Origin of the sequence: Rickettsia montanensis str. OSU 85-930, assembly GCF_000284175.1 — a bacterium.
Taxonomy (GTDB): Bacteria; Pseudomonadota; Alphaproteobacteria; order Rickettsiales; family Rickettsiaceae; genus Rickettsia; species Rickettsia rickettsii.
This window is the reverse complement of the sequence record NC_017043.1, coordinates 1,209,438-1,267,108: the sequence shown is the minus strand read 5'-3', so window position 1 is coordinate 1,267,108 and position 57,671 is coordinate 1,209,438. Positions and strand designations below refer to the sequence as shown.

Below are 57,671 nucleotides of genomic sequence, written 5' to 3'. Positions count from 1 at the left end.
CTTTAGGGATTCCTCCCGCAAGCCAGTAAATATTATCAAGTGCTTTAATTGATTGCACGGCAGATATGGCATTTGTCGCTTTACTATCATTGTAAAAACTTATATTATTTATACTACCGATATATTGCATTCTATGAGGTAAACTTTGAAAACTACTTATAGATTCAAGTATTTTTTTAGGTTCTACTCCTATTATTTTAGCTACTGCATAACTTGCTGCAATATTCTCACAATTATGAACTCCTTGCAGGTTTTTATTAAAAGGTACAGCATAATTCATAAAGCTTGATACAAACGCATTTTGCAGATCTCGCCTGTGCTCATGTATTTTTATACGCTCCGCAGGCTCACCTTGAAGTTCATCTTGTCTAAAACTTTCTGAATTACGCTGTAATTCAAAACTTATATCATCAAAAAAATTAGCGCTAATTTTATCATCAACTACCGAAATACCGTTTTCAAGAATTTTAGTAACCGAAAAAGGAATTAGCTTTATACGCTGCTCTTGCTGCAATTTTATAAAGACTTCACGACAATAATCATTATCGATATTAATTACCGCATAACTCTCTTGATCCATTCGATCAAAGATCTTAGATTTTGCTGCAATATAGCAGGTCATATCCTGATGTCTATCTAAATGGTCGGGAGTTATATTAAGAAGCACGGCTATTTTAGCTGTAAATGTTTTTACTAGATCTAGCTGAAAAGAAGACAATTCAAGTACATATCCATCCTTACTGGCTTTAGCTTGCAAAGCAGAAACTCCAATATTACCGGCAACTGGATAGTCTAAACCGCTACTATTTAAGATATGGCTTATTAAAGCAGTAGTAGTACTTTTACCGTTTGTACCGGTTATAGCTATAAATTTTAAGTTTTTTGATTTTGCAAATAATAAGTCTATATCGGAAGTGATTGGAATATTAAAATTTTTTGCAATATTGACTATCTCATGCGTTAAAGGAATTCCAGGACTTAAGACAATTGTATCTAAATTTTGCCATCTTGAATCAGATAAAGCAGCGATAGCGGTTTTACTGTATAATTCTTCAAATATATCTCTATTTGCTTTTAAATCATCATAAACAATTACATCATATTTATTTTGCAATTCCTCGTAAACCGATATACCGGTTTTACCAAGCCCAAAAACACCTATTTTTTGTTTTGTATGAGAATTCATGAATTAATTTGAAAGAACATTGCAGTCTTAGTATTCAAGAACAGGTATATGAAGATCAACTTCAAAAAGAGCAAGGAGTTTACAAGTCGAGGAGCGGAGCGTATACTTAATACGTGAGCACCGCAGATCTTGTAAAACGACTTAGCCAATTTTTGAAGTTGATCGAGTATACTAATTCATGTCCTGCATTAATGCTTGTTCACCTTCATTAAATTCACCTTGTCCTTTTACATTACTGTAAGTTGTTTTGCTATGCCCAGGATTAGGTAAATAATAATGAGGCGGAACTTCTAGTGCTTTAGCACGCTGTACTTGATACTCATTAGGTCCAGCTGTTGATATACCTACGGTTTCTTTTAACTTTTTACTACAAGCAGAAGTAATTAATAAAACAGTAAATAATAAAAAAATCTTTTTCACTTAAACACCTATAAATTAAAATTAATATTAGACTCCTTGCAAAATGAACTTCTAGAGGTAATTTGTACGTCAATCCGGTACTCGAATCCTCACGTAGGTCTACTACGATACGGTTCTGTGTTCCGTGTTTCCTTCAAATCCCTCTCTATAAGTTTAATTTTGCAAGGAGTCTATTTTATCGTTACCACCCTTATCGGTATTACGAATTTTTTCAGCCATAGCTTCAATTTGAGCATTATCATAATTCCCTTTGGCCTTTTCTTCAATAACTTTTTTAGTACTATAATAATCTTCTATTAAGATAATTACTCCTATTGTAATAAAGCAATCAGCTAAATTAAATACGGGGAAGCTATAATTCTGATAATGAAAATGGATGAAGTCAAAAACTGCTCCTCTAAAAAATCTATCAATTAGATTACCAACAGCTCCGCCGATTACAAAGCTATAACCGGCAAAGCTTCCGATCGTTTTTGAACGTACTATCAAATAATATAAATAACAGACAATAATCGTGTTCGTTATTAAGAAAATAGCATTGCTATATTGATAATATTCACGCATTAGACCAAAGCTAATACCGTAATTCCAAGTATAAACCATATTTAAGAAAGAAGTAACCTTAAGCATTAAGCCCGGCTTCCATCTCAAATTATCAATAAACCACCATTTACTTAACTGATCAATAATCACTAAGGTTATTATTATACGACTACTACGAGCAAATGTGAGATATAGTTTTTTTAGTAGTGGGAGCATAATTGTAAATATCATTCCCGCGAAAGCGGGAATCCAGAAAAAAACAACCTTAATATTAATACAAAATTATATATTTGATAAAATAAACCTATAAAAAACAAGTTTTGTATAGATTTTACTAGATTCCCGCTTTCGCGGGAATGACATAAGAGTCGTACAACACCAAGTTGATTACGGTATGACAAGGATTCACTCTACAATGAAACTGTGGCTGCTTTATCAGCTTGCAATTCCTTATCAAGCTTAACATTTAAAGTTTTTATTTCTTTTTTAAATTGTTTAAATTTCTCTAAATTTTTTCCGTTTAATTCTATACCCGGTGTTGTTTTAACTGACATAGGATTAACATGTTTGCCATCAATTTTAACTTCATAATGTAAATGTGGAGCTGTAGCTCTGCCGGTACTTCCGACATATGCGATGATTTGTCCTTGTTTTACGATACTTCCCACTTTTAAATTTTTTGCAAAATTTGAAGCATGCGCATAAGCAGTAGATAGCGTACCGCTATGTTTTACCTGAATAAATTTTCCATAACCCGACTTCCAACCTATTTCTGTTATAACTCCGTTTCCTGCGGAATATATAGGCGTACCGGTTGGAGCTGCAAAGTCAACCCCCTTATGCATTTTAGTATAACCGAGTATCGGATGCTTTCTATTACCGTAATGTGAAGAAACTTTTATAACTTTTAGCGGAGTTTTAAGTAAGCTTCTTTTTACGCTTTTACCGTCTTCGGAAAAAAATGCATGATTATTTGCGTTATTGTCATGAGAGTAACGATATATATTATATTCTTTCCCTGAAAGATTTAATGAAACATATAGAACTTTACCGTGGTGGGAAAATTTACCGTCTTCCGTTACGTATTTTTCCGTTATTACGGTTGCAGTATCACCGCTTTTTATTTGACGCTGAAAATCAATTTGATAAGCATAAGCATTAATCAGCTCTATTATACTGTTATTCGATAAGCCCAGTTTTTTAAGAGCTGACATCAAATTTGCTTCAATACTTACCGACGATTTAGCAACTTTTTTACTTAAAGGTACTACAATTTCTTCAACTTTAAAATTATCACCTTCTCTAATTACTTCAATAGTTTTTAGCTTATCGATAATTATAACGATTTTATTTAAGAATGCTACCTCTGAGGTTAAATCTTCATCCTCGTTTTCGGTAATTTTTGTTTCATATTCAAAAGTAATTTGCTGCCCTATTTTAAGAGCAGAAGATAATTTTCCCTCTTTTATTAAACTTACAATTTTGTCTATTTCATTTTTAGGGATATGTTGTTCTATCAAAATTGACTTTATAGTATCGCCTTTTTTTACTACTACTTCTTTAAATGAAATTGTTTCTTCTGCACTACTATCAGGTTGTACTAAAGTTATGGATAAAGTGTCGTTAACATAATTATTAACGGCAAAAGAGACAAAAACAACTAATCCTATAAATAATAATAAGGAGGCAGAGGTGAGGATTTTCCTGAGACATGCACTAATAAAAGATGATGGTAATATGCCATTAAAATCATAAGATAGTGCGGTATCATTCATTAAAATTGCTCTGAAGATTATTTGAATCAATTTTTCATTACTAATAATAATATGAACTATATACAAACAAATTACAACAGAAAATTGTAAAATTTTGTTTTATTTCTGTCTTATTAGTTTTTTATTGATTAAAATTTAATTTTTTATATAAGTTAATTTTCATTAACTTATATAGATAAATATTATGCCTAGACTTTATCCTATTTTTATTAATTTTTATAAATCTTATGTCCTGCTCATCTAGCCATAATACTGTCAAATTACCCAAAATAGAATATTATGAGAATATTTCTTTAAATAAAAATTGTCCTATAAATAGTGAAATAGTTCTAGTAGGCGGTTGTTTTGATTTATTACATTACGGTCATATAGAATTTCTACGCAAAGCTAAAAAACACGGTAAATACTTAATCGTTGCTTTAGAGCCGGATGAAACAATTATTAAATATAAAAAATGTCAACCTATCCATAATCAATTACAACGAGCAAAAATTTTAAGTTCTTTCACATTTGTTGATAAAGTACTTATTATATTACCTAAACTAAAAGATTTTAATGATTACGCTCGGTTAGTGCAAAATATTTGTCCTTCTGTAATCGCCGTAACAAAACACGATCCTCAGTTAATAAATAAATTCAAGCAAAATTAATAAATGCGAAAGTAATAGAAGTTATTGACTTACTGCAACATCCTAATATTAGGTACACTTTCTAGCTCAAATATATTAAAAATATGTGGTTTTTACAAAAATTTATCGATTTTTACTTTAATAAAACTGTATATCCATTTATATTAAATATAAATAACTTATAATATGTGCTATGAAAAATATTATTAGACATCTTTCTAAACCAGCTTATAGAGAGGAATTTAAAGGAGACACTCCCCCTCGAACCGCAGCATACAAAAGCGTACGTGAGGATTCGAGTACCGGATCGACGTATAAATTACCTCCAAAAGCGAAATTTGGAAAGATGTCTATTGCTTTAATTTGTTTTTTGATTGTTAGTAGTAATTGCTTTGCTTCCGAGCCGTTACCTTGGCAAGTAACGTTCCAGCCGCCGGCAAGTCCGATTATGGAGGAATTACATCATTTTCATAATTTTCTGCTTTATATCTCAACAGCTATTGTTTTATTTGTTGCCGGATTACTTGGCTTTGTATGCATCAGATTTAATGCAAAAAATAATCCCGTACCAGCAAAATTTTCACATAATGTTTTAATAGAAATAATTTGGACTGTAATACCTATAATAATTTTAGTTATTATTGCAGTGCCGTCTTTTAAAATATTGCGTCATGCCGAAAAAATACCCGAAACGGATTTAACTATTAAAGTAGTAGGTTATCAATGGTATTGGCATTATATATATCCTGATCATGATAATTTAGAATTTGATAGCGTAATGATCTCTGATGAGAATTTAAAACCTAATCAAAAAAGATTATTAGATGTTGATAATCGAATTGTTATCCCTGAAAATGCTACCGTAAGGTTTCTCATTACCGCAGGTGACGTAATACATAGTTTTGCCGTTCCATCACTTGGGTTTAAAATAGACGCAGTCCCAGGCAGAATAAACGAAACCTGGACAAGAGTGGCTAAAAAAGGCGTATATTACGGACAATGCTCCGAACTATGCGGCATCCATCACGGTTTCATGCCGATTGCTATAGAAGTAGTAAGTAAAGAGGATTTTGACAATTGGATTGCAAGCAAGAATAAGACGGCTATGAATGGCAAGAAGCCAAAATTGGCAGCTAACTAATTATATTTAGAAGTTCTATGAAAAATTATAATACAAAAATATCTGAACTAGATAAATTACTAAACGATATAACCGATTCTAATCGACATCAAGAAATTATTAAGTAGTGATGATTCAGCAGGTAAAGAAGCATGGTAATTTATAAAGAAAGTATTTTATAAACTAAAACTATTACTTTAAATTTTTTAATATATGACTAACCACAATAACCCTTATCCCCATCTTTTTCCTAAACAAGCGAAAGAAATGATATTTTTAAAACATTTTATCCATAATCCAAATATAATGGTCGGAGATTACACTTATTACAGTGACGCTAATCACCCTGAGAAATTTGAATATGAAAATGTTAGAGAAGTTTATTTTGTTAAATTGATTATAGGAAAATTTTGTGCTATTGCTATGGGTACTAGTTTTATAACCGATGATATGAATCATCCTATGGACGGCTTTTCTACTTATCTTTTCTTTATTTTTGAAAATTGGAATAATTACACGCCTTCACCTAACAAAAGAAGAGACACCGTTATAGGAAATGATGTATGGTTTGGTATAAACTATACCATTTTGCCCGGAGTTAATAATATAGGTGACGGAGCAATTATCGGTGCTTGCTCAGTAGTAGCTAAAGATGTACCACCGTATAGTATTGTTGTCGGTAATCCTGCAAAGATAGTACGCTATAGATTTCCTGATGAGATAGTTGAGCAATTACTGAAAATTAAATGGTGGGATTGAGATTATGATAAAATCACTCAGAATATTCCGGCAATTGTTGGAGCAGATATCGAAAAATTAAAACAGGCAGAATAATAATTATGGATATAACTACTACCGAAATTTATCACGATGACCACCACACCCCACACGGTTGGAGGCGATGGCTTTTTTCTACCAATCACAAAGATATCGGCGTTATGTATATCATATTTGCCGTTTTTGCCGGAATTGTCGGAGGTTTGTTCTCACTGCTTTTTAGGTTAGAGCTTGCAATGCCCGGCGGCACTTTCTTAAATCATGATTTCCAGCTATATAACGTGCTTATCACAGCACATGCAGTTATTATGGTATTCTTTATGATTATGCCGGCTTTGTTCGGTGGCTTTGGTAACTATTTCATACCTCTGTTAATAGGGGCTCCCGATATGGCATTTCCACGCCTTAACAATATCAGTTTTTGGCTACTAGTTCCTGCTTTTCTTTTACTTATGGGATCAGCTTTTGTTGACGGTGGGCCGGGAACGGGCTGGACGCTCTACCCTCCTTTAAGTAATTTAAGCGGTCACCCCGGTGCAGCCGTTGATATGGCTATTTTCAGTTTACATTTAACCGGTCTATCGTCAATCCTTGGATCAATTAACTTAATCGTTACTATCTTTAACATGAGAGCTCCGGGAATGGGGCTTTTCAAGATGCCGTTATTCGTTTGGTCTATTTTAGTTACCGCATTTCTAATAATTCTTGCTATGCCGGTACTTGGTGGAGCTATTACTATGCTACTTACAGATCGTAATTTTGGAACTACTTTCTTTAAGCCTGACGGCGGCGGTGATCCTGTATTATTTCAGCATCTATTTTGGTTTTTCGGTCATCCTGAAGTATATATCGTAATACTTCCAGGCTTTGGTATAGTAAGTCAAGTTATTTCAACTTTTTCACGCAAACCTATATTCGGCTATCAAGGTATGGTCGGGGCTATGGTGATAATAGGCTTTGTTGGATTTATCGTATGGGCTCACCATATGTTTACTGTTGGGCTTTCTTATAATGCACTTATATATTTCACTGCCGGAACGATGATTATAGCAGTTCCGACGGGTATTAAAATATTTAGCTGGATAGCGACCATGTGGGGTGGTTCGATTACATTCCCAACTCCTATGCTATTTTCGATAGGATTTATTATATTATTCACGATCGGCGGCGTAACCGGCATAATCCTATCAAATTCGGCACTTGATAGAGTTCTGCACGATACATATTATGTTGTTGCACATTTCCATTATACGATGTCACTCGGTGCTTTATTTACGGCATTTGCAGGCTTTTATTATTGGTTTGGCAAAATATCCGGTAAACAATATCCGGACATTTTAGGCAAAATTCATTTTTGGATTACCTTTATAGGCGTTAATTTAACTTTCTTCCCACAGCATTTCTTAGGTCTTGCGGGCATGCCAAGAAGAATACCGGACTACCCTGAGGCTTTCGCCGGCTGGAATATGGTTTCGTCGATAGGAGCAGGTATTTCTATGTTTGCTGCCCTTTATTTTGTATTTATCGTTTTCTATACGCTAAAATACGGCAAAAATTGTCCAAACAATCCTTGGGGAGAAGGAGCAGACACATTAGAGTGGACACTTACCTCACCACCGCCGTTCCATACTTTTGAAACACCACCGCATATTGAGGGGTAATAGTGGCTTTGCTGCGTGGATGCCAAGTCATCATTGCGAGGAGTTGCGCTAGCAACGACGCGGCAATCTCATGAGATAATATAAAAAAACTCCTGAGATTGCCACGTCAGTATAAATGCTGGCTCGCAATGACGGGACCTTTATGAACTGTCTGGTACTATGAAGAATGACATAGCTGACAGAAAAATAATAAAACGATAATAAAATGTATAAAAAACCGATAATAGGTGTTACACCTGATTTAGCTCAAAACTGTGAAAAATATACTTACGCTGCTTTTCCATGGTACGCCTTGCGAAGAAACTATACCGATGCGATTATTGCAGCCGGCGGTGTACCGCTATTATTACCTTATCAAAGTGATACAATAAATCAGCTTATGGAACTTGTTGATGGTGTTGTAATGCCAGGCGGTGATGAGGACATACATCCTAAATTTTATGAGCCGGAATACGCCGAAGATGTAGTAGTTTCCAATGAAGAACGTGATAATTTTGAGATATTAGTTTTAAAGAAAGCATTAGAGAGAGATATTCCGGTTTTAGGAATATGCCGAGGTATGCAGTTATTAAACGTTATTTTTAAGGGTACGCTTATTAAACATATTCCTGATTATATTGAAACTGTAATTAATCATACACAACCTTCGCCTAAAAACATCGTTTCGCATGCAATTAATATAGAAGCAAATACTAAACTTGCTAAAATAGCTAATAATCAGCTACAAACTATGGTTAATTCGACTCATCACCAGGCTGCTAAACAACTTGGTAATGATCTTATCGTATCTGCAAAAGCAGAAGACGGTATAATTGAAGCCATTGAATCAACGAAACATAAATTTGCTATCGGCGTTCAATGGCATCCTGAATATCTTAACGATAATGGAGTAGATTTAGAATTATTTAAAGAATTCGTAAAAGTTAGTAAGTAAATATTAGTTTTTAACATCATTAGATTAACATATTACAAACGCTTTATTATATTCATATCCAAGCGGCCAACAACATACGGAATTTTTTAGAGCGTTCATATACGAAAGTAGAACCTCTACCATTGTCTTCTAGTTGATACTGAACATAAATTACAGGCCCACATTGTTCTTGCCAAGCAATTGAATATTTTACCAGGTTATCTTGCACATCCCATTGTTGTAAAAAGCCGCTAATAATACAATTCATTTCAGTCACAAATAGTTTAACCAATTTTTGTATTACCAAATCTTCTTGTTGTTCTACTTGTATATTATCACAATAAGCTATATGTGAGTTTAAATTATTAGCATAAGCTCGTGATGTTATAGAGACTATAATAGTAAATAATATAATAAAAATTTTCATATGATACCTTATTTATTAAATTTAAATTAATATATTTTAAGGTACTTAATAAGAAACTAATAATCAAATATTATTTATTGTACTATATTATCATTTTAATTATTATTTTAAATAAGATTTAGGACCTTTGATCTGCTATATTATCGTCAAAAACATTATTTATGACTGCTGATTATTCTTTTTTGAAAAGTTTTGCTGAGTATATCATTGATAAATTAGGTAAAGGTACAGAAGTTCAAATAATATTGCCTAATAATTTCTCATGCCTAGAATTAAAGAAGATTTTAACCGATAAATATAAAATTAAATTACCTATCATTATTCCTTTTAATTCTCTTATTTCAAAAAAAACCGACTCGGATTATATATCTAAAATAGAAGAATTACTTATTTTATCATCCATTATCACCGAATATAAAGAATTACCTTTTAATAAAAATGAATCATTAAAAGCTGCAGAACTTTTAAGAAAATTGTTTAATGATCTTATAATCAATAATATCGATATAAAATTAATTGAAGTCTATAACAATTCTAACTATTGGCAAAAGATTTATAAATTTCTAGAATATTGCTTTTTAAGATGGCAAGAAGAAATATCGTTTACTCAAAAACAAACTAAAGCAGTTTATAAATTAAAGCTATTACAAGAAGAAATAATAAAAATAAAAAAGGGACATAAGCAGGTAATACTCGCCGGAATATTCAAGCCTAATGTTTTTTTAAACAGATTTGAAGAAGAATTACAGGATTACATAATTCACCATAATCCTACCTCCAAGCAGATTAGCGATGGTATATCTTATTATGAACCTAATGACATTTATGAGGAAACTAAACAAATAGCTTATATATGTAGCCGTAATAAAGACAGACGGATTGCAATCGTTACAAATAATAATAAGCTTAAAAGAGTATATTGTAATTTTTTAGACAAATATGAAGATCTACTAGGTAATGACTTAAGGCTTACTAATATAGGTGAATTACTAACTTCCATTATTAAAATATTATGTAATAATTTTGATTTAAAACTTCTATTTTTATTACTTAAAAATCCTTTAATTAACTGCCCTACTGTGCAGAAGTTAGAGTTAATGCTATCTAATAAAAACCGTTTTATATCCTCACCGAAACATTTATTGCAATTACAATTTGATAATGAGGATATAAGAGAGTATTGCCGTAACTTAATAGATATTTTATTTACCAGTACTCCACATAATATACAAGCTATTCTAACCTTAACTAAAGAAATAACTGAAAAACTTTTGCCTACTATTTGGGAAAAAGAAGGAGGAGCAGAACTACTTGAGTTTTTAACAAATTTAACCTCATATAGTAAATATATAAATTCAACGGATAAAAAGGATTTTCCTAAAATTTTTTCTTTTTTACTTTCTAATATCAAATATTACAAAAATACCGACGCTGCTAGTATTATTATAGGACGGCCTGAAGATTTAGCATTATGTGAATTTGACTTAATTATATTACCGCATTTTAATAATGAAAACTGGACACTTAGTGCTAAAGCTCACCCATGGCTTAGCAAGAAAGCCTTGCAGATACTAAATATAGATTACGATGAAATCGCCCCTACTCTATATTCAGATTACTTCAATTTATTTCTACAAAATAAACAAATAGTTATACTGAATGCTAAAAAATATGATGGGAAGTTGTCAGTGCCGAGTAATTTATTTTTGAAGCTAGAAAAAGGTTCTGTGTCACCCCGTGACTTGATCACGGGGTCCAATAATTATATGGATACCGTGGTCAAGCCACGGTATGACAAGAGTATTGAGATCCACAGCCCCTCTTTCCCAACTACCTTATCAGTAACCGAAATAGAAACATTAATAAGAAACCCATACGGTTTTTATGCTAAGAAAATTCTTGGACTACGTAAAAAAGATCATATATGGGAAGAGCCTAAAATATCGGATTTCGGTAATTTGATTCATAAAGTTTTAGAGGAATATTCTAAAAATTACGACAAACAATATATTAATTTAAATTTGCTTGATAAACAAAATGCTTTAATAAATATTGGTAATCATATTTTATATAGCACTATTTTACCAAGCTACACAAAAAAAACTTGGCAAATAAAACTCACGGCTTTCAGCAAAGCTTTTATTTTATTTGATATAGAACGCCGAAAAAACTGCAAAGAAATCTATTTTGAAACTAAAGGGGAGTTACGGCTAAATATTGTAGGTCAAGATATAAAAATAATCGGTATAGCTGACCGAATTGAAATAAGTAAATCAAACAATATAACTATACTAGATTATAAGACCGGTACTATTCCGACTAAGAAAGAAATAGAGCTTGGACTCTCTCCGCAACTTATCATAGAAAGTTTGATGTTACTAGAAAACGGATTTACAAAATGTAATTCTCTGTCCCTTTTATGTCATTCCCAGCCCCTTTTGTGTTATTCCCGCTTTCGCGGGAATCCAGTTATGAATAACAATATTACTATCGCCTACGTAAAAATAACTAGTACCGAACCTTATGTGCAAACAACGGAAATAGCTTTAAGCATCGAGACTTTAAATAGACATAAAGCAGGATTAGTAAAATTACTTGAACATTATATTACAAATAAATTCTTTTCTTATGATTTGAATTTATCAAAGTATAATGATTATTTGCATTTGAGTCGATAGGCTAATTATGTCATTCCTGCGAAGGTGCATGGGTGTCAACTTAAGACTCGATGTCATTCCCGCGTAGGCGGGAATCCAGTACTTTAAAACTTTTTTTAAAGCTCGATTTATCTCGCTTTACCCTAGACTCCCGCCTACGCGGGAATGACATAAACAAACCATGCAACAAGGCTTTCAGTCGCTCGCAATGACGGCTTAGCAACTGCTCGCAATAGTGCTTACAACCCCATCACTAACTTAAATTCTTTACTTTTAATAATCTTACTATTCGTATTATAAATAATCGGATCGTTAATTTTTTCATGACCGAATCTATTTGTTTTAAATACCGGTATATCTAAACTATCTGCAAAATTACGAAGCACTAACATTGTGGTATCAAGATCTTTACCAAATGAACCAAATATTATAGCCTTAACATCCTCAAGTAACCCTGCTTGCTTTAAGTGTAAAAGCTCACGATCTAATCTAAAAGGAGCTACATTCACATCTTCTAAAAAAAGAATTTTGCCCTTAGTCTTTATTTGCCAACTCGTTCCTATACTAGTCTGCACCATAGTTAAGTTACCGCCTGTTAGTTTGCCGTTAACAAGATCACTTGATTTTGCTATATCGTTAAGAGGCACTAAATTATCTATAGTAACCTGCTTTACTTTACCTTTTAATATCTCAGCAAGCTTGGTAAAATTACCTTGATCTTGTTCCGGTTTTAAGAGATCGGCTATATTACTGCCGTGAATAGTTTTCCAGCCCCATTCTTGTGATAGAAAAAGATGTAACGCCGTTATATCGCTATATCCTATAAAGAATTTCTCTTTATTTGGTTTTGATAGCTTTAGTAAATCGGGAATTATTCTCGCAGAGCCATAACCACCTCGTAAACTCCATACTATATTATCAGACTCATCAAATAATGCATCCCGCAGGCAATTAAATCTTACTTCATCGCTACTTGCAAGAAAGGGTAGATTACCTTTAACAAAACACTTAGAAGGAATTTGTAAATTTAGTCCATTAATATTTTTTAAATCCGACAAGGTTTTATTATCCACTCCTGTTGCCGGAGCAACAACAGTAATAGAGATATTTTTTAGACTATGACCAGCAGAAAAAGTTGATATTGAAAAAAATAATATTATTAGTAAAGATATATTTTTAAGAATCATGAATATAATTGATAGGTATTGTTATATGAACAGGTAAACCTACTATGTCATGCCGTGGCTTGACCACGACATCCAGTCTTTATTTTATTTTTTCTAGATACCGTGGACAAACCACGCTATGACAGAGGCAAGCACTGGATTCCCATTTTAGCTAGAATGACATAGAAAATGAGAATAACCTTAAGAAACTATTCTAAATAAAAAGCAGCATCATCACCGGTAAGCTCTACTGCTTTGGCCTTGATTTGGTCAATAGTAAGGCCACTATATTCTACAAACTAACCTAATAAAGTAGCGTCCTGACCAAAAAAATTATAACAACAGTTGCTTTATCTATATTACCTTTCCTCATATCATATACAAGCTTTAATGCTTCTTTTTGTGCTGGTAGTTCATGAGTACTAGATAGTGCTAAAGTCTTTACTTTTTCTCCAAGTTTATCCGCCGAAGCCTCTGATATTTCATCATCTTCAGATTTATCAGTTGAATTTTCGCTTATTCTAATGTTTTCTATTTTAGGTTCAACAAGCTTTGTCCATAGCTGGTCAGTTGAACTACAATCACAATCGGCTAGATATTTTCTACCTTCTTCTCCAGTTTTTACAGCATTATCAAGAAACTCTTTAACTATCCACGTATTGTTAAATTTGTTATAAGCAGCTTTTATGAATAGTTCTAAATTATTAGAACCTAAATCTAAGAATTTTTGTTTAAGGTCCATAAGGATATGACTTTTTGTATCTAGCCATGTTTGCATTCCTAATAATATTTCTGACATTACCTTATTAGTGTCTTGTGTCGATAGAGTAATATTATTACTCTTAATAGTAGCCTCAAGTGCATTTTTAGTACTAGCATCCAAGTTAGATACTAAGTTTTCATACTGGGCTGGGTTACTTTTAGCTTCTTTTAAAGTGCTTACTATTTTCTTAAATCTTGGTACTATTTCTTAATGACTACCCGTAGTGCTTTTCATCCAATCCCATTTAAAATATTCAAACCCGCCGGTAGCATGATTTGGAACTTCAACATGTGCAAATTGATGGTCATATCTAATGCCGATTACATTAAGATCGTTTTTATATTTCTTTACTTGAATATCGATATCATTAAGCTGTTTTTTAAAGTGTGGCTCTAATTTTTTCATACTTTCCTCCTTAATTTATATTTTTAATTAGTGTCCATATCATACTTATATATTACTATATGTCACAATAAAACACTAATAGAAATTAACTTTTTGCTATATCACAAGCATGTAAGTCACGCTTAAAATACAAACTACTATTCTTATTTAAGATTACCCGATAAATCTGAACATTTTCAAGTACTCTTTGAACGTAATCTCTTGTTTCTCTATAAGGTATAAGTTCTATCCAGTCAATAACTTTTCTTGTATCTTTTATATCCCTTGGATCACCAAACCTATCTATCCATTTTACTACATTATGACTTCCGGCATTGTAAGAAGCAATGGATAGAATATAAGAACCTTTATGATCATCTAATAATTTTTTGAAATGATGCGAACCAAGTTTAATATTATATACCGGATTTCTAGTTAAGTCTGCTAAATTACATTTAACATTTATGGATCTTGCGGTATCACAAGCAGTACCTTTAATAAGTTGCATGAGACCCATAGCATTTGCATAACTTACTGCTTTATGATCAAAAACCGATTCTTGTCTAATTATTCCATAAGTTAAATGAAGTGGGATAGGCAAACCTACTAGATTATAAGGCGTTGGAAAAGCACAATCCGGAATAAAAGCATTATTTTGGGCAGCAATTTTTGCCACCTCAACCATATGATTAGTATTATTATTTGCTTTAATAATATTCGCAATTATTTGAATTTCTGCAGAATTTTTAGTGTTTTTCATTGCTGCCTTGGAATATATCAGGGCTAAGTAGTTTTTATTATATTTAACCAATAACCTTATTGCTTTAATAATCTCTTTATTTTCTATAATTTTCCTTTCTTCAGAAGTTATTACGGGAATATGAGGTAAAACTAACTTTGTCCTATTTAATTCAATATTTGCTACCTGCCCATAAAAGGTAAAAGAATATTTGGCTGCCTGCTCGTAAAATTTTCTAGCCGTTTGCTTATCGCCTTTTGCTGCATAAGTACGACCGAGCCAATAAAGCCCACGTGCCAAACTAATCGGAGTCTTAACAACTTTAATAAACTTATTAAAATGTACTAATGCTTGATCTGGCTTTTTTAAAAAACTTAAAGAAAGCCAGCCCGCAAGCCACTCCTGCTCCCTGATAGTTTCAGGACAAGTAGCAAAAGGAAGCGTTGCCATTCTATAGCTATTAGCAAAATCTTTGTAATCGATGAATTCACGAGCATAATAGGACTGAATACGACACCATTTAGCAAAATGTTTACGGTTATTTTTAGCTTTCTTAAACAAAGTAATAATTTCCTTTGTCGGCTTTTGCATTTTTTTAAAATCTAAATAACGATATAATAAACCGGAAGTATAGTATTTTTCAGGAACACTTTTAAAAAGCTTTTCAGCATTTGGCGATTTACCTATAATCGCAATTTGGACTTTAAAAGAATTACGGTAACCTTGATCTACATATTTCAGTGATTGCTCAGCAGATCTAATATCATTTTTCCATAAATGTTCTTCTATTCGCTCTAAATGATCACTCGCAGTTAAATATTTATGCCACTTATTGTAATATGCATTTTCTTCTTCAGGAGTGAAATTGGCGTATACCCAAGCCTCTTTAATAATAGGTAGTAATATCTTCTGATCTTTGATTAAACTACTTGCAGCTGCCGCATAAAATTTATAACCTTTGCCGGTAAGAGGAGGATGTTTACTAAACCAATCAAAAATTACTTTTTTATTTGTATTATTATTTAGATATTCTTCCGCTCTTTCTTCAAGCAGCTTATTTTGAGGCCAATCCGGATTATTGCATAAAAACCTTATTACATGTTCAAAACTATTATCTGAATATTTATTATCTAAATATTTCTGAGAAAGTACAATTTTTGTTAAAATTTTATTATTTACTTCTCGAGCTAAATCTTCGGCTTGTGACCAATTTTTTTGATCGATATAGGTAAAAACTTGCTTAACATTATCTACAGAATCAGAATTAGCATTTACTTTCAAAGCTAATAACAAGAATATAGAAGTTAATAATTTTATTGTGATTTTCATAAGTTTTATGATTTGTTGCGTGGATACCTAATGGTCATTACGAGCTACTAAAAGCGTTGTTGCATGGCTCGTTTATGTCATTCCCGCAAAAGCAGGAATCCAGTAAAACTTATAAAAAACTTATTTTTTATAGGTTTATTTTTACCTAATATGTAATTTTTGTATCAATATTAAGGTTATTTTTTCTGGATTCCCGCCTACGCGGGAATGACATAGAGACCAACTAAACACCCGTAGAACCAAAGCCACCGCTACCACGCATCGTTCCCATAAGACTACTACTTTCTTCCCATAATATACGTTTGTACTTTGCGATTATCATCTGTGCAATTCGCATGCCTTTTTCTATAATGAAATCTTCTTTACCGAGATTAATAAGAATGACCTTTATTTCACCTCGATAATCTGCATCAATAGTACCGGGTGAATTAGCAACCGTGATACCGTGTTTAACGGCAAGACCCGAACGGGGTCTTATTTGGGCTTCAAACGAATCCGGTAGTGCTATAGCGATGCCTGTTGGAATTAGCTGTATTGCGCCTGCTTTTATTGTTATAGGTTGCTCGTTTGCAGCTATTAAATCCATCCCCGCACTATGCTCTGTAGCATATTCCGGCAGACTGCCGGAAAAATTTTCTAGTTTTTTAATTTTAACTTGTGTTATTGTCATATTATTTCATATCAAATTTATCGTTAATAATTTTATTTTCTACCGCATCAATTAAAGAATTAGCAAGATTATCGGTTAATATCTTACTTCCCATGCCAAGTTTCTTTTTAAGCCAAGGCTGCTTAGCACACAGATATTGAAACTTAATATTATCACCGAATTTTTCTTTCATTACGCTATACATATCACCTATGCCGTCAATTAAGCCGTAATCAAGCGCCGTTTGCCCTGCCCAAAATTCACCGTTAAATAAAATTTCGTCTTGCTGAGTTAACTTCCCTGCTCTTCTTGTTTTTACATATTCTATGAAATGTTCATAAACCTGCTTTTGCAAATCTTTGATAATTTTAAGATCATCTTTATTAATAGGTTTAAACGGATCCAATACTGATTTATTCTTGCCTTCCGTATAAACTCTTCTCTCTATCCCAAGTTTATTAATTGCTTCATGAAAACCGAATCCGCTTGATACTACTCCGATACTACCGATAACCGAACTCGGCAAAGCATATATCCGGTCACCACTGCAAGCAAGCCAATATCCGCCTGAAGCCGCCATATCTTCAATAAAACTATAAATTTTTATTTTATTTTCTTTAGCAAGGTCACGAATACGTTTTGCAATAAGTTCAGATTGTACCGGAGAACCACCGGGAGAATTAATAATTAAACATAATGCTTTTAATTTCTTTATTTTAAAAGCTTTTTCTATTAGTTCATTTAATGATTCTAACGTAAGTCCCGATTGCATAGTACTTACTTTACCGATAACACCGCTAAGGCGTAAAACGGCAATCACCTCTTTAGAATCACCAAAAACCGAAGCAAATAATTGATCTAATTTACTTATCTGCCGTTTGGTTATTATCTGATCAAATTCAGCATTCGCCATAGTTGATTTATTTACTTCATTCATTAATTTTACTCACTTTTAATTTAATATACTCGTTTAATTTGAAAAATTGGCTATGTCGTCTTATAAGATCTGTGGTACTCACCTATTAAGTATACGCTCCGCTCCTCACCTTATAGACTCCTTGCTCTTTTCCAAATTACACTTAGTCTATTTACTTGGAGTTACTATAGCGTCCTTTTTTATTGGCGGCAAAGGCTTAGCCGGTTTATTCAGAGATTGCTCGTTATAACTACTTTTAGGTTCAGGATAATTTCCGGGAATGGCAGATAAAATAGTATCTCTAACTTTTTCGTCATACCAATTTGTATTGCCGACAAAGCTAGTTACTATTTTGCCGTTTGGGTCTATTAATATACTAGTCGGTAAACTAACAACCCCTAAGGCTTTAAATAATTCATTTCTATAATCATGATAAATCGGCAAATATCTTATTTGATAGCTTTTAAAATATTCTTTCACAGCTTTTATGTCTTGATAATCTTCTGAAATCGGAATTACTGAAAAAGGTAATTTCCTAAAATCTTTTTGCAACATATCAAGATCAGGCATTTCTTTGACACAAGGAGCACTCCAAGTAGCCCAAAACACTAACAATATAGTCTTTCCTTCAAACTGATCAAGAGAATATTGATTTTTTTCTTCATCAAAAAAAATTATATTATCAGGAACGCTTGAACCTCTTAAAAATGCTAATTTACCCTTAGGCTTCTCATAGAGCTTAGCATGAATTTTAGGAATAAAAATTATTATAGATAATAAAAATACTATAATACATATAAGATATTTATTATAATTTCTTAAGGTCATATAATAATTTATAGTAATGAAGACATTTTATTTATTCGTATTAGCACTTACATTATGTGGTTGTGGTATAAAAAAGCCTTTAGAAGCACCGCAGAAAGAGGCAAAACGTCATTGCGAGCAGTCGTAGACTGCGTGGCAATCTCGTCAAATATCCTGAGGTTGCTTCGTCAAATTACTTCGTAATTTTCCTCGCAATGACGTACTGTATCAATACCTCTTAAGCGTCGTACCTTGCAAAACTAAGTCAAAACAATAAGACGGCATATTTTCTTGCGGTTCGATCAATATCGGATTTACTTCACCGCACTCATTATCACACATATTTTTATCAGATAAGTCTAAGCGTGTTTCGAGAGTAGTAAGATTAGGATGCTCTATTCTTATATTTGCACTTCTCAAATAACGAGAAGATTTATAAGGCAACATGCTAATAAAGTAATATTCTCCTTTATTATTAGTAGTAGCAATACCGGAACCGGTAAAGCTTGAATTGCTTTTACTTGTAAATCTTCTTTTATCAACTCTAGTTTTTAAAGGTTCGTAAGGATATTTACCTCCGCTTCCTGCTTGCCATAAATAAACTTTAGCATCCGCAACCGGCACGCAATTTTGATCTAATACTTTTCCTTTAATTAATATCCTTTCACCGTAAAATTTTGATAATCTTCCTGTTTTACGTAATAAATTATTAGTAGTTTCAAAAACTTTCGGCTCATAATCATTAAATATATTTCTAGTAATTTTACAACGATTAAGCTTATTAGGGTAAGTTTTAGAAGCAGCAAATATGTTTAATGTCCATAAACATAAAAAACAAAATATAAATTTTTTCACTTTTCACCACTATATTTATAAAATTCTGCATCTAAATTTAAATCAATTATTTTTATTAATCAAATTATTTTTATTCTCATTTGATTATTAAGTAATTGATTGTTATAGTAAACTTTGTTATACTAAAGTATATGCAAAAATTTTTATCTTTAATAATTGTAATTCTAATACTTTACAATATAGTAAAGTTAAAAATATCCCCCGACAACAATAATCCTACAACTGTAGAGCAAACAGCTTCAAATAATTCATCTACCGATGAAAACCAAACTAGTATAAATAATGAGCCCCCTATTTCATTAAACGGTAACTTATTTGAACGTACGGTTTCAAAAATAGTAATAAATGCTCTTAAAACCGAAGAAGGGAAAGCATTTTTTGAAAATATTTTACAACCATTAAATGGACCTATCAATCCTAATGATTACACTATTGAAGTACGTAAGGATTTAGTAAAAACACTGTTCAAAATTAATACGCTCGGTAGCGGTAATATCGGCCCCGCTTCTTGCGGACATGTAGTTACCGTATTTTATCAAATATCAGATATGAACAATACTTTAATATCTGAAGATACTAAGACTTTTACTTTAGGCTCTGCTCCTGTAATGCTTGGCTTAGATAATGTAATAATTGGTATGATGGTAGGAGAAGCACGAGAAGCTATTATTCCGGCAAAATATGCCGTTAATAATAGTAATAATATTATCTTCGATGATGCTTATAATTATAAAGTTAATGTAATTTTAAAATCCATATTACCGCAAAATTTTGTTAAAAGTAATGAAGTTAAAATTTATGACGATGAGATAGCTTATCGTGTTCCTTTATTATGTGGTGAAAAAGTAAGCTTTAATGCTAAAATTACTCGCTTATCGAACGGTAAAATACTATATGATTCAAAAGCAAAAGGACAACAAATAGATATGAAAATCGGTGATATTACATATCCTTTAATTTTTTCTTACGCCTTGCAAGGTAAAGTAACGGTTGGAACACGCAGTGTTATTGCTGAAGGCAAAACATTTAAAACTTTAGGTTCTAACATAAATAAAATTATTTCTCATGAATCGTTACCGATAAATGAATATCTTTTGCTTGAACTAGGAGATTTTAAACAAAATTAAATAAATATGAAACAAAATAAAATTCAAAGACAAAAAAATTATATTTTATCATCTATCCTTGTCATAATGATAATAATTGTATATCTTATAACATTAATAAAAATTGCAGGATAAATTTTGTAATTATTAAAAATTTAAAACTCAAATTAAACGAGTATATAAGCATCTTACTTTAAACTTTAATTACGCTAGGAGTTTAGTGTGGAAATTATTAAAAAAAACAAAAATATTATTATGTTAGTAGGTTTAATATTTCTAGCAGTAATTATTTATATCTCTACAAGTAAGAGTTCCGATAATAAAACAAACGATAATATATTAGAAGTAAAGATAGCTATACAAGATCATAAATTTGTTCCGAATATAGTTGAAGTACCAAAATCGACTAAGATAAGGTTAATTGTTCATAATGAAGATGATACGGTAGAAGAGTTTGAAAGTCATGATTTACATCGTGAAAAAATAGTTATGCCAAATGAGTCAATACATATTATACTTGCACCTCTCAAGTCCGGAAAATATGAATTTTTTGGAGATTTTCATCAAGATACGGCTCAGGGTTTTATAATTGTTAATGATTAGATAAAAAATATGTTTAAAATTGCTTTAGTAGTGTTTCGTGAATGTTTAGAAATATCCTTATTACTTGGTGTAATACTCGTCGTAACAAAACAAATAGAAAAATCTCGTCTTTATATTATTGCTGGAGTAATGCTTGGAGTAGTATTTGCTTCAATTTTTGCATTTTTTACACGTAAATTATCTTTATCTTTTGGCGGAATAGGCGACGAGTTATTCGATTCCGGAATTATGATACTAATAACAATGCTGATTAGCTGGACAATAATATGGATGCAAGGTTACGGTATAAAAGTAAAGCAACATATAAACGACTTATCAGTAAAAATTCATGAAGGTAATGCCAGTTATTTCATGTTGGTTTTTTTAGTTGCCACTACTATATTACGAGAAGGTGCAGAAATTATTATTTTAGTATATAGCATATCTTCAGTTGAAACAATATCAAGCAGTATTTACTTGCAAGGAGTGATAATAGGTGCTACAAGTGGCTTCTTACTTGGTTTAGTAATATATTTTGGTTTCATTAAGATTGCTAATCAAAAATATATTTTTAAAATCTCTACCGCATTATTAATGCTAATAGCAGGCGGATTTGCAGCAAGTGCTGCAGGTATTTTAACCTCTTCCGGTCTAATTATGTTTTTATCCGATCAACTTTGGGATAGTTCATGGTTAGTAGCAGATAGAAGTATGATAGGTAAAATCTTACATATTGTTACCGGTTATATTGCAAGACCTAACGGGCTACAAGTACTGGCTTATTTTACTACTATATTACTGATAAATATTGTCATACAAATAAAATTAAGATATTCCAAAAATAACTTAATATCAGTACAAAAAAATGAATCAAATTAATTTTATCAAAGAGCACAATTAAATATGTTAAAACTTTTATCAGAAATTGGTCCAGTAATAGCATTTTTTGCAGGCTTTTTTTATGGAGGCGGTATACAACACGCTACTCTTTATATGCTTATTACCTCTGTTATTTGTATTACCCTTTGTTATGTTATAGATAAGAAAGTATCCAAGCTTTCTATTATTTCTACGACTGTTTTATTAGTTTCGGGAAGCATTACTTTAATTAGCGGCGATTCAATGTATATAAAAATCAAACCTACTATATTATATGTTATTTTTGGAATAATATTTCTCATGAGTGGTATAAGAAAAAATCCTTTTATCAAATATGCTTTAGAGAGTATAGTACGTCTTAAAGAAGAAAGTTGGATAACCTTAAGCTATAGAACAGCGGCTTTTTTCTTTTTTATGGCCGTAGTTAATGAAGTAGTTTGGCGTAATTTCTCAGATGAAACATGGGTAAAATTCAAAGTATTCGGTGTAATACCTATTACTTTTATATTTATTTTACTGCAATTACCTCTTTTATTAAAGAATAAATTACCGGATAGTAAGATATGATATATAATACCTTACTATTTTTACTTTATGTCATTACCGCGTAGGCTTTGTTGCATGGACCGGTAAAATCCACTGTGTCACCCCGTGGCTTGACCACGGGGTCCATACAAACAATTTAAAATACTAATATTATTAGTATTTTAAGCTAGATCCCACGATCAAGTCGCTGGATGACACAGAAAAGCACTGGATCCCTGCTTTCACAAAAATAACACCGATGGCTTTTTACAAATTGTCCGGTACTATAATAAACAGTTAATTCTTGAACAAATACAATCTTTTTAAAAATCGTATGGTACTATTGTTATGATATTACGAGTTCTAATTTTTATAGCTCTTTCTTTTAGTCTATCTGCTTGTTTACCTGCTATTTTTACCGCAGCAACCACTACCGGCATTGTTGCTTCAAAAGATCAACCAATGTCTGAAACATTAAATGATTCAAGGATTTCTGCCAGCATTAAAGCTGATTTAGTAAAAAATAATTTTAGAGATTTAGGTGCTAAAATAAAGGTTGAAGTATCACAAGGAAGAGTATTATTAACAGGAAATATTCAAAAAGAATCTGATGCGTTAAAAGCCGTAGAAATTGCTTGGAATCAAAAAAGCGTAAAAGAAGTTATTAATGAGTTGAAAGTAAATAAAAACAGTAATCATTTTGACTTAGCCCAATATACTAAAGATAGTATGATAACCACGCAAATTAAAGCTAAAAATTTAGTCAGAAAAGACATTAAATTTGCTAATTATACTATTCTAACTATAGATAATATTGTTTATTTATTTGGAGTTGCAAGATCAAAAGAAGAGCTAGAAAAACTTGCTTCTATTGCATCAAAAATAAAAGGTGTTGAAAAAGTTGTGTGTTACGCTAAAATAATGAATAACTTTAACACAAATAATGATAATAGTGAAGAATCATAAATTCAAATTAGACCTCTTGCAGAACGAAGCTAATAAAGAGAAATTTGAAGGAAATACGGCACGTAGCACCGCAGCGTACACTTTAGTACGTGAGGATGCGAGTACCGGATTGACGTGTACCGCAGATATTTCAAAAGTTGGAAATCAAATAAGTGGTGAGCCTACACAGCGTATAAAAATACGTGAGCATAGGCAAATCCCGAAATTTAACGTACCAAATCTTGAAGTATCAAAGATATATAAATTACCTTTAGAAGGAGGTTATGCAAAGGGTTTATTACTTTTGTTAATTTTTTGTTTTGGTCTAAGCGGTTGTAATACCTCAAAAAGATTACCTTATTCCCACAAATATTCTTACAAAGAATTATCAAAAGATGATCCTCATAATCTAACTTATAAAGGACATTATAAAGTCGGTAAAAATTATAAAATAAAAGGAAAGACTTACAAACCTCACAACCCTAAATCTTTTACCGAAACAGGTTATGCCTCATGGTACGGTGGACGTAAAGACGGTTTTCACGGTAAAAAAACAGCTAACGGCGATAGATTTAATAGAAATTTATTAACTGCTGCACATAAAACTCTTCCGCTCCCTTGCTTAGTTAAAGTTACCAACAAAGCCAATAATAAAGCAGTAATTTTAATGGTTAATGATAGAGGTCCTTTTAAGAAAAATCGTATAATAGATGTTTCTCAAAAAGCGGCTGAAATTTTAGCATTTAAAAATCAAGGTATAACTAAAGTAAAAATAGAATATTTACCTAATGAAACTGAGAAATTTCTAAAAAATATTAATCTAAAAAAACCACAAAGTAAAACTTTAGCTAAAAACTCTAAAAAATCTTCATCTACTAAAGTTACAAAAAACAACAAATGTAGCGTTAATTGTCATATAAAACTTGTAAATTTAAAGTATAAATTGGCAGTAAGTCCTTAAAAGATGTGTGAATATTACAGTAGTCGTAGGCGTTGTTGCATGGCTCGATTTTTAACGTCATTGCGAGGAGCAACTTAAGTTTCGATGAAGCAATCTCAGGAGTTTTTGTATTACCTCATGAGATTGCCACGACCACTTTGTGGTCTCGCAATGACGATACATATCAACTACGTATATTCTTTTTCTTTATTATTTTTGATTTAGTTTTTGTAGTAGATTTATTATTAGAGGCAAGCTTGATTGAAGGTTTAGGGACTATAGGCTTAATATTAAAATGCTGATCTAGTAGCCCCATCATCTTTTGATCACGAGATGCGGCACTTTTGCCGCCTGTAACAACGGCAATCAATGATTTACCGTTCCTAGAAGCAGTAGTTACTAAATTATAACCTGCCGGTGTATGAAAACCTGTTTTCATCCCTTCTGCACCTTGATAATTTTTAGTAACCATATTATGTCCGTTTACTACGTTTCCACGAAATACAAAGCTGGTTTTAGCAAATAACGGATAAAATTTAGGATAATCTCTCTTCAAAGCCATAGCAAGTTTAGCCATATCTCGTGCGGTAGTTTGCTGCAATGGGTCATGCCAACCTGAAGCATTTTTAAAATAGGTATTCTTCATACCGAGCTGTTTAGCTTTAACATTCATTAAATGAGCAAAAGCCTTCTCTGAACCTTTCATGCCCTCAGCAACCGTTACAGCAGCATCATTAGCAGATTTTATAATTAATCCATTAATTGCCTCTCGAACGGTTATAGTTTCCCCTGCTTTTAAACCCAGCTTACAAGGCGGCATTTTTGAAGCTTTTGCTGATACAAGTAATTTTTTATCTAAAGGTAACTTACCGGCTTCAATTGCTTCAAACATTAAGTATAGAGTCATTAGCTTAGTTAAAGAAGCGGGGTAAATCCGAATTTGTGAATTATGGGCCTGCAACACTTTACCGCTTTTTGCATCAATTACTAAACTAGTTTGAACAGGAGGTTTAGGGGTATTTTTTACGGTTTTTTTTGCTTCGCTTACAGGAGCAAAGAAAAATGTTACAACAAAAATATAAGGTAATAAAAATCTCCTAAACATTTTAAATAAATAAAATATTATTCAAATTAAATCAAGCGTGATTTTTCGTCATTGCGAGGAAAAATTGAAAATTTTGACGAAGCAATCCAGTAAAAAGTGCATAGCATTTTTTTATTATTTTCCTAGATTGTCACGCTTCCTACGGTCACTCGCAATGACGATGAAAATAATACTTACTACACATTAACCTTTTTATTAAGATACATTAATATAAACAAAGCAGGCAAGGCTAAAATTATAGTAAAGATGAAAAAACCGTCCCAGCCCATCATATTTACGAGTTTTCCAGCATAAATAGTGACAGTATTGTTACATAAACTACTAGCACTACTAAGTAAAGCATATTGTGTTGCGGAATATTTTTTATTACATAAATTACCTATATATCCGACTAAAGCAGTAGCACCCATAGCGGCAGCAAAATTCTCTATAGTAATAGCAATTAATAAAGCTTCAAAAGAAGGAGGCTGATGATTAAGCCAAATAAATGCAAAATGCGTTAAGCTTTGGGCAATACCGGTAATAATCAAACCTTTAAAATTCCCCACCCTATACATTACAATACCACCGACAAAACCGCCGACTAAGGTTGCAATCAATCCATAAAGTTTAGCTATTATTGCTATTTCGCCTTTTGTATAACCAAGCTCTATATAAAAAGGTGAGGCAACCGCTCCAAGCATAGCATCGCCTAATTTAAAAAATATTACCGCAAGTAAAATAGCTACGGCAAATTCTCTTTTGAAAAAATCCTTGAAAGGATTAATTACTGTAGAAATCCATGAAGTAATAGAAATAATATTAATTTTTTCTCTTACTAATTCTTTTTCGTTTACGGTTATTATAAATATCGTTGCAACGACAAATATTATAGCTATAACACAGAAAGTTAGTTGCCAATTATTTCCAGTTATTTCTGCAAGATACAAAGCACCTGCCCCTGTAATAAGCATACCGATTCGATAACCGAATACGGCAGTTGCACTGGCTATGCTTTGTGTTTCTTGATCAAACTTATCTATACGCAACGCATCAACAGCAATATCAAACGTGCTAGATAAAAAGCCTAATAATATAGTCAAAAAATATAAAGAAGTTAAAGAAACTTCAGGATTTTCCTTGCTCATAGCAATTAGTACTAAAGCCATTAAAGAGCTACATAATATAAGCCAGCTTTTGCGATGTCCCCACCTACTTAAAAAAGGTATTTTAAAATTGTCGACTAGAGGCGACCAAAATACTTTTAACGAATATGATAACCTTGCAACCGCAAAAGTAGTAATAACGGCGATATCTATACCGGATTCTTTTAACCATACCGCAAGAGTAGAAAAAATTATAACCAGCGGCATACCGCTAACTATTCCTAAAATAAATATTTCAAATAATCGATAGTCTTTAAAAATCTTGGTAATGAGCATTGTGATATTCCATTAAATCGTCATTGCGAGGAGGGACATAGTCCCGAAGTGACGATCTTGTCAAGCATCCTGAGATTGCTTCGTCAACTACTTACATAATTTCCTCGCAATGACGAAAATATTAGTGTTGCAATAAGAAATATAAGCTATTTACTTTATAAATCAACCATTTTCTCTTAACTCCTTATTATACAACCTATAATATTCATCTTTATTCTTAAGCAATTGTGTATGAGTTCCTTGTTCACAAATCTCACCGTTTTTCATGACGATAATATTATCAAGATCGGTAATACTGCTTAAACGATGCGTAATAATTAAAGTGGTTTTTCCTTGGCGTAATTTCTTTAACGATTCTAGAATTTTCTGTTCGGAAGCTTGGTCTAAGCTGCTTGTTGCTTCATCCCAAATTAAAATAGGTGCATCTTTTAAGAAAGCTCTAGCAATAGATAAACGCTGACGCTGACCTCCTGAAAGAGTCGTCCCCTGCCCCCCTATCTGCGTGTCGTAACCGTTCGGCAGATGCATAATAAACTCATGAGCATCGGCATATTTTGCTGCTCTAATTATTTCTTCTCTTGTAGCGTTTTCCTGACCGTATGCTATATTTTCTGCAACGCTTGTATCAAATAAATGAGTATCTTGAGTAACTAAGGAAATCTGACCTCTAAGTGAAGTAAGCTTAATATCTTTAATATCATGATTATTAATTAAAATTCTTCCTTCATTTGGATCATAAAAACGCACTAATAAATTACTAAGCGAAGTCTTAGCACTACCTGAACGCCCGACAAACGCAATAATTTTATGAGGCTCTAGCCTTAAATCTATATATTTTATAGCTATTTTACTCTCAAACCTTAAAGCTAGTTTTTCAAAAGTAATTTGTGGATTATATAAATCTACGTCTTTAGCATCTTCATGATCTTTAATAAGAGGCTCGGTATCCAAAATACTAAATACCCTCTTAGCTGCTGCTATTCCTTCTTGTAAATTAATATTTAACGATACCAAACTTTTAAACGGTCTATAAGCCGCTGCAAAAGAAGCCAAAAAAGCAAAAAGAGCCCCTGGCGTACTTTTCCCCTCAAGGACTAGATTACCTCCATACCATACCATCCCTCCAACTGCAAAACCGCTTAAACCCTCCATAATCGGTGAAACCATCGCATCTAGCTTAGATGTTTTTTTGTAGAACTCTAAAATATTATTAATAATCAACGATGCTCTATTACTTTCTATTTTTTCGCCTACAAAAGATTTAATAATCTTAATTGACTGAAATGTTTCATCAAGCCGAGAGGTATAATGCCCAAGCTCTTCTTGTGACTGTGCAAATATTCTTCTTATCTTTCTACCCATCCTTTGCACCGGATAAACAGCTAAAGGGAAAACAAGAAAAACTACGCAAGATAATAGCGGTTCTAAATGAAACATTGTTGCTATTAAACATACTACAGTTAGGAAATGTTTAGCACATCCGACAAGTAAGTTAGAAACAGCTCCACGCATCAAAGAAATATCATTAGTAAAACGAGATATTAAACGTCCTGAAGATTGTTTTTGAATAAAAGAAATATCGGCAAATAACAAATGCTCATACATTTTTATCTGTAAATCGTTTAGTACCCTCTGCCCAACAAATTTTATTAGATAATTCTGATAATACTCTGAAATTCCTTTTATAACAAAAGTTACAGTAAGCACTATAGGCATTATTATAAGCATTTTCTTATCATGCGTTAAAAAAACCTTATCAATAATAGGTCTAGCCGCATGTACGATCACTGCCGTACAAAGTGCTGCAACAACCATACAAAATATCGAAAAATATATTTTATTTGCGTAAGGTTTAACATGATCTTTTATCAGCCTTTTTATAACATCTGCGGCTGTGTAGTTATCATTTAAATTATTGTTATTCATTCTCGTTAAAAATATTAAATTGATGATGTGATTGATTCGGTATAGGCATTTTCAAATGCTCAAAAGCGGCAATCGTGATTACCCTACCTCTAGGAGTTCTTTGTAGTAAACCTATCTGTATAAGATAAGGCTCTATGGTTTCTTCAAGTGCGTCACGTTGTTCAGACAAGGCAGCTGCGATCGTTTCAATTCCGACAGGACCGCCGTTATAATTATCCGCTATGAATTTTAGATAACGATAATCATTGCTATCAAGTCCTATGCGATCAACTTCCAAACGATTTAACCCAAAATCAGAGATTTCCTTATCTACTCTTGATTTACCGTCAACTGCTGCAAAATCTCTTATACGACGAAGCAATCTTAATGCAATTCTTGGCGTTCCTCTACTTCTTTTAGCTATTTCTTCAGAACCCGAATCGGTCAAATCAATATCAAGTAGTTTACTTGCTCTATTTAGAACTTTCTTCAATTCCTCGGTATTATAAAAATTTAGCCGCATAGGAATACCGAACCTATCACGCAAAGGATTACTAAGCAGCCCGAGGCGTGTGGTAGCACCGATTAAGGTAAATTTCGGCAAGGTTATTTTCACTGACCTTGCAGCAGATCCTTCACCGATAATTATATCAAGCTCAAAATCTTCCATAGCAGGATATAAAACCTCTTCAACCGCAGTATTTAAGCGGTGGATTTCATCAATAAATAATACATCGTTCTTTTCAAGATTGGTAAGAATAGCAGCAAGATCAGCTACCTTAAGTATAGCAGGACCGGAGGTGGATTTAAAATTACCGCCGATTTCGTTAGAGATAATTTTAGCAAGCGTAGTTTTACCAAGCCCGGGCGGACCGTAAAATAAAGTATGATCAAGATGCTCATTTCGAGATTTTGCAGCCTTAATAAATACCGAAAGATTTTCTTTAATCTGCTGTTGACCGACAAATTCTTGCAAATATGACGGCCTTATCGGCAATTCTTGATCATTTTCACTTTTTTCAGGTGATAATATATTAGTCATTATTTTAAATCGAATATAATGACTAATAATAGCTAAAAAATAGTTTTATGCTATAAATTATTTTAGACTTTTATATTAGCCCTCTTCATAGAAACTAGTTACCCATTCTCTAAGTTTATCTATGGTTTCAAAAAATTTTTCTGTATCAGTGACGCCTAAGTTTTGTAATGCTTCTTTAAGGTAATTTTTATTTAATCCTTTATATAACTTGAAATAATGACCAAATATCTCATTTGATAATATTATATTAGGATTTTCATAATAATTTTTCAAAACTTCTGCTACATCTTTTAGAGTAAGGTTATTTTCACCAGTTATTTCTGTAATTTGTGCGTTCAATTCTTGTCTACCTTGAGATTTCATTCCTATCTTATAACCTAAAATATTACATCCAATTAAGCTTTTATTATCTTTTATAGCATCCGATAAGGCTTTCTTTGATTCCTCGTTTACTTCTGTACTTAATGAAAAATTCAATCCGGCAAGTTTAGTATTTTTAACAAATGAGGATCAGGCAGGAACATTATTATTATCAAAAAATATCCCACTTATATCTAAATCGCTTATTTTTGTTTCGTTTATATCTTCGAGTAATTTTATTAAATTTTCTTGTGTTATAGGATTTGATGAAATATCAAGAGATTCAATATTAGATTCTTTAAGAAATTTAATAAAATTATTTATTATTACATTGTCTAATCTTATATTTGTATTTTGCAATTCTAAAGTTTTTATAGATTGCTTAAATAAATTATTTATTAATCTATCTAATCCCTTATCTCTTAAATAATTATGAGCTAGTTTAATATCTTCTATAGTTCCGTTTACTCTTAAGGTATCAAAAAGAACATCTATCTTATTAACATTATTCAAAGCATTTATAAAACTAATGTCGGTAATTCGGCATAGCGGATCTTTAAAAAATTCAGCAAATAACTTTATTGATTTTAAACTCCACGAAAAACTATCAGTGCTTAAGTACTTTGTAGTAGCATCTCCTTGTAAAGCATTAAATAACCCATTTAAAGCATCTTCAGGAATTTTAGAGTATCCAGCAGCTGTAAATACCGGTGATTGTGGTACAAAATTAACCTCGGTAATACTTAAAGTAGCAGGGTCTTTCTCTAGCTCTTTTAATATTTCTTCAGCCTGTATTTTTTCTAAATATTCTATTAACTTGGATATATATTTTACCTATTAATTTTAGTAATTAAAATTAATATAAAATAACTGCTAATTTATCAACTAAAAATTAGAATTTCGATTTTTCAGGGCTGTTTTGATTAATTCATCAATAGAGATTTCGGGATTTTGGGTAATGATGCCTTGAACGGCGTTTTGAGCTTCAAATCTAGAAAATCCTAGATTTACTAGAGCTTTTATTACTTCATTACTTGCAACGGGTGTGATATTCTTAATATTTAAGCTATCTTTAATAATAGCTGAACCGCTTGATATTTTCGCTACTTTACCTTTCAGCTCTAGCACTATACGTTCAGCAAGTTTAGCCCCTACTCCGGATATTGCTTTAAATATATTTTTATCTTCATTATTTACAGCAATTTGAATATCCGAAGGCGTAAGGCTTGATAAGATAGATAAAGCCATTCTTGTACCTATACCGTTTACTGATTGTAGCAAATTAAAAAAATTCTTCTCTTCTAGAGTCAAAAAACCGTAAAGATGAATATGTTCCTCTCTAACATGGGTTTCGATAAATAGTTTATAAAACTCCCCTTCAGCAAGTTTACCTAAAGTTTTACCTGAAGCATAGACTAAGTACCCTACCCCGTTTACATCAATTATAACGTAATCATCGCCTTGGGAATCAACTTTACCACTTAATTTACCGATCATATATTTACTTTTTCTTTTTACTATATATTAAAATTAGTGTCGGTAAAGCAGTAGTAATTGCTGCTAAGATGTAATGAATAACAAGCGGTCTATCCATCATATGACACTGCCCATCATTAGGAATAGTTTGAGCCAAAACCATATAAGCAACTATTATCGTCACTACTATATATAGACCGGTAAAAAACAAATATTTTATAAAATTTTTCATGTTAATCTCTTTTTGAATCAGTGATATGATGTTATTCCTGCGAAAGCAGAAATCTAGGGGTAAAGCAAGATAAATCGCGCTTTTAAAAAGCTTTAAAGTACTGGATTCCCGCTTTCGCGGGAATGGCATCAGAGGTTTTTGCTTCTCTTAAGTTAACACTCATACACGAAAGCGGGAATGACATTAAAAACTACACAAACTTATAATAAGTTTGATTCTTATCCCCTTTACTTATTAAAAGTTTACGCTCTAAACCATATAACAAATCTCTGCTAGCCGTTGCCGTAGAAATATTTTTATGTACAGTAATATAATCTTTTCTAGAAAACCATTGATCTATTAAATTAACCTTAGCAAATTCCATTCTAGATAAAGGCGTATTTGCCTCATATGTAATATTATTACTATATAATCTTAATGCTACAACTATCTTATCAAGCATAAACTCGATAAATAAGGTCGATTCACCAAGCTTATCAAACTTACTTAAAACACTATAATATTCACTTTGATTATTCCTTATCAAACTTTCAACGGAAATATACTCAAAAATTTTATTAGCTTGCATTAGTAATAATTGTTGCCATAATCTACCGATTCGTCCGTTACCGTCTGAAAAAGGATGGATAAATTCAAACTCATAATGAAATATACAAGCTTTAACTATTCCAGAAATTTTCTTATCTTGTGCTATAAACTCAAATAAATCCTGCATTAATAAAGATACACGGCTTGCCGTAGGGGCAAAATGTATAATCTCTGTGCCTTTAAATATAACAGCATTACCTTTACGCCACTTTCCGTTATCTTCTACTAATCCTTGCATTAATATCTCATGTGCTTTTAATAATGATTCAATTTTGAAGGGATTCAATATAGTCAGATTATTGTATAGTTTTATAGCATTTTTTACTTCTAAAATATCTTTTTCAGGTGCGAGTACACACTTGCCGTTTATTATATCGGTTATCTGCTCTACGCTTAAACTATTTCCTTCAATTGCTAAAGAAGAATGGATGGTTTTAATTTGATTATTTTTTCTAAGTTTTATAGGTTGAGAGTAAAGCTTGCTACCGGTTAAAATACCAAACTCATAAGAAATATCTTGTGATAACTCCAAGATTTTATTAGTTATTTGAAAAGACGTTTTACTATTCATTATATGATAGTATCATTGTCTACGAAGAATATTTTTTCTATATCATTCCCATAGGGTATTAGCCTTATTGCATGACTCCAAAATCGTCATTGTGAACAGCCGTAGACTGCAGCATGGCAATCTCATGAAATAATAACAAACTCCTGAGATTGCCTAATCAATTGCTATGCCATTTCCTCGTAATGACGTATATCTCTTTATTTTACAATACACTCATTAGACTACCTACCTCAATATCTTCTATAACACCACTTTTACGATCTTTTAATTCAACAGTATTATTTACGGCTTTTTTAGGACCAATTATAATTTGATGAGGTGAACCTATAAGATCATGCGTTGCAAATTTACTGCCTGGACGTGCTTCGGTATCGTCATATAACACTTCTATATTTTTATCTGATAGCTCTTTATAAGCCATTTCCGCAAGCTCTACGCATTTACTATCATGAATATTTAAATTAATTAGAGAAACTTTGAAAGGAGCAACGCTAGAAGGCCATATGATACCTTTCTTATCGCAATTTGCTTCTATGATAGCCGCAACTAACCTTGAAATGCCTATGCCGTAAGAACTCATTTCTATAGGAGTTAGTTTACCGTGCTCATCATTAATAAGTGCATTCATATTAACCGAATATTTTGAGCCTATATAAAAAATATGCCCGACTTCTATTCCTTTACTGCTGGTTATTTCTTGTTCAGATATAGGTAATTTATTTACTTCGTGTTTTTCTTCAGCTGCCGCGTACCAACTTTTAATTTCTTCTACATCGATATCAGGATTATCTTTTAATGTCTTAAATTTTTTATCGTAATAAATAGTACTTTCACCAGTTTCAGCGATTACATGAAACTCATGGCTTAAATTGCCACCAATCGGACCGTTATCGGCAATAACAGGGATAGCAAACACGCCTAAATCCCTGAAAGCATTGATATAAGCCTTATACATTTGATTATAGGTTTTAACGGCATTTTCTTCATTTATATCAAAAGAATAAGCATCTTTCATTAAAAACTCTCGTCCTCTCATAACACCAAAACGAGGTCTAATCTCATCACGAAATTTCCATTGGATATGATAAAGATTTTTCGGCAAATCCTTATATGACTTAATATTATGACGAAAAATATCCGTAATCATATCTTCGTTAGTAGGACCAAATAGTAAAGTATTATCGTGACGATCTTGAAATTTCAGCATTTCTTTACCGTAATTATCAAAACGTCCCGATTCCATCCATAAATGTGCCGGCTGAATGCAAGGCATTAGAACTTCCAAAGCTCCCGCTTTATTCATATTTAAGCGTACTATATTCTCGATATTCTTCAATACTTTTAAGCCAAGCGGAAGCCAAGTATAAATCCCTGCTGCTTGCTGCCTAATCATTCCGCTTCTAAGCATTAATTTATGCGAAGTTACTTGAGCTTCACTTGGCTCTTCCTTTAACACAGGTAAAAAATATTTTGATAATAACATATTTTATTTGCTTTCTTGCTATATTTATAATCATTTATTTTGTCATCCCGTGGCCAAGCCACGGGATGACAAAATTACTGGATTCCCGCTTCCGCAGAAATGACATTAATAACGTATCACCTTTTAGCAGTAAGGTTTAAAAACTCATGACGATATTTTTGCTGTTCGGCAAATATACCCGTATAATGCATGGTATTCATAACGCTATTATCTTGCATTACGCCACGCATTGACATACAGCTATGTACGGCAGAAATCTTAACGGCAACGCCAAGCGGCTTTAAATTCTCCTGCACGCTTTCTGCTATCTGTACCGTCATTTTTTCTTGGATTTGTAGTCTTCTAGCAAAAATATTTACTATTCGTGCTAGCTTACTTATGCCGACAATACAATTATCAGGAACATAAGCTATATCTACTGTACCGTTAAAAGGTAATATATGATGTTCACAGAAAGAGGTAAATTTTATATTCAGTAAGATAAAATCTTGAAAATTACAAGTTTCATAAAACTTGGTATTTAATATTTCTGCTACATCCTTTCCATAACCGGAAAATATTTCTGCGTAGCTATTAATTACTCTATCAGGCGTTTTAAGTAGCCCTTCTCTGCTTGGATCTTCACCAATGAATTTTAGTAACGTTCTTACTGCCTCTTTAGCTTCTTCTCTAGTTGGTTTACTCATGTGCTAGTTTTATACTTTTAAAAACATTACTTTAACACAAATATATACAAACATCAAGCCACCTACTATAGCAATAAACCCTCCTCCGCCCATCATTCCCATTAATAGCTTAGCTGACATCGGCATTACACTATTTGGGTCTTTCCGCATAACACCGTAACCACCGGCGAATGCTAGACCTAGTATGTGCAGAATCTGCCCGAATGTTAGGAGGTAAAATGTAAAATTAATAATATTGTCATTGCGAGGAGACACGAAGTGCCGACACGGCAATCTAGGGAGTTTTTGTATTACCTCATGAGATTGCCACGCTCTTTTTAGTCGCTCGCAATGACGTTGATACCTCCCAATACCCAAATAACTACACCCCATACAAGCAATGCTAATCCCTACTATAGACCCATGATAATGAGCAGGAATTGCTACATTTATACCTGTGATATTCATTGCTATAAGCCCGCCAAGTAAGAATAAAGTAATAGAACAAAGTAAGATGGTTTTGATTACTCTGTCATTTATTGTAACCGTGTCATCCCGCGGCTTGACTGCGAGATCTATAACATTATTCTGATATTTTGTTTGGATCTCGCGGTCAAGCCGCGGGATGACAAATACCCACACCAACTCAACCCCCATACCTATTAAACATAAAACAGGAGCAATGCCGCCTAGATATTTCATATGATTTGTATAGAATACTTTGAAGGCTCCATCGATAATATCATAAAATATATGACCGCAAAGTGTAAGAATTCCGAAAATAAAATTTAAATAAAGTAAGAAAAGATAGAATTTTTGAAATTTCAATTCTCTAGCTATTAACTCTCTAAATAAACTAACCCAAATAAATATTAATATTTGAGTATATATAAATTGCAGTAAATGACCTCCGCTCCAAAAAAGTAATTCATAATAAAATTCTATCTCGATTGGAATAATTTGAATGATGTTTTGCAAGCCATTATAAGACCATCCAAAACAAACAAAGCTTAAAATAAACATTATAATAGTCGATAATACGGTAAAATTAACTAGACTATTTAAGTGCGTCCAATCGAAGAAATATAAAATATTTATAGCGTACAATAGCAACGTAACACCAAATAAGCTTAACCCCAAAATAAATACGATATTTTCAAGCATCGGTATATAATTATTCATCACCGGATTATGCCCGGCTATTGGGGAGATGGCGATTAGAAGAGTAGCTAGAAAAGCAAGTTTGGGGTAAAGGCGAAACACGTCATTGCGAACGAACGTAGAGAGCGTGGCAATCTCAGAAATTTTGTATTGTTTCATGAGATTGCCGCGTCGAGGCTTTGCCTCTCCTCGCAATGACGTTTCACCCCCCCAAACACTAGCCGTAACGGACAATAACCAAATCAATACCGATAAATTAACATGAATAATTAAAGCAGATTTGAAAATATGCGGATTTGGGAAAAAGTTTGATAATTGCGGGGTACGTAGTACCACCAAAATAATTGAATATAAACCCGCAAATCCCAAGGATAAAATACCAAGCTTAAGCCAAGAATTAGTTAAGCTATTATTTTGTAATTGATTGGTAGAATTCATAACTACAGGTAAATATTAAATATAATCTACAAATAGCTCACGGTATTTAAATAAGCAATATTTTTTTATTTGCTTTAGAAACTAACATACGATATTAATAAGTCAATCAAGAGTTAATAGTTAGATATGACTAACCACCTACGTATCGGTATTTTAATCTTTAATAATAGGAATGAAATTTTATTAGGTAAACGTATTAGTGCCCATGGTGAGTCTAGTTATGCTCCTGTCGGTGAACATTTAGAATTTGGAGAAACATTTGAAGAATGTGCTATCCGTGAAGTTTTAGAAGAAACAAATCTGATCATTGAAAACCCACAATTTATAGCGGTGACTAACGATATTTTTGGAAAAGAACAAAAGCATTACGTCTTGATTTTCCTTAAAGCTCATTGTTTAAATGAGCATGAATTACAGAATCTTGAGCCTCATAAAGTAGAAAGTTGGTAGTGGTTTGTGCTTGATAATTTACCCTCTAACCTTTTTCTACCTCTAAAAAGACTCATTGAGAAAAAATGTTATTTATATAAAAAAAGTATTGATTAACTAAGTTTATCTAATTTTAAATATCCGGACGCGTATTTGTGTAAAATACTAGCAATAAGAGTTTGATAAGGCATTCTTTCTTGTGCTGCAATTCTTTTTATATGATTTAAATCGTATAACGGCAGTCTAATATTAATTCTTTCCGATTTTTTAAAAAAATTAGCTGCGGCAATTTTAGCTATATTTTTTGGCTCTCTAGTTCTTTTTTAGGTAACTCTAAAAGCTCATCTTGTTCAAAATAAATCTAGTATTTCTTGTTCTTGTTCAGTAAATTTGTATTTTTTCATAATCTAAACCTTAGTTTGACAATATCATCCTAACTTAGCAATATTAATAAATGATCACCTTGATTTATAATTATGATAATACAGATTTTATTGTTGTAGCGGATTGAATGGTGGGTTTGAGAAGACTTGAACTTCCGACCTCACGCTTATCAGGCGTGTGCTCTAACCAGCTGAGCTACAAACCCACAGTGTAGAAGTATGGTGAGCTCGCCGGGATTCGAACCCGGGACCCTTTGATTAAAAGTCAAATGCTCTACCGGCTGAGCTACGAGCTCTTAAACATATTACATATATTCAAAAATTATGTTTTACTTTATCGCCGAAAAGGGCTAGTCTGTCAACAATTATTTTTTAATTTAAATGTAGGAAGTTTATGCAGCATCAGGACGTGGCTATAATTATCCCCTCAAGGCTAAGTTCAACTAGGCTTAAACAAAAACCGCTACAGCTTATCGGCTCTATAACTTTAATCGAGTGGGTATTCAAACAAGTAAATCAAGCGGGCCTTGAGCATACATATGTTGCGACCGACTCGGAAGAGATAGCAAGCGTTATTAAAAAAGTCGGAGGAAAAGTAATATTCACGGATAGTGCTATCCCAACCGGTACTGATCGTACTTATGAAGCTTTTAAATTAATTCCAAATAATCAAAACATTAATTACATAGTTAATGTACAGGGAGATATGCCTTTCATTGAACCTAGCTCTATTTTGAAAATTATAGGATATTTAAAAAACAGCGAATACGATATTGTTACACCGATAGTAAAAGTAGATAGGGGATCAGTGGAAGCTAGTAGTAATGTTACCGTAGCGGTTGACTCGGCGGGGACAGCATTGTATTTTTCGCGTAGTCTTATTCCAAACGGTGCAAAAGAATTTTTATATCATGTAGGCATGTATGGTTTTCGCAAAAACGCTTTAGAAAAATTTGTATCTCTTAAGCCAACTTTTTTAGAAAAAACAGAACGTTTAGAACAATTACGTGTCCTTGAAAACGGCATGACTATAGGTACATGTTTAGTTGAGAATATTCCTATTTCCGTAGATACGGAAGAAGACTTAAAAAAAGCAGTAAAATTTTACGAAAACATTAGTAAACTAGGTTTATAATAATGGTACATTTCATTTTTGTTACCGGCGGCGTTGTTTCATCACTCGGTAAAGGTCTAACGGCAGCATCTCTTGCTATGCTATTGCAAGCGAAAGGTTTTAGAGTAAGTGTACGAAAACTAGACCCTTATCTTAACGTTGACCCGGGAACTATGAATCCTCACGAACATGGTGAGGTATATGTAACCGATGACGGAGCAGAAACCGATTTAGATCTTGGACATTATGAACGTTTTACCGGAGTTTCCGCATGCAAATTTGATAGCATCACAACAGGTGCGATATACTCAAAATTACTTAAAGATGAACGTTTAGGAAATTACGCCGGCGTTACTGTTCAAGTCATTCCGCATGTTACAAATATAATAAAAGATTTTATACTTTCAAACACCAAGGGTTTTGATTTTATTATTTGTGAAATAGGCGGCACAGTCGGTGATATTGAAGGTCTACCGTTTTTTGAAGCTATAAGGCAAATTGGTAACAAATTAAAAAGCGAAAATTGTTTATTTATTCATTTAACGTTATTACCTTATGTTAAAACCGCCCGTGAATTAAAAATAAAACCTACCCAACACTCAGTTAAAGCATTACGCGCTATAGGTATTTCACCTAATATACTAGTGTGTCGTGCAGAACGTAACATTTCAAAAGGCAAAATAGATAAAATAGCTTTATTTTGTAATATAGAATCTGAGTATGTTGTTCCGGCAATAGATCAAAAAAATATATATTTAGTACCAATTGCATATCATAATGCAGGTCTTGACAATAAAGTATTAAAATTTTTTAATATTAATGTCACGCCGTCTAAATTAGATAAATGGTATGATATAATTAATAGGCTAAAAGATTCTAATTCAAAAGTAAGAATCGCTATAATAGCTAAATATCATAAATTAAAAGATGCTTATAAATCAGTAATCGAGGCACTTGATCATGCAGGTATTTATTACAAATACAAAATTGATTTAGTATGGATAAATGCTGAAAATCTAACTGAAGAGAATATTAATAAAAAATTATTAGATATAGATGGGATTTTAGTACCAGGCGGATTTGGAGAACGGGCAACTAAAGGAAAAATTATGGCAATAAAATATGCCCGTACTAATAACATACCTTTTTTTGGAATATGTTTCGGTATGCAACTTGCGACGATCGAAATAGCTCAGAATTTAATCGGTATTAAAGATGCAGTAACAGAAGAATTTAAAGTAGACGGTACAAAAATTATTGAGAAAATAAATAAAAACTGTGAAGACTCAAAAATAACAATTGAAAATGTAAAAAAGACTATGAGGCTCGGCTCTTATCCTTGTAGTTTGGTCGCAAGTACCATTGCAGCTAATGCTTATAAAAGCCTTGAAATAAATGAGAGACATCGTCATAGATATAAATTTAATAATGAATTTCAAAATATTTTTGAAAAACACGGAATAGTATTTAGCGGTTTTTCAAAAGATGAAGAGATTGTAGAAATAATTGAACTACCGCTACTGCGTTGGTTCGTAGGAGTACAATTTCATCCGGAATTTAAATCTAAACCTTTTGAAGCTCATCCGTTATTTATTCAGTTTATTAAAGCAGCGATTGAGTATAACAAATGTAATTAACAACAATGTATGAGACTATTTTAAAAGATCTTGACATAGTTTTTATTATAGTCTAGGGTGCATAAAAAATAATATAGCTGGACAGTTTCTGAAAAGCGTTTGAGGTCATTCCCGCATACGCGGGAATGACCTATAAAACTCTAAGCCTTGCAAAAACATAACATTTTTAAAACTATCCGGTACTCAAAAAATAAGCTCATAGTAAATCAATGGATAGCGTGGATTCTCATTTCGCAATTTGGAATAAAGCCAGAAACAGTAAATTTAGGCATATAGTATGGCCGATTAGATCGTATGAATTAACCAAGTTCATCCCAATGGCTTTACTAATGTTTTTTATTCTACTTAATCAAAACTTAGTTCGTAGTATTAAAGATAGTTTTGTTGTTACCTTAATTAGCTCGGAAGTATTGAGTTTTATCAAACTTTGGGGCGAAATGCCGATGGGAATTTTATTTGTTATTTTTTATTCTAAACTCTGTAATATTATGACAACAGAGCAAGTTTTTAGGATAATTACCGGTACTTTTTTATTTTTCTTCGCAATTTTTGGTTTTATTTTATTTCCGTACAGAGAGTTTTTTCATCCCGATCCCGAATTAATTAAGTACTATATCACTGTTCTTCCTCACTTAAAATGGTTTTTAATAATTTGGGGACAGTGGAGTTTGGTATTATTTTATATTATGGGAGAGTTATGGCCGGTTATAGTCTTTACTCTTTTATATTGGCAGCTTGCAAATAAAATTACTAAAGTCGAAGAAGCACCAAGATTTTACTCATTTTTTACTTTATTCGGACAAACTAATTTACTCATCTCAGGAACCGTAATTATTTATTTTGCTAAGAGTGAGCATTTCTTATTACCTTTATTTTCTCATCTAAACGATACAAATGAAATTCTTTTAAAATCATTTATTACGGTTATTTTAATATCCGGATTAATTTGTCTAGCTCTTCATAAACTTATTGATAAATCAGTCGTAGAAGCTGACAAAAATATTAAATTTAAAAACCAAAGAACGGATATATTAAAATTAAGCTTGATCGAAAGTGCAAAAGTAATATTCACTTCTAGATATCTCGGTTTTATTTGTCTTCTTGTAATGTCTTATTCTATGAGCATTAGCCTAATAGAAGGATTATGGATGTCCAAAGTAAAGCAACTCTATCCCACTACAAAGGATTTTATAGCCTATCACGGTAAAGTGTTTTTTTGGACGGGAATACTCACGTTAGTTAGTGCGTTTTTAGGCAGTAGTTTAATTAGAATATGCGGCTGGTTTTGGGGAGCTATTATAACACCGATTATGATGTTTGGAGCAGGTGTTATGTTCTTTTCATTCACGGTTTTTGAAAATCACCTAGGAAATATCGTAAATACTCTCGGCTATAGTACGCCGCTTGTCGTTATAGTTTTTATCGGCGGGCTTTGGCATGTACTTTCTAAATCAGTAAAATATTCACTTTTTGATGCTACTAAAGAAATGGTATATATTCCGCTCGATAGTGAAATGAAGACCAAAGGTAAAGCTGCAGTTGATGTTATGGGTGCTAAAATCGGTAAATCAATAGGTGCTATTATTCAATTCATATCCTTTAGTATTTTCCCGAACGCCGTACATAACGACATAGCAGGTTTATTGATGTTTAGCTTTATTATCGTATGTCTATTATGGCTATATGGCGTGAAAGTTTTATCGAAATATTATAATAAGATGATACAACGTTGATAAGGATATCCATTCCTGCGAAGGCTTGCTTGCGTTGATACCTAATCTTCATGAGCTACGTAGGCGTTGTTGCATGACTCAGAAAAGGCGTACGATGTCATTCCCGCTTTCGGGCCTTGTTGCGTGGATCAGTTTTCCCGATGTCCATCACGTGACTTGAACACGGGATCCATAAAAACAAATAAAAAATACTAATAATTTTAGTATTTTTAACTGGATCCCGCGATCAAGTCACGTGATGGACATCGGGAAAACTGATCCACGCAACAAGGCCCGAAAGCGGGAATGACATAAAACGATCCATGCATACAATGCTGAACAGGAATGACCAATGCTTTTCAAAAATTGCTTGATGCTATGAATCAAACTACTGTATTTTGAACATCCTCTCCTATTAATCCTTGATCAAGCAAATCACAAGCCTCATCCAAGCACTTATATACTGCATTTTCAGCTACTTCCGAATAATCTTCGATTAACCCTAGATTTTGCGAGTAATAACAAGTTTAGCTTTTAAACCATCACTCTATTGATTTTTAATACAATCTAATATTATTTTTAAAACAGCTTGGCTACTATCCTTTGCTTTTTCATATTTATTTTTTAAGCTACTGTAATCATACTCTTAACGTCTCTACTTCTTTACTTTGATATATTAAGCCCTCTATTTTTTCAATTTGTTTTATTAACCGCTCTGCCTCTTCATACGGTTCTTTACATTGTCTTACTAAATTTGCTTTTGTAAAATTAGTATTAGCATTGTTATACATTAATAGTGAAAGAATAATTTTGTTTTCTACTGAGTTACGACCACAGTAATGTAATACTTCACCCATCTGTCATTCACCGTAGCACCATATTCAAGTAACATTTTGGCTTTTTTAAAATTACCTGTACCTCTAAAGCAGTATCACCATTCTCATCTTGTATATTAGGATCAATACCTTTTTGCAGTAACTCTTTAAGATCTACTAAGTCAGTTACATAATGTAGGGTACTTTTGTTTTCTGGGCTATCTATTGTATCAAAACTAACATCTTTACTGTTTTACTATTAAGACTATTGTTAATACTAATGCGTAAATCATGAAACATTTCTGGAGCGGTTTTATATTCTCTTGCATTACTCCCCTTTCCTATACAAGATTTAAAAATATTTATTAACTTAGAAATTTTAGGCATAATTATTTTTTTTAGTTATTTTATTAAAATTTCATGTTTCATGGTATTTTCGACTCGGCATTATATTAATCTATTTTAATAAAGTCAATGTGAATGGTTAATTTTTATGAATTAACCAATTAACAATATAATTTAAAAATTCTTTTTTCTTGAATCTATTTGTAATATAGTAATAGGCATATTTAATATTTGTAGAGGGAGTAATGAAACAAAATCCAAAAATCTCATTAATAGGTAGCGGTAATATAGGTGGTACGCTTGCTCACTTAATTAGCCTTAGAGAACTCGGCGATATCGTGTTATTTGATGTGACTGAAGGAGTACCGCAAGGAAAAGCATTGGATCTCATGCAAGCCAGTACAATAGCCGGGTCTGATATCAAAATAAAAGGCACAAACGACTATAAAGATATTGAAGGATCTGATGCCATAATTATTACTGCCGGTTTACCAAGAAAACCAGGAATGAGTAGAGACGATTTAATTAGCATTAACACCGGTATCATGAAAACGGTTGCAGCAAATGTTAAAAAATACGCTCCTGATGCCTTTGTAATAGTAATTACCAACCCACTTGATGTTATGGTATATGTCATGCTTAAAGAAAGCGGATTGCCTCACAATAAAGTAATCGGTATGGCAGGAGTACTTGACTCATCAAGATTTAATCTTTTTCTTGCTGAAGAGTTTAAAGTATCGGTTAGCAATGTTAATAGCATGGTTCTCGGCGGTCACGGCGATGCTATGGTACCTCTTGCAAGATATTCTACAATATCAGGCGTGCCGATACCTGACTTGATAAAAATGGGCTTATCAAGTAATGAAAATATTGAAAAAATAATCGATCGTACTAGAAACGGCGGCGGTGAGATTGTTGCATTACTTAAAACAGGTTCTGCTTATTATGCTCCCGCAGCCTCAGCAATAGAAATGCTTGAGTCATATTTAAAAGATAAACGTCAGATTCTAACTTGTGCCGCTCATTTACAAGGTGAGTACGGCGTACATGATTTATATGTCGGAGTGCCTATTATGATCGGTAAAGAAGGTGTTCTAAAAGTAATAGAACTACAGTTAACCGCAGAGGAAAAAGCACTATTTGATAAATCAGTCGAGGGAGTTAAAAAACTCATTGAGACGATAAAATAAATGATAAAATTATATTATTGAAGCACAAATGCAACAAGATTTAAAATATTGAATTAATACTAATTATTAGTATTGTTAATTGAACATAAATGGTATTACATTTTGGTTTATTTTTATTAATAGAGGGAAATTATGAAACATAAGAATGAATTAGACCGGCTAATAAGAAATCTTTATTTAATAAAAAATACTAATTTAAATAATATTTTAGAAACAGATAAACTAGCTATAACACGTACAACTAATTTTATAGAAGCTCTAATAAACAAAATAGACCCTAGGACGCCGGGACCGTATGTTTCTCAGCAACAAGCTAACTTCAAAGTAGCAAATGATAAAAATATACAGAGTGCTAGTAAAGAAATTTATTTAAAAAATCTACCTATTAGTATTGGTAAAGTTGAAGGCTTTAAGGAAGACGGAAAAGGTAGAAAAACAAAGGCTCAACTTGATGTCCTAATATCCCCTTCAGATTTTTCAGCATTATTAAGACTAAGTAATTCATTACCGATCACTAATGAGCAAGAACTAGAAATAAAGGACAATATTAATCTATTGCAATTGATGGAAGAAGTTGTTCAGAAAGTAGGGAAAAAGAGCTTAAATATACAGCAAGATAAAAAAGTACTTACCTCACAAAAAAACGAACAAGCTATAACACACGGTCAACAAAAATTAGAGCTTAGCCTTAAAGAAGAAATAATCAAGTTAAGGAAAGCAGTTCAAGAAACAATCAAAAATCCAACTAATAATGAAGAATTTAATAAGACATCAAAAGAAATTTTAGATTTGATTAATAATATCAACTCTCGTCAACCATCTAGATTACAGACAGCTAAAAATAAAATCCTGAGTAGCGGAGAAAGCCCTAATACTAAAAATACAAAAATAGAGGGATTTTTTCTTAAACAACATGAATGGGATAAATTTCAAGAATTATAGAGAGAGATTACAAAAAATAAAAGAGCCTAGAGAAAAATTAGATGAAATGAAAAATTTTTATGATGTGATTAATTCATTAGATAAAAATATCATTCTAGGAGTAATGCAAGAGAAACAAAAAGTGCAACAAGCTTCCAATCAAAAAGCACAAGAGATTATAAGAAGTAAATTTTTATACCTTATAATGCCGGGGATTTTGGTTTACAAAATTTATTTAAAAAATAAAGAAGAGATAGGGGAAAAAGCACTTATAGAAGCTTCTAAAAATATACTCAGCAAAAGTATATCAGTAAATAAAAATTACTTCCGTAATACTAATAATTCAAGCAAATTAGATTTACAATATAAGATGTTGTTAATAGATCATGCAGATAATATCTCGCAAAATATAAAGGAGGCTCTAGTCTTATATGTCGGAAGTAATAACAATAACAAGATTGATATATTATCTGAAGAATTAGCAAATAAATTTAAAAATATATCAAATTTAATCAAGCAAAATGAATCGGTACTACAAAAAGAAACAGGTAAATATTCTCCTTCTTTAGAAACCATACCTGAAGATTCTATACCTAAGTTATCACCGGCAACAGTACATTCCTCAACAGAACTTTTTGCAAAACTAGAAAATTCATTCAATGCACTAGCACAATTCACTGATAAAATATTAATAGGTGCCGGCAAATCTTATGTACAACAGGCAAATATTAATCCTAAATCTAATACCGTTTCTAGATCTTCTTCTATTGATTCAGGAATAGGCTCAAGTCAAGAAGAATTATCTACCACATTTGGAAAAAGCAGCTCTACTAATTTAATTGAAGCTCTTGATTTAGCACAAGCGAAAATTTTATCAAATTCAAATACAGCAAAAGATAAGTTAACGGCAATAAAAACACTACAAAAATCTATCCAACAAAAAGAAGTAAGCAATGAAAGACTTACTCAAGAAGAAATAGATAATATTTATAAGACACTAGGTATATTTGAAGAAATTAAGGAATATGAAAAGAGCGACAATTCACGTGTTCCTCGTTTATTAAATAAAAATTACTATAAGCTAACTGATCCTCGTGAGGAGCGTAGAAGCGATAATATCGCTTTAGAGCGGGATGATACTGGAATGCTAACTACTGATACTGATTTAGAGTGGAATGACAACGGAATGCTGCCTCCTTCCCAAAATAGTGCCGTTTTAGATAAATTAAAAGAAGCAGTAGATGATTATATATCTGAGCTACAAAATGAAAAGCTATCTAAAGATACATCCCCGAAACAAGTTGAGGCAATAACTCATCCAATGCAGGAAGCAATACCGACTCCTCCTGCTCTTTCCTGGCAACTCATCCTATATTCGATGATACAATAAAGTTCTTAAAGAGGTTTAAAGAAGAGATCGATAAATTTCCACAAGATTATACTAAAGCCTCTACCATACCTCTATATTGAAGTAATGTTAATAGAAATTTAGGAAGAAGTGAATTTTAGCAAGTATGGTATCGACTTCTCAACAAGATGAGAGAATTAATGATATATTAGTAGAAAAACAACATGAAAATACTCAATCTGACTATATAACTCCTAAGAAAAAAGAAAAATTTTGAGTTTGAAAATCGAGGTACAGAAATTAAAGAGAATAGCACCAAAAATTTAATAAACAAATTTGAAAAAGGCTTTGATAGTAAAATAACAAGATACTGGACATCACCAGCGGAATGGGATAAATGGGAGGAAGAAAAACAGAAAGGTACAGGGAAAGAGAATGAACTGATAAGACATCGTACAAAATTTGCAATAGAACATTCTAAACATACTCAATCTAAAGAGCCTATATCATCCAACTCCTGAAAAATTGAATATTAAATAACTCACGATTTAAAGCTAAAAGGCAATACAAAAAGCTTAAAAGACAAATTTGAAAACTTAGCAAAATAAGCGAAGCAAATTGGGACACAAGCACAGCAAAACTCCAAATCTTCAAGTAGTCCTAGCATAAAACCTACAGGTTGCAGTAAAGACGGAAGAAATATCTAAGGCCATTGATGTTATTCTTGTTTTTGGGTCTTGTTGCATGGCTCGTTTATGTCATTCCCGCGGAGGCGGGAATCCAGTAAAACACATAAAAAACAAGTTTTTTATGTGTTTATTTTGTCAAATATGTAAATTCTGTATCAATATTGAAGTTATTTTTCTAGATCCCCGCTTTCGCGGGGAGGACATTGAGTAGGTTTTTCGAGCCATGCAACAAGGCTTTACTTTTGTGAGGATGACATCCTACGTAAAACCAATACTGTACTCATTAATATTATAAGCAAAAATATGAAAAAGCTTAAAGTTAGAGATAGTGACTGAAAATTTTGCCATAACAACATACTAAAGAAAGGAGTAGTTGAGGATAGAATAATACCTCCAAAAGAATGTGATAGACTATAAAGCCTCATTTTAACATTAGTCTTAAATAAGGATTGAACAATAATTTGTAGCGGTACTGCATAAAATGCTGCAAGTCCTATTAATATAACGGGACAGAGAATATTAAATATTTGTTTGTATAACATTATTTGCATTCCTAAAACAACAATAATGCTGGCAAATAAAGCCCATGTAATCTGTCTTAAAGGGTTTATTTTATCGGCAAACAGCCCTGCAAAAACAGCTGATATTCCATAGGTAGTAGTAAGAGCTATATTCATAAATCTTATTTCAGGATGATTTATAAAAGATATTTTTGTTAAAAAAACTCCTAAGAAAATTACTAAAAAGTGATACACTCCTCCAATAGCACCGTTTATTAGTAATGCTATTATAATGGATAGTTTATTATTCCATATAATTTGCCGCAAGGTACTTCTTGATAACGTCCTTAAAAATTCGCTACTTTCTTTTAAAAAATTTCTCATCAAAATAGCAAATAAACCAAATATTGCACCAATAAAGAAATTAAAACGCCATAAATATTGGATATCGGAATTACTAGCGTAATAATAAGCTATAGCCGCAAGTAATGCACCTATTTGGCTACAGCATGAAACTATTCCTATATTTAAATTTTTCCGATTATCTCCTGTTTTTTCAGCTACATAAACCTTTATTCCGTCAACTTCTCCGGCAAGGCTTGCTAAAAAAACCATTCGACATAATGTTAGTATTACTGTAGCAAAAATACCTATTATCTCAAAGGAAGGGGTAATAGCAATTAATCCGGTAGAAATGCTACTCATGAACATTGATATCTTGATAGATTTAGTACGCCCGTATTTATCTCCGATAAATCCAAAAATTAAGGACCCTAAAGGTCGTACTATAACGGCTGCACTAAGAATAGCAAAAAAACCGAGTAGTTGTTTATCCTGCTCTATATTAGGTAAGAAATTTTGTGCAAGAACACTAGCCGATAAACCGAATAGAGCATAATCATAATAACGGATAATCGTTGTAAAAAATGCAACTAAAAAAGCTGAATTAGACATATAATATTTTCTTTTTGTGGCAACATCATATGATACCAACTATTTAGGCTGTGTGGAAGAAAATTAATTTAATCTATTTTTACCCTTTTTGTCTACAAATTATAAGATTTTTTTGAAATAGGAACAACTACAGCATAATTTCAATATAGAAATCTTTTATATTTATTTTACTATTGTAGTTTTAATTATAATATTTTATATTTGGTATATATTCAATTTTTAACCGTTTTAAAAATATGCACTTAGAATATAAAGTTACTATATCTGAAAATGGCAGAATAAATATTCCTGCAAAAATTCGTGATCAATTACATCTTGCTTCAGGAGATCAGTTAATGCTAATACTTGATAAAGAATTAACATTGATTCCTCTAAAAAATAAAATTAAAGAATTTCAAGCATTAGTAAAATCTAGAAATAAAGATAACATATCATTAGTTGACTCTTTAATTGAATCAAGAAGAAAAGAATTTAATAATGAATAAATATATTTTAGATTCATCTGCTTTACTTGCATTATTTAACTCAGAAACTGGTAGTGACAAGGTCGAAGAATTATTACCGTTATCTATTATGTCTACAGTAAATAGAACAGAAGTAGTAGCTGAACTAGATAAAAAATTGAACATATCTTTTATTCAAAGTAAAGAAATGATCTCAGCTTCAATAAATAAAATTGTAGCCTTAGATTTTGATCAAGCTATAGAAATTGGACGCTTAAAGAAAGAAACAGAACAATTTGGCTTATCTCTTGGTGACAGAGCCTGCATTAGCCTAGGATTAATTACAGGCTATCCTATATATACTGCAGATAAAATTTGGGCTAAACTACAATTAAATTGTAAAATCGTTCTAATTCGCTAGGCTCTATGCAGATTGCTAAGAGGATTTAATTTTGGTTATTTTTTGCTGCAAATTATAAGTTTTTTTTTTGAAATAGGAGTAGCTATTCTTTCAAAAATCTTATTAATTTTCGCTAAAAAATACCTCAAAATAGCAAATCAATTAGAAATCTTCATAGAGACTAACAGCTCATTTTATGATAAAATTTGAAAAAAGAGCCATTATGATACTATAATAATTACCTTCATATTCCTAAGTTTTGCTTTTCTATTTTTTCTCTTCGTGCTTTCATAGCTTTTGCTAGTTCTTCTTTATGCTTATCTCCTCCTTGAGGCATTTGTCTACCAACATCCTTTGCCTCTTTTTTTATAGTTTTTGGAATTGATATAGGTGGTGGTGGAGGCGATGGGGGAATAGGAATACCGCTTCCAGGCATTGGAGGCGGCATCGGTATAGTACCACTAGGCATAGTTGGAGTATTTTTTGAAGATTGATTAACAGCTTCTGCTTGCTGCTGCTTTATCTTCTCTTCTTTCATACGTTTTATAGCTGCTAATGCTCCTTGTTGCTGTAAATCTGCAGCTACCGGCTCTCTTTTTGTAGAAGTTAAGTGTTTATTTTTATTATCAAACTTTTTTTCTCTATCGGAAGCACTATTAATAGTATTATGTTCTTTTTCTATAGCCTTAAATTGATTATTAATAGCTTCTAATTCTGCAGCGATTTTCCATCTTGCTTCTCTAGTAATATTAGAATTAGCTTTTTTTTCTTCAAGCCCCTTTTGCCTCTCTTCTAGTTCTTTCTGTTTTTGCTTTAATTCTTCTATACGTTTTGCATAATTATCTATTTTTTCTTCTGTACTCTTTGTTTGCCGCTCGAAAGAATCCTTTACTTGTCTGCTTTGAACTTTTTTCTTTAACTCTTCATCAAAAGAAAGCGGTTTATTGCGTACAGGCTTTCCTAAATCAGAATGTATTAGATCTTCAAAATTTTCTCTAGAAGCTAACGGTTTTTTACTGGTATCAGGTATTTGAGGATCATGTTTTCGTAAATCTTTTGTAATTTCTTGTATATTTTTATGAAGTTCTATAATCGGCGCCATTTTACCTCTCACAAGTTAATTGATTTTAAATATATATTAAACCTCTTTTATAGCTTCAACGCAAGCAAAAGTTGCTATTTTTAGTATTTCATTAGCTGTTGCTGTAGCTTGAAGTATTTGAACGGGTTTTTCAAAACCGTTTGTTATAGGACCTATAAAGCTGTTTGACGAAAATTCTTGTAACAACTCAGTAGAAATAGCAGCTGAATTTAAACCAGGCATAATTAATACATTTGCAGATCCTGATAATCTACAAAATTTATATAATTTACGTAAATCACCATCTAAAGCCACTTTAACCGACATCTCTCCGTCATATTCAAAATCTACCTTCATGCCGCTCAGCTCTTCTTTGTCTTTGCTAAAATTATCTAGTATATTTACTGCTTCACGAATACGAGCTGTTTTTGCCTTAGAAGAATTACCGAATGTTGAAAAAGAAAGAAGTGCAACACGAGGAGTGATTCCCATATTTTTAGCAATTTCTGCAGTTTGGGTTGCTATTTGTGCAAGTTCCCAGCTGTTTGGATATTCTGTAATACAATTATCGGCAATAATAATATTATTATCTTTAGCAATCATAATTGAATAGCCAAGGATGCTACGATTAGTTTTTGGTGAAATGACTTTCATGATATCTTCTAAACTATCGATATAACTTTTCGTAACACCGGTTAAAAGAGCATCACCGTCACCGCATGCTAACATACAAGCAGCGAAAATATTCTTATCAGTTTTAACAAGCTTTGCACAATCACGGTATAAATAACCTTTTCTCTGAAGTCTTTTATATAAATAATCAGTATATTTCTCTAAACTATCGCTTAAGGCCGCATTCATTATTTGAATTCCGTCTAAGCTAATATCTTGACCTATCTTTTTTAACGTAGCCTCAATTCGTTCAACACGACCAATTATAATCGGATGACCGTATTTCTTGTCTCGCATCATAAGAGCGGCAGAAATTACTTCTTCTTCTTCACCTTCAGCAAAAACAATCCGTTTAAGCGGTGCATTATGAATTTTTTCAGCTAAGAAATTCATATAGTTAGCAGTAGGATTTAATCTGCTACCTAATTCTTTCTTATATTTACCTATACTAAAATCTTTAACCCTAGCAACGCCGCTTTCTATTGCAGCAACGGCAACCGCCGCTGCTACTACGATAATTAAACGAGGATCAAACGGTACGGGAATGATATATTCCTTACCAAAAACCATCTTACGCCCTGAGTAAGCTTTATACACCTCTTCCGGTACAGGTCTACGGGCTAAATCTGCAATGGCTTTTGCTGCAGCTATTTTCATTTCCGTATTAATAGTCTTAGCTCTTACATCTAATGCTCCTCTAAAAATATAAGGAAATCCCATAACATTATTAATCTGATTATTATAATCAGAGCGCCCTGTTGCTATAATCGCATCATCGCGCACAAGTTTTATATCTTCCGGAGTAATTTCCGGATCAGGGTTAGCCATAGCAAAAATAATCGGATTACTTGCCATTCTACTCACCATATCTTTAGTTACTGCCCCTTTTACCGATAACCCTATAAATACATCAGCGTTATTTAAGCTTTCCGCTAAAGTTCTAAACTTGGTGTCACTTGCATATAGCTCTTTCCATTTATTCATACCTTCTAGGCGTCCTTTGTAAACAACGCCTTTAGTATCACATACAATAATCTTTGATTTATCGGCTCCAAGAGCAATTAATAAATCAATGCAAGCAATAGCTGCTGCACCTGCTCCGTTAACTACGATTTTTAAATCTTCAAGATTGCGATTAGTAAGATACGCAGCATTTATTAGCCCTGCGGCGGTAATAATCGCCGTTCCATGCTGATCGTCATGAAAGACCGGTATATCCATTAAAGATTTTAATTTTTCTTCTATAATAAAACATTCCGGAGCTTTAATATCTTCAAGATTAATACCCCCAAAACTATAACTGAGATACTTCACGGCATTAATAAATTCTTCAGGGTTTTCCGTATTCACTTCCAAGTCAATTGCATCAATATCAGCAAATTTTTTGAATAGTACCGCTTTACCTTCCATCACCGGTTTTGAAGCGGCAGCTCCTAAATTACCAAGCCCAAGTACGGCAGTACCGTTAGAGATTACGGCAACTAAATTACCGCGAGCAGTATATTTATATACATCCTCTAAATTTTTAGCAATTTCAAGGCAAGGAGCCGCAACCCCTGGGGAATAAGCAAGTGATAAATCTTGCTGAGTAACTAAAGACTTTGTTGCAGAAATAGCGATCTTACCAGGCTTATCTTTTTTATGATATTCAAGGGCCTCAGCATAATTTATTTTATTCATTTCATCCATTTTAGAAATTCCTGTTTTATTTGTTTGTTTTGGTTTTCGTCATTGCAAGCAGACGCAATAGGCGTCGACGAAGCAATCTCAGGCAACATTCCTGAGATTGCCACGCTCCTTTCAGTCGCTCGCAATGACGTGGTAAATTCACCCCATTATATACATAATAATTGATATAGTAACTACCGAGAAAAAAGTAGTAAATGTTATAATCGACGCCATAGAATCAGGATCACCGCCAAGTTGACGAGATAAAACATAAGCCGTACTCGCACATGGAAGGCCGCTATATAATATTCCTACCGATCTATCTAATCCGTCAATAGACATTAACCATAGTACTACTACACTAACTAGAGGAAATGCAACTAATTTAACAAAGCTTGTAAACATTACATTATGTAAAAGCTCTTGTCTAATAGTAAAATTAAGCCCTGCCCCAACATTTAGCATACCGATAGCTAAAGCGGCATTAGAAAGGCTATCTAATGTTTTCTTAAGCCCTAAATGTAATTCAAGATTTGAGTAATTAAAAACGAATCCTACTAAACTTGCGATAATTAACGGATTACGCACAATTAATTTCATCATTAAAACAAAACTAGTTCTAATAGTATTAGTAACGGATTTATTAGGGATATAATAAGCAAAAATCATTACCGATAAAATATTGGTAAAAATAATCATATAAGAAGAAATAACGGCAACGATTGAAAGCCCGCTAGGGCCAAGCAAGGGACTACTTACCCCAAAAAAAATGTAGCTATTATAACGAATCGATCCTTGAAAAATGGAAGTAAATTGGACTTTATCTATGTTGTATTTTTTTTGGTAAATTATAAGACCGATTGATACAAGAATAGTGGATATAATAAGAGACACTAATAATTTAATTATGGATGCAACGCTTAAATCGGCAGTAGATACGTAATTAAACAGCATGGCAGGAAATAGTACAAAATACGATAATTTCTCAATACCACGCCAAAATTCTTCTGAAGTTAACCATTTATTTTTGATAATACTACCAAGCAGCGTAATTAAAAAAATAGGTAACGTACTACAAAAAATTTCATTCATTTGTTAATAGTTTTTATTTTAACGTCATTGCGAGGAGCGAAGCAACGTGGCAATCTAGTCAAACTTCCTGAGATTGCTACTCTTACTTCGTTCATTCGCAATGACGCTTAGATACCCATGCTGGCATGACATATAGGCTACAACTGCCCTTCAACCAGCTTTTTCATTTCCTGCACCCCGTAAAGCTTTATAAAAGTCCCAAGTCTTGGACCTTCATTCTGTCCAAACAATATTTGATATAAATCTTTGAAGTAATCACGCAGATTTTCATATCCTGCTTTCATTCCTATATCATATATTGCTTTCTGAATTGCTTCAGCTTCGGTTTGATCAGCTATATCAGATAACATATCTAATATATCCTGCAAAATAACCTTATGCTTTTCAGAAGGAGATAAATATGATTTATGTGCTTTAATAAAGTCATTATAATATCTTATAGCAAATTCCGCTAAATGGTCAAGATAAGGGCTAGTATTTGGAGTTGCTTTTGGCTCATATTTGCTAATAAATCCCCAAAGCACCGATTTATCCGAAGGATTACACACAGAAGTAAGATTTAAAAGCAACGAATAGGTAATTCCAAAAGTCTCAATTTTCGGTACATTTCCGTGATGGATGTGATAAACGGGATTTGCAAAACGCTTTACCCTATCCTCTTCTAAATGATATTTCTGGTTAAAAGTAATATATTCATCAACATTTTTAGGAATTACATCAAAAAACAAACGCTTAGCTCTAGTCGGATTTTGATACATAAATAACGCCATACTTTCAACAGGAGCATATTTAAGCCAATCATCAACGCTAATACTATTACCTTTTGATTTTGATATTTTCTCACCGTTTTCATCTAAGAATAACTCATAACATAACTGCACCGGCGGCTTTCCTCCTAGGATTCGGCAAATTTCCGAATAAAGACGAGCATTTGCCAAATGGTCTTTGCCGTACATCTCATAATCGACTTTAAGCGCAGCCCAACGCATACCAAAATCCGGCTTCCACTGTAATTTGCAATGCCCCCCCGTTACCGGTACTTCCATATAATTACCGGCTTCGTCTTTATACGTTACAGTGCCTGCTTTAGCATCCCATTTCTCTATAGGTACTTGCAGTACCTTACCTGTTTTCGGACATATAGGCATGAAAGGTGAATAGGTAGCCTTGCGCTCTTCTCTAAAAGTCGGTAGCATTAGCTCCATTATCTCGTCATATTTCTCAAGCACCATTATCAGCATCCCATCAAACATACCAGCTTTATAACAGTTAGTACTGCTATAAAATTCATACTCAAAGCCGAATTTATCAAGGAATGAGCGAAGCTTTGCATTCATATAATGCCCATAACTTTCACATTCACCGAATGTATCAGGGATAGAAGTAAGCGGCATATCTATATACTGTGCCACCATTTCAGGATTTGGGATATTGCTAGGTACTTTACGAAGCCCGTCCATATCATCGGAAAAGCAAATTAGTTTAGTCGGCATATTGGATAATTGCTCAAATGCTTTCTGTACCATCACCATACGGGCATTTTCACCAAAAGTACCGATATGAGGTAAACCTGAAGGACCGTAACCCGTTTCAAATAATACATACCCCTTCTCAGGAATTTTACCATTTAAGCTGTCTAATATCTTCTTAGCCTCAACAAAAGGCCACGCGTTTGACTTAATAGCATCTTCCCAAATTTCTGACATTTATTTTTCTTGCACTTTAATTAATAATTAGTGACAATATACTAAATTTATTTATTTGTAAAATACCAAATTAAACACCGTCATTGCGAGGAGCGAAGCGACGTGGTGGTCTCATCAAACTTCCTGAGATTGCCACTCTCCTGGCAGTCGCTCGCAATGACATTAAGAACAAAAAACCATGCCATTTAATACTATTATAAATTATATCAGAAAAGATAGCTATAAAGTTCTACATTTAGGACTGATTGCAATTTCTATAATAGCACTTGCTACCGCTTATATTGCTGAATATATATTCCATTATACACCCTGTCCTTTATGCGTTTACGAACGATTTCCCTATTTAACCCTAATCAAAATTTGCTTAACTGCTTTAATCATCCGACAGTTAAGTAAGTATACTTTAATATTCATTCTCCTAACTATCCTTAGCTCTTGCATATTATCAACCTATCATCACTTCGTAGAAAGAGGCATAGTACAACCAAGTGCTCTTTGTTCATCAATGATTCGTATCCCGAAAGGCTTGTCTATACAACACATCAAACAAATGTTCTACTCGCAGCCAATCACGTCCTGCACGAAACCCACCATCAAAATCTTTGGTATTTCTATGACAGAGTATAATCTACTCTTAAATATCGGTCTTCTAATCTGTTTACTCCTCGTTTGGTTTTATCCAAAATCTAATAAATAGTTAAAAAATTAACTATTAACTTGCAAAAATTAAAAATATTGTGTATAATGACAATTCCAATATTTTTATATATTTCAATTTTTTAAGAATTAGTTAGGAATTGTATAAAAATAATAATTTCAACTAATTTAAAAAAGAGAAAAAACTATGATGAATGATCATGAAAATAATCTATTCGCAACACTCGCTTTTGGTGAGCTTAGCGAAGTTCAAGCTTTATTAAAAAAAGGCGTTAATCTTGACGAACACAAAAATACACGTGGAGAAACAGCATTACACCATACATTATTTAGGACAGAGCTAAATTATTACTTGAACATAATGCTAGTCCTAATATTAAGGATAATTACGGACAAACGATTTTACATAAACTCATATCATTTAATTCTATAGATAAAATGGAATTTTTACTTCAAAATGCCACTAATACTGATTTAGAAATAAAAAATCATTACGGCTTTACTCCTTTATATTCTTCAGTATTTGATGAAAATATTAAGGCTGCCGAGCTTTTACTTAAAAATGGTGCTGATGCTAATTTTGGTTTCACTCCTTTAACAAGCATAATGCAAAGTCAAACCATCACACCAATTGAAAAGCAAGAATTAATTGAGCAAGGTCATGATGTCAATGCTAAGGATGAAAAAGGAAATACGGCATTATTTTATGCAAGCACTAAAGAAATAGCTAAAATTTTATTACAACCCGGCAGTGAAATTGATACAGTAGACAATT

The 57,671-nt window shown here is 32.5% G+C and carries 52 protein-coding genes, 2 tRNA genes and 4 pseudogenes (2 of these 58 cut by a window edge); 24 read left to right on the top strand and 34 right to left on the bottom strand.

Annotation, left to right across the window (positions count from 1 at the left end; all coding sequences use genetic code 11):
• From murD to MCI_RS06805, 4 genes are all read right to left on the bottom strand, one after another.
• Positions 1 to 1,186 carry the 5' portion of a UDP-N-acetylmuramoyl-L-alanine--D-glutamate ligase gene (gene murD / locus MCI_RS06820; RefSeq protein ID WP_014410236.1) on the bottom strand. 311 nt of this gene lie to the left of the window's left edge, so the window shows 1,186 of its 1,497 coding nt (coding positions 1-1,186); the start codon lies at positions 1,184 to 1,186; its stop codon lies off the left edge, out of view.
• Positions 1,187 to 1,357: 171 nt separating this feature from the next.
• Positions 1,358 to 1,606: a DUF3035 domain-containing protein gene (locus tag MCI_RS06815; protein WP_014410235.1), complete on the bottom strand. Its 249-nt coding sequence runs from the start codon at positions 1,604 to 1,606 to the stop codon at positions 1,358 to 1,360.
• A 153-nt stretch (positions 1,607 to 1,759) separates the two neighbouring features.
• Positions 1,760 to 2,365: a signal peptidase II gene (lspA, locus tag MCI_RS06810; protein WP_041404131.1), complete on the bottom strand. Its 606-nt coding sequence runs from the start codon at positions 2,363 to 2,365 to the stop codon at positions 1,760 to 1,762.
• Positions 2,366 to 2,559: 194 nt separating this feature from the next.
• Positions 2,560 to 3,924, bottom strand: a complete 1,365-nt coding sequence (locus MCI_RS06805; RefSeq protein ID WP_014410233.1) for a M23 family metallopeptidase — start codon at positions 3,922 to 3,924, stop codon at positions 2,560 to 2,562.
• Between the two features lie 227 nt (positions 3,925 to 4,151).
• Between MCI_RS06805 and MCI_RS06800 the strand changes: the two genes are divergently transcribed.
• The 5 genes and pseudogenes from MCI_RS06800 (at position 4,152) to MCI_RS06780 (ending at position 9,045) form a co-directional block, all read left to right on the top strand.
• Positions 4,152 to 4,574 carry an adenylyltransferase/cytidyltransferase family protein gene (locus tag MCI_RS06800; protein ID WP_014410232.1) on the top strand — a complete coding sequence of 141 codons (423 nt, stop codon included), beginning with the start codon at positions 4,152 to 4,154 and terminating at the stop codon, positions 4,572 to 4,574.
• 172 nt (positions 4,575 to 4,746) lie between these two features.
• Entirely contained in the window at positions 4,747 to 5,694 is a 948-nt protein-coding gene (coxB, locus tag MCI_RS06795; RefSeq protein ID WP_014410231.1) for a cytochrome c oxidase subunit II, read from the top strand.
• 192 nt (positions 5,695 to 5,886) lie between these two features.
• Positions 5,887 to 6,507, top strand: a pseudogene (locus tag MCI_RS10705) (CatB-related O-acetyltransferase).
• 5 nt (positions 6,508 to 6,512) lie between these two features.
• A complete protein-coding gene (gene ctaD, locus MCI_RS06785) occupies positions 6,513 to 8,111 on the top strand; it encodes a cytochrome c oxidase subunit I (protein ID WP_014410229.1) in 1,599 nt (532 codons plus the stop codon).
• A 205-nt stretch (positions 8,112 to 8,316) separates the two neighbouring features.
• A complete protein-coding gene (locus tag MCI_RS06780; protein ID WP_014410228.1) occupies positions 8,317 to 9,045 on the top strand; it encodes a gamma-glutamyl-gamma-aminobutyrate hydrolase family protein in 729 nt (242 codons plus the stop codon).
• A 52-nt stretch (positions 9,046 to 9,097) separates the two neighbouring features.
• On the opposite strand, the gene MCI_RS06775 is transcribed toward MCI_RS06780, so the two are convergent.
• Positions 9,098 to 9,451, bottom strand: coding sequence for a hypothetical protein (locus MCI_RS06775; RefSeq protein ID WP_014410227.1), 354 nt, complete (start codon positions 9,449 to 9,451; stop codon positions 9,098 to 9,100).
• 161 nt (positions 9,452 to 9,612) lie between these two features.
• Here MCI_RS06775 and MCI_RS06770 point away from each other — a divergent pair, with 161 nt between their 5' ends.
• Positions 9,613 to 12,129: a PD-(D/E)XK nuclease family protein gene (locus tag MCI_RS06770; protein WP_014410226.1), complete on the top strand. Its 2,517-nt coding sequence runs from the start codon at positions 9,613 to 9,615 to the stop codon at positions 12,127 to 12,129.
• 218 nt (positions 12,130 to 12,347) lie between these two features.
• Here MCI_RS06770 and MCI_RS06765 read toward each other — a convergent pair whose 3' ends face one another.
• The 7 genes and pseudogenes from MCI_RS06765 to MCI_RS06735 all read right to left on the bottom strand — a co-directional run bounded on the left by MCI_RS06765 (position 12,348) and on the right by MCI_RS06735 (position 19,716).
• Positions 12,348 to 13,295, bottom strand: a complete 948-nt coding sequence (locus MCI_RS06765; protein ID WP_014410225.1) for an LD-carboxypeptidase — start codon at positions 13,293 to 13,295, stop codon at positions 12,348 to 12,350.
• Between the two features lie 188 nt (positions 13,296 to 13,483).
• Positions 13,484 to 14,442 (bottom strand): annotated as a pseudogene (locus MCI_RS06760) (hypothetical protein).
• Between the two features lie 85 nt (positions 14,443 to 14,527).
• A complete protein-coding gene (locus tag MCI_RS06755; RefSeq protein ID WP_014410224.1) occupies positions 14,528 to 16,489 on the bottom strand; it encodes a lytic transglycosylase domain-containing protein in 1,962 nt (653 codons plus the stop codon).
• A 223-nt stretch (positions 16,490 to 16,712) separates the two neighbouring features.
• On the bottom strand, positions 16,713 to 17,159 hold the full coding sequence (gene dut / locus MCI_RS06750; RefSeq protein ID WP_014410223.1) for a dUTP diphosphatase: 447 nt from the start codon (positions 17,157 to 17,159) through the stop codon (positions 16,713 to 16,715).
• A 1-nt stretch (position 17,160) separates the two neighbouring features.
• Positions 17,161 to 18,075, bottom strand: a complete 915-nt coding sequence (locus MCI_RS06745) for a S49 family peptidase (protein ID WP_014410222.1) — start codon at positions 18,073 to 18,075, stop codon at positions 17,161 to 17,163.
• 147 nt (positions 18,076 to 18,222) lie between these two features.
• Positions 18,223 to 18,882 carry a TlpA disulfide reductase family protein gene (locus MCI_RS06740; protein ID WP_014410221.1) on the bottom strand — a complete coding sequence of 220 codons (660 nt, stop codon included), beginning with the start codon at positions 18,880 to 18,882 and terminating at the stop codon, positions 18,223 to 18,225.
• A gap of 207 nt (positions 18,883 to 19,089) precedes the next feature.
• The gene (locus tag MCI_RS06735; protein WP_014410220.1) at positions 19,090 to 19,716 is read right to left on the bottom strand and encodes a dioxygenase; all 627 of its coding nucleotides are present in this window, start codon (positions 19,714 to 19,716) and stop codon (positions 19,090 to 19,092) included.
• Between the two features lie 131 nt (positions 19,717 to 19,847).
• Between MCI_RS06735 and MCI_RS06730 the strand changes: the two genes are divergently transcribed.
• The 6 genes from MCI_RS06730 to MCI_RS06705 all read left to right on the top strand — a co-directional run bounded on the left by MCI_RS06730 (position 19,848) and on the right by MCI_RS06705 (position 24,714).
• The gene (locus MCI_RS06730; RefSeq protein WP_014410219.1) at positions 19,848 to 20,843 is read left to right on the top strand and encodes an FKBP-type peptidyl-prolyl cis-trans isomerase; all 996 of its coding nucleotides are present in this window, start codon (positions 19,848 to 19,850) and stop codon (positions 20,841 to 20,843) included.
• A gap of 201 nt (positions 20,844 to 21,044) precedes the next feature.
• Positions 21,045 to 21,425: a cupredoxin domain-containing protein gene (locus MCI_RS06725; RefSeq protein ID WP_014410218.1), complete on the top strand. Its 381-nt coding sequence runs from the start codon at positions 21,045 to 21,047 to the stop codon at positions 21,423 to 21,425.
• 9 nt (positions 21,426 to 21,434) lie between these two features.
• A complete protein-coding gene (locus MCI_RS06720; RefSeq protein ID WP_014410217.1) occupies positions 21,435 to 22,283 on the top strand; it encodes an FTR1 family protein in 849 nt (282 codons plus the stop codon).
• Between the two features lie 24 nt (positions 22,284 to 22,307).
• Positions 22,308 to 22,850 (top strand): septation protein A, encoded by a 543-nt coding sequence (locus MCI_RS06715; RefSeq protein ID WP_014392169.1) that lies wholly within the window; start codon positions 22,308 to 22,310, stop codon positions 22,848 to 22,850.
• Positions 22,851 to 23,156: 306 nt separating this feature from the next.
• Positions 23,157 to 23,774 (top strand): BON domain-containing protein, encoded by a 618-nt coding sequence (locus MCI_RS06710; RefSeq protein ID WP_014410216.1) that lies wholly within the window; start codon positions 23,157 to 23,159, stop codon positions 23,772 to 23,774.
• Positions 23,752 to 24,714, top strand: a complete 963-nt coding sequence (locus MCI_RS06705; RefSeq protein ID WP_014410215.1) for a septal ring lytic transglycosylase RlpA family protein — start codon at positions 23,752 to 23,754, stop codon at positions 24,712 to 24,714. The genes MCI_RS06710 and MCI_RS06705 overlap by 23 nt, the downstream gene beginning before the upstream one ends.
• A 56-nt stretch (positions 24,715 to 24,770) precedes the next feature.
• On the opposite strand, the pseudogene MCI_RS10700 reads toward MCI_RS06705, so the two are convergent.
• From MCI_RS10700 to MCI_RS06675, 7 genes and pseudogenes are all read right to left on the bottom strand, one after another.
• A pseudogene (locus tag MCI_RS10700) lies at positions 24,771 to 24,870 on the bottom strand (lytic transglycosylase domain-containing protein); the annotation flags it as partial.
• A gap of 7 nt (positions 24,871 to 24,877) precedes the next feature.
• Positions 24,878 to 25,798, bottom strand: coding sequence for a D-alanyl-D-alanine carboxypeptidase family protein (locus MCI_RS06700; protein WP_014410214.1), 921 nt, complete (start codon positions 25,796 to 25,798; stop codon positions 24,878 to 24,880).
• Positions 25,799 to 25,974: 176 nt separating this feature from the next.
• Positions 25,975 to 27,219 (bottom strand): AmpG family muropeptide MFS transporter, encoded by a 1,245-nt coding sequence (locus tag MCI_RS06695; protein WP_014410213.1) that lies wholly within the window; start codon positions 27,217 to 27,219, stop codon positions 25,975 to 25,977.
• Positions 27,220 to 27,381: 162 nt separating this feature from the next.
• Complete coding sequence (locus tag MCI_RS06690; RefSeq protein WP_014410212.1) at positions 27,382 to 29,145, bottom strand: ABC transporter ATP-binding protein; 1,764 nt, start codon at positions 29,143 to 29,145, stop codon at positions 27,382 to 27,384.
• Positions 29,138 to 30,166, bottom strand: a complete 1,029-nt coding sequence (gene ruvB / locus MCI_RS06685; RefSeq protein WP_014410211.1) for a Holliday junction branch migration DNA helicase RuvB — start codon at positions 30,164 to 30,166, stop codon at positions 29,138 to 29,140. The genes MCI_RS06690 and ruvB overlap by 8 nt, the downstream gene beginning before the upstream one ends.
• 75 nt (positions 30,167 to 30,241) lie before the next feature.
• Complete coding sequence (locus MCI_RS06680; RefSeq protein WP_041404273.1) at positions 30,242 to 30,529, bottom strand: hypothetical protein; 288 nt, start codon at positions 30,527 to 30,529, stop codon at positions 30,242 to 30,244.
• 147 nt (positions 30,530 to 30,676) lie between these two features.
• Positions 30,677 to 31,039: a hypothetical protein gene (locus MCI_RS06675; protein WP_014410209.1), complete on the bottom strand. Its 363-nt coding sequence runs from the start codon at positions 31,037 to 31,039 to the stop codon at positions 30,677 to 30,679.
• Between the two features lie 16 nt (positions 31,040 to 31,055).
• Between MCI_RS06675 and MCI_RS06670 the strand changes: the two genes are divergently transcribed.
• A complete protein-coding gene (locus tag MCI_RS06670; protein WP_014410208.1) occupies positions 31,056 to 31,367 on the top strand; it encodes a hypothetical protein in 312 nt (103 codons plus the stop codon).
• A gap of 44 nt (positions 31,368 to 31,411) precedes the next feature.
• On the opposite strand, the gene ruvA is transcribed toward MCI_RS06670, so the two are convergent.
• The 6 genes and pseudogenes from ruvA to MCI_RS06640 all read right to left on the bottom strand — a co-directional run bounded on the left by ruvA (position 31,412) and on the right by MCI_RS06640 (position 37,140).
• Positions 31,412 to 32,023 carry a Holliday junction branch migration protein RuvA gene (gene ruvA, locus MCI_RS06665; RefSeq protein ID WP_014410207.1) on the bottom strand — a complete coding sequence of 204 codons (612 nt, stop codon included), beginning with the start codon at positions 32,021 to 32,023 and terminating at the stop codon, positions 31,412 to 31,414.
• A 4-nt stretch (positions 32,024 to 32,027) separates the two neighbouring features.
• Positions 32,028 to 32,234, bottom strand: a complete 207-nt coding sequence (locus MCI_RS06660; RefSeq protein ID WP_014410206.1) for a hypothetical protein — start codon at positions 32,232 to 32,234, stop codon at positions 32,028 to 32,030.
• A 190-nt stretch (positions 32,235 to 32,424) separates the two neighbouring features.
• Entirely contained in the window at positions 32,425 to 33,393 is a 969-nt protein-coding gene (locus MCI_RS06655; RefSeq protein WP_014410205.1) for a Fic family protein, read from the bottom strand.
• A gap of 202 nt (positions 33,394 to 33,595) precedes the next feature.
• A complete protein-coding gene (gene proS, locus MCI_RS06650; RefSeq protein ID WP_014410204.1) occupies positions 33,596 to 34,876 on the bottom strand; it encodes a proline--tRNA ligase in 1,281 nt (426 codons plus the stop codon).
• Positions 34,877 to 34,992: 116 nt separating this feature from the next.
• Positions 34,993 to 35,562: a GTP cyclohydrolase I FolE gene (folE, locus tag MCI_RS06645; RefSeq protein WP_014410203.1), complete on the bottom strand. Its 570-nt coding sequence runs from the start codon at positions 35,560 to 35,562 to the stop codon at positions 34,993 to 34,995.
• Positions 35,555 to 37,140: pseudogene (locus MCI_RS06640) on the bottom strand (hypothetical protein). The gene folE and the pseudogene MCI_RS06640 overlap by 8 nt, the downstream one beginning before the upstream one ends.
• A gap of 126 nt (positions 37,141 to 37,266) precedes the next feature.
• Here MCI_RS06640 and MCI_RS06635 point away from each other — a divergent pair.
• The gene (locus MCI_RS06635; RefSeq protein WP_014410201.1) at positions 37,267 to 37,590 is read left to right on the top strand and encodes a nucleotide triphosphate diphosphatase NUDT15; all 324 of its coding nucleotides are present in this window, start codon (positions 37,267 to 37,269) and stop codon (positions 37,588 to 37,590) included.
• Positions 37,591 to 38,081: 491 nt separating this feature from the next.
• On the opposite strand, the gene MCI_RS06630 is transcribed toward MCI_RS06635, so the two are convergent.
• Both MCI_RS06630 and MCI_RS06625 read right to left on the bottom strand, forming a co-directional pair.
• Positions 38,082 to 38,158, bottom strand: a tRNA-Ile gene (locus MCI_RS06630).
• Between the two features lie 14 nt (positions 38,159 to 38,172).
• Positions 38,173 to 38,248, bottom strand: a tRNA-Lys gene (locus MCI_RS06625).
• A gap of 98 nt (positions 38,249 to 38,346) precedes the next feature.
• Between MCI_RS06625 and MCI_RS06620 the strand changes: the two genes are divergently transcribed.
• From MCI_RS06620 to tlc2, 3 genes are all read left to right on the top strand, one after another.
• Positions 38,347 to 39,087 carry a 3-deoxy-manno-octulosonate cytidylyltransferase gene (locus MCI_RS06620; RefSeq protein WP_014410199.1) on the top strand — a complete coding sequence of 247 codons (741 nt, stop codon included), beginning with the start codon at positions 38,347 to 38,349 and terminating at the stop codon, positions 39,085 to 39,087.
• Between the two features lie 2 nt (positions 39,088 to 39,089).
• On the top strand, positions 39,090 to 40,703 hold the full coding sequence (locus MCI_RS06615; protein WP_014410198.1) for a CTP synthase: 1,614 nt from the start codon (positions 39,090 to 39,092) through the stop codon (positions 40,701 to 40,703).
• Between the two features lie 209 nt (positions 40,704 to 40,912).
• The gene (tlc2, locus tag MCI_RS06610) at positions 40,913 to 42,436 is read left to right on the top strand and encodes a nucleotide exchange transporter Tlc2 (RefSeq protein WP_014410197.1); all 1,524 of its coding nucleotides are present in this window, start codon (positions 40,913 to 40,915) and stop codon (positions 42,434 to 42,436) included.
• A 617-nt stretch (positions 42,437 to 43,053) separates the two neighbouring features.
• Here the strand turns inward: tlc2 and MCI_RS06605 are convergent.
• Positions 43,054 to 43,272 carry a hypothetical protein gene (locus MCI_RS06605; RefSeq protein ID WP_014410196.1) on the bottom strand — a complete coding sequence of 73 codons (219 nt, stop codon included), beginning with the start codon at positions 43,270 to 43,272 and terminating at the stop codon, positions 43,054 to 43,056.
• 180 nt (positions 43,273 to 43,452) lie between these two features.
• Positions 43,453 to 43,617 (bottom strand): hypothetical protein, encoded by a 165-nt coding sequence (locus MCI_RS06600; RefSeq protein ID WP_014410195.1) that lies wholly within the window; start codon positions 43,615 to 43,617, stop codon positions 43,453 to 43,455.
• 203 nt (positions 43,618 to 43,820) lie between these two features.
• Here MCI_RS06600 and mdh point away from each other — a divergent pair, with 203 nt between their 5' ends.
• From mdh to MCI_RS10160, 3 genes are all read left to right on the top strand, one after another.
• Entirely contained in the window at positions 43,821 to 44,765 is a 945-nt protein-coding gene (gene mdh / locus MCI_RS06595) for a malate dehydrogenase (protein WP_014410194.1), read from the top strand.
• Between the two features lie 132 nt (positions 44,766 to 44,897).
• Positions 44,898 to 45,707 carry a hypothetical protein gene (locus MCI_RS10165; protein WP_014410193.1) on the top strand — a complete coding sequence of 270 codons (810 nt, stop codon included), beginning with the start codon at positions 44,898 to 44,900 and terminating at the stop codon, positions 45,705 to 45,707.
• Positions 45,679 to 47,076 (top strand): hypothetical protein, encoded by a 1,398-nt coding sequence (locus tag MCI_RS10160; RefSeq protein ID WP_232202658.1) that lies wholly within the window; start codon positions 45,679 to 45,681, stop codon positions 47,074 to 47,076. The genes MCI_RS10165 and MCI_RS10160 overlap by 29 nt, the downstream gene beginning before the upstream one ends.
• A gap of 883 nt (positions 47,077 to 47,959) precedes the next feature.
• Here MCI_RS10160 and MCI_RS06570 read toward each other — a convergent pair.
• On the bottom strand, positions 47,960 to 49,177 hold the full coding sequence (locus tag MCI_RS06570; RefSeq protein WP_014410192.1) for an MFS transporter: 1,218 nt from the start codon (positions 49,175 to 49,177) through the stop codon (positions 47,960 to 47,962).
• Positions 49,178 to 49,413: 236 nt separating this feature from the next.
• On the opposite strand from MCI_RS06570, the gene MCI_RS06565 reads away from it, so the two are divergent.
• Positions 49,414 to 49,662: an AbrB/MazE/SpoVT family DNA-binding domain-containing protein gene (locus MCI_RS06565; protein WP_010977150.1), complete on the top strand. Its 249-nt coding sequence runs from the start codon at positions 49,414 to 49,416 to the stop codon at positions 49,660 to 49,662.
• Positions 49,655 to 50,041: a type II toxin-antitoxin system VapC family toxin gene (locus tag MCI_RS06560; protein WP_014410191.1), complete on the top strand. Its 387-nt coding sequence runs from the start codon at positions 49,655 to 49,657 to the stop codon at positions 50,039 to 50,041. The genes MCI_RS06565 and MCI_RS06560 overlap by 8 nt, the downstream gene beginning before the upstream one ends.
• Before the next feature lie 223 nt (positions 50,042 to 50,264).
• Here MCI_RS06560 and MCI_RS10155 read toward each other — a convergent pair whose 3' ends face one another.
• From MCI_RS10155 to MCI_RS06540, 4 genes are all read right to left on the bottom strand, one after another.
• Positions 50,265 to 51,122 carry a hypothetical protein gene (locus MCI_RS10155; RefSeq protein ID WP_014410190.1) on the bottom strand — a complete coding sequence of 286 codons (858 nt, stop codon included), beginning with the start codon at positions 51,120 to 51,122 and terminating at the stop codon, positions 50,265 to 50,267.
• 36 nt (positions 51,123 to 51,158) lie between these two features.
• Positions 51,159 to 53,462, bottom strand: coding sequence for an NADP-dependent malic enzyme (locus tag MCI_RS06550; protein ID WP_014410189.1), 2,304 nt, complete (start codon positions 53,460 to 53,462; stop codon positions 51,159 to 51,161).
• Positions 53,463 to 53,600: 138 nt separating this feature from the next.
• Positions 53,601 to 54,533 (bottom strand): AEC family transporter, encoded by a 933-nt coding sequence (locus MCI_RS06545; RefSeq protein ID WP_014410188.1) that lies wholly within the window; start codon positions 54,531 to 54,533, stop codon positions 53,601 to 53,603.
• A 137-nt stretch (positions 54,534 to 54,670) separates the two neighbouring features.
• Positions 54,671 to 56,239, bottom strand: coding sequence for a lysine--tRNA ligase (locus MCI_RS06540; RefSeq protein WP_014410187.1), 1,569 nt, complete (start codon positions 56,237 to 56,239; stop codon positions 54,671 to 54,673).
• A gap of 178 nt (positions 56,240 to 56,417) precedes the next feature.
• Between MCI_RS06540 and MCI_RS08130 the strand changes: the two genes are divergently transcribed.
• Together MCI_RS08130 and MCI_RS06530 are read left to right on the top strand one after the other, a co-directional pair.
• The gene (locus MCI_RS08130; protein ID WP_014410186.1) at positions 56,418 to 56,936 is read left to right on the top strand and encodes a disulfide bond formation protein B; all 519 of its coding nucleotides are present in this window, start codon (positions 56,418 to 56,420) and stop codon (positions 56,934 to 56,936) included.
• Positions 56,937 to 57,271: 335 nt separating this feature from the next.
• Positions 57,272 to 57,671 carry the 5' portion of an ankyrin repeat domain-containing protein gene (locus MCI_RS06530; protein ID WP_083837145.1) on the top strand. It continues 284 nt past the right edge of the window, so only the first 400 of its 684 coding nucleotides appear in the window; it begins with the start codon at positions 57,272 to 57,274; its stop codon lies off the right edge, out of view.

Excerpts from the sequence above, each read along its gene's own strand:
- MCI_RS06800 (WP_014410232.1), top strand. The coding sequence starts at position 4,152 with ATGTCCTGCTCATCTAGCCATAATACTGTCAAATTACCCAAAATAGAA.
- MCI_RS06720 (WP_014410217.1), top strand. The coding sequence starts at position 21,435 with ATGTTTAAAATTGCTTTAGTAGTGTTTCGTGAATGTTTAGAAATATCC.
- mdh (WP_014410194.1), top strand. The coding sequence starts at position 43,821 with ATGAAACAAAATCCAAAAATCTCATTAATAGGTAGCGGTAATATAGGT.
- coxB (WP_014410231.1), top strand. The coding sequence starts at position 4,747 with ATGAAAAATATTATTAGACATCTTTCTAAACCAGCTTATAGAGAGGAA.
- tlc2 (WP_014410197.1), top strand. The coding sequence starts at position 40,913 with ATGGATAGCGTGGATTCTCATTTCGCAATTTGGAATAAAGCCAGAAAC.
- dut (WP_014410223.1), bottom strand. The coding sequence starts at position 17,159 with ATGACAATAACACAAGTTAAAATTAAAAAACTAGAAAATTTTTCCGGC.
- MCI_RS06690 (WP_014410212.1), bottom strand. The coding sequence starts at position 29,145 with ATGAATAACAATAATTTAAATGATAACTACACAGCCGCAGATGTTATA.
- MCI_RS06770 (WP_014410226.1), top strand. The coding sequence starts at position 9,613 with ATGACTGCTGATTATTCTTTTTTGAAAAGTTTTGCTGAGTATATCATT.
- MCI_RS06660 (WP_014410206.1), bottom strand. The coding sequence starts at position 32,234 with ATGAAAAATTTTATAAAATATTTGTTTTTTACCGGTCTATATATAGTA.
- MCI_RS06550 (WP_014410189.1), bottom strand. The coding sequence starts at position 53,462 with ATGGATGAAATGAATAAAATAAATTATGCTGAGGCCCTTGAATATCAT.
- MCI_RS06600 (WP_014410195.1), bottom strand. The coding sequence starts at position 43,617 with ATGCCTAAAATTTCTAAGTTAATAAATATTTTTAAATCTTGTATAGGA.
- ruvB (WP_014410211.1), bottom strand. The coding sequence starts at position 30,166 with ATGACTAATATATTATCACCTGAAAAAAGTGAAAATGATCAAGAATTG.
- MCI_RS06565 (WP_010977150.1), top strand. The coding sequence starts at position 49,414 with ATGCACTTAGAATATAAAGTTACTATATCTGAAAATGGCAGAATAAAT.
- MCI_RS06570 (WP_014410192.1), bottom strand. The coding sequence starts at position 49,177 with ATGTCTAATTCAGCTTTTTTAGTTGCATTTTTTACAACGATTATCCGT.
- MCI_RS10155 (WP_014410190.1), bottom strand. The coding sequence starts at position 51,122 with ATGGCGCCGATTATAGAACTTCATAAAAATATACAAGAAATTACAAAA.
- MCI_RS06705 (WP_014410215.1), top strand. The coding sequence starts at position 23,752 with ATGATAATAGTGAAGAATCATAAATTCAAATTAGACCTCTTGCAGAAC.
- MCI_RS06700 (WP_014410214.1), bottom strand. The coding sequence starts at position 25,798 with ATGTTTAGGAGATTTTTATTACCTTATATTTTTGTTGTAACATTTTTC.
- MCI_RS06780 (WP_014410228.1), top strand. The coding sequence starts at position 8,317 with ATGTATAAAAAACCGATAATAGGTGTTACACCTGATTTAGCTCAAAAC.
- MCI_RS08130 (WP_014410186.1), top strand. The coding sequence starts at position 56,418 with ATGCCATTTAATACTATTATAAATTATATCAGAAAAGATAGCTATAAA.
- MCI_RS06755 (WP_014410224.1), bottom strand. The coding sequence starts at position 16,489 with ATGAAAATCACAATAAAATTATTAACTTCTATATTCTTGTTATTAGCT.
- MCI_RS06545 (WP_014410188.1), bottom strand. The coding sequence starts at position 54,533 with ATGAATGAAATTTTTTGTAGTACGTTACCTATTTTTTTAATTACGCTG.
- proS (WP_014410204.1), bottom strand. The coding sequence starts at position 34,876 with ATGTTATTATCAAAATATTTTTTACCTGTGTTAAAGGAAGAGCCAAGT.
- MCI_RS06560 (WP_014410191.1), top strand. The coding sequence starts at position 49,655 with ATGAATAAATATATTTTAGATTCATCTGCTTTACTTGCATTATTTAAC.
- ruvA (WP_014410207.1), bottom strand. The coding sequence starts at position 32,023 with ATGATCGGTAAATTAAGTGGTAAAGTTGATTCCCAAGGCGATGATTAC.
- MCI_RS06670 (WP_014410208.1), top strand. The coding sequence starts at position 31,056 with ATGTCGGTAATTCGGCATAGCGGATCTTTAAAAAATTCAGCAAATAAC.
- ctaD (WP_014410229.1), top strand. The coding sequence starts at position 6,513 with ATGGATATAACTACTACCGAAATTTATCACGATGACCACCACACCCCA.
- MCI_RS06775 (WP_014410227.1), bottom strand. The coding sequence starts at position 9,451 with ATGAAAATTTTTATTATATTATTTACTATTATAGTCTCTATAACATCA.
- MCI_RS06765 (WP_014410225.1), bottom strand. The coding sequence starts at position 13,295 with ATGATTCTTAAAAATATATCTTTACTAATAATATTATTTTTTTCAATA.
- MCI_RS06620 (WP_014410199.1), top strand. The coding sequence starts at position 38,347 with ATGCAGCATCAGGACGTGGCTATAATTATCCCCTCAAGGCTAAGTTCA.
- MCI_RS06605 (WP_014410196.1), bottom strand. The coding sequence starts at position 43,272 with ATGGGTGAAGTATTACATTACTGTGGTCGTAACTCAGTAGAAAACAAA.
- MCI_RS06715 (WP_014392169.1), top strand. The coding sequence starts at position 22,308 with ATGTTAAAACTTTTATCAGAAATTGGTCCAGTAATAGCATTTTTTGCA.
- MCI_RS06695 (WP_014410213.1), bottom strand. The coding sequence starts at position 27,219 with ATGCTCATTACCAAGATTTTTAAAGACTATCGATTATTTGAAATATTT.
- MCI_RS06730 (WP_014410219.1), top strand. The coding sequence starts at position 19,848 with ATGCAAAAATTTTTATCTTTAATAATTGTAATTCTAATACTTTACAAT.
- MCI_RS06740 (WP_014410221.1), bottom strand. The coding sequence starts at position 18,882 with ATGACCTTAAGAAATTATAATAAATATCTTATATGTATTATAGTATTT.
- MCI_RS06710 (WP_014410216.1), top strand. The coding sequence starts at position 23,157 with ATGATATTACGAGTTCTAATTTTTATAGCTCTTTCTTTTAGTCTATCT.
- MCI_RS06655 (WP_014410205.1), bottom strand. The coding sequence starts at position 33,393 with ATGAATAGTAAAACGTCTTTTCAAATAACTAATAAAATCTTGGAGTTA.
- MCI_RS06745 (WP_014410222.1), bottom strand. The coding sequence starts at position 18,075 with ATGAATGAAGTAAATAAATCAACTATGGCGAATGCTGAATTTGATCAG.
- MCI_RS06635 (WP_014410201.1), top strand. The coding sequence starts at position 37,267 with ATGACTAACCACCTACGTATCGGTATTTTAATCTTTAATAATAGGAAT.
- MCI_RS06615 (WP_014410198.1), top strand. The coding sequence starts at position 39,090 with ATGGTACATTTCATTTTTGTTACCGGCGGCGTTGTTTCATCACTCGGT.
- lspA (WP_041404131.1), bottom strand. The coding sequence starts at position 2,365 with ATGCTCCCACTACTAAAAAAACTATATCTCACATTTGCTCGTAGTAGT.
- MCI_RS06540 (WP_014410187.1), bottom strand. The coding sequence starts at position 56,239 with ATGTCAGAAATTTGGGAAGATGCTATTAAGTCAAACGCGTGGCCTTTT.
- folE (WP_014410203.1), bottom strand. The coding sequence starts at position 35,562 with ATGAGTAAACCAACTAGAGAAGAAGCTAAAGAGGCAGTAAGAACGTTA.
- MCI_RS10165 (WP_014410193.1), top strand. The coding sequence starts at position 44,898 with ATGAAACATAAGAATGAATTAGACCGGCTAATAAGAAATCTTTATTTA.
- MCI_RS10160 (WP_232202658.1), top strand. The coding sequence starts at position 45,679 with ATGAATGGGATAAATTTCAAGAATTATAGAGAGAGATTACAAAAAATA.
- MCI_RS06805 (WP_014410233.1), bottom strand. The coding sequence starts at position 3,924 with ATGAATGATACCGCACTATCTTATGATTTTAATGGCATATTACCATCA.
- MCI_RS06680 (WP_041404273.1), bottom strand. The coding sequence starts at position 30,529 with ATGAAATCTCAAGGTAGACAAGAATTGAACGCACAAATTACAGAAATA.